Raw genomic sequence first — 55,749 nt, 5'->3', positions numbered from 1 at the left:
CGGCCCCCGCCCCGACGACCGCGAGCACACCCTGCGCCTCGGCTTCGGCACCGAGGCCGGAGCCGTGGACGCGGCCCGCTTCGAGGAGCGGTTCGGGGTCCGCCTGGTCGAGGGGTACGGGGCCACCGAGGGCGGCGCCTCCGTCCAGCGGACCCCCGACACCCCACCCGGCGCCCTCGGCCGGGCCGCCGCGGGCGACGACCTGGCCGTCGTCGACCCGGAGACGGGCCGCGACTGCCCCCCGGCCGACCTCGACGCGCACGGCCGCCTCCGCAACGGCGACGAGGCCATAGGCGAACTCGTCAACCGGGGCCGCAACCGCTTCGAGGGCTACTGGCGCAACCCCGAGGCCGAGGCCGCCCGCACCCGCGCCGACTGGTACTGGACCGGCGACCTGTTCTTCCGGGACCCGGACGGCTTCCTCTACTTCGCGGGCCGCACCGACGACCGGCTGCGCGTCGACAGCGAGAACCTGGCCGCCGCGATGATCGAGAACATCCTGGCCCGCTGGGAGCCCGCGGCCGCCGTCGCCGTGTACGCGGTCCCGGACGAGGCGGCGGGGGACCAGGTGATGGCCGCCGTGGCCCTGCGCGAGGGCGCGTCCTTCGACCCGGAGGCCTTCACCGCCTTCCTCGCCGCCCAGCCGGACCTGGGGACGAAGATGGCCCCGCGCTACGTGCGGATCCTGGACGCCATGCCCGTCACGGCGACCAACAAGGTCCACCGGGCCGCCCTGCGCCGTACCGGGTTCCTGTGCCCCGAGCCCGTCTGGCACCGCGTCGCCGGGACCTCCTGGAGCGCTGAGCGGAACCGGAGGGCGCGAACGGCCCTCTTCCCCGGGGAGGGGGTTCCCCATGACGACCACACCACCCACCACGCCACCCACCACACCACCCACCGCACCATCGGCCGCGAAGGCCTGGGTGGCCACGGCGGCCCTGCTCCTGAGCCTCGCCCTGGCGGCCTGCGGCACGCAGGGGACGGACCGGGCCGCCGCCCCGCCCCCACCCCTGCCGCCCACCCCGACCTGCGCCCACTCCGCCCAGAACCTCCCCACGGAGGAGGACCCGGGCACCCCGCAGCCCCCGACGGACGAGGACCCGGGCACGCCCCAGCCCCCGACGGACGAGGACCCGGGCACCCACCAGCCCCCCACCGAAGAGGACCCCGGCACCCCCCAGCCCCCCACCGACCAGGACCCCGGCACCCCCGGCCCGCCCACCGACGGCGGCGACGGCGGCTCCGCGCGCCCCTGCCCGGTCGTGGACGGCTGGTACGACATGACCCGCGAGTTCAACGCCTACTACGCCCGCCACCGCGGCGACCCGGACCGGCTCGTGCCGTCCCGCGGTACGCAGGAGGTCCGGGTCCGCAAGGCGGGCGGGAGCTCCGAGGCCCGGGTCGTCTTCACCACCGGTTCCGTCGGCAAGGGCCTCGGCGAGGACGCCCGCCGGGTCGCGCACCTCTTCGCGGAATGGCGCCACGAGGTCTACGGGGACACCGGCACGGTCCGGGTCCGCACCCCCGACGGGACCGAGGTCGCCGCCCTCCCCTGGTGACCGCGCGGAACCGGTTTGGAGCACCCCTGGGGAGCAGGTAGTATTTTCTCTGTCAGCAGGCGCCGCTAGCTCAGTTGGTTAGAGCAGCTGACTCTTAATCAGCGGGTCCGGGGTTCGAGTCCCTGGCGGCGCACCTGATCTTCGGGCGGTTTCCGGTTCACCGGGAACCGCCCGAAGTGCATTCCGGGCCGGCCCGGACCGGCCCGGGCCGCCGGGCCCCGCTCAGAGCGTGAGCGACAGCAGCAGCGGCGCGGCCTTCCGGTTCAGCTCGTCCGCCGCCGCGCGCAGCCGGTGCGCGTGCTCGACGGGCATGGACAGGGCCAGGCAGCCCACGGCCGCCCCGGCCGTGATCGGCACCGCCGCGCAGACCGTGCCCACGGCGTACTCCTGGAGGTCCAGCACGGGCACGGTGGCCGGCTGGCTGTCCAGCTTGGAGAACAGGATCCGCTCGTTCACGATCGTCTTCGACGTCAGGCGGGCGATCTTGTGGCGGGACAGGTGGTCGCGCCGTCCGTTCTGGTCGAGCTGGGTGAGCAGGCACTTGCCGACCGCGCTGGCGTGCGCCGCGGAGCGGAAGTCGACCCACTCGTGGACCTTGGGGGTGCGCGGACTGTCCGCGAACTGGGTGATCCGGACCTCGCCGTCCACGTAACGGCTGATGTAGACGGCCGCGCCGACGGAGTCGCGCAGCCGGTCGAGGGTGTCCTGGAGCTTCTCCTGGAGGGCTTGCCGGCGGTCGGACCCGGACCCGAGCAGGACGAGGGAGTCGCCTATGGCGTAGGCGCCGTCGGAGACCTGGAGCACGTACCCTTCCCGGCGCAGCATGAGCAGCATCGGGGTGAGATGGACCGCGGGCAGGCCGGTCTCACGCGCGATCTGCACGTCGGTCACACCACCGGTGTGCCGCGAGATCGTTTCGAGTACGCGCAGGGCGTACTGCACCGAGTGGAACGGCGCGGTCGGCTCGGGCTTCAGCGCCACGGTTTCCCCCTACCAGGTTGTTACCGCTTGCTCTACCACGATAGCCATCAAGAGGCCCACGTGGAGCGTCTGTTGAGGAGATTGATGGCTCAATCGAGCCCCTCTGACCTGGTCTATCCGCCTGGCATATGCCAAGGTCATGGACCTGTCCCGGTCTGCCGGGAATGCCCGGCGCGCGGTCTCCGTTCCCCTTCTCCGTACGGGCGCCCACTGGGGCGCACGAGCCGGACGGAACGGGAGCGACGACGATGAGCGACACCGAGGCCACGGGCCCCGAGGGTACGGGACCCGACGCGGGCGGAGCCGGCGCGACGGGGTCCGGCGCGCCCGCCCCCGGCGCTCCGGAGGCCGCCCCCGCAGGCCCGGTGCGCGGGACCGTCCGCGGTACGGCGCCGGTGCCGCTGTCCGTCCTCGACCTGGTCACCGTCGGCGCCGGCAGCACCGCCCACGCCTCCCTGCGCACCAGCGTGGAGATATCCCGGCTCGCCGAGTCCCGCGGCTACCACCGGCACTGGGTCGCCGAGCACCACTCCATGCCCGGGGTCGCCAGCTCCTCCCCGGCGGTGATCCTGGCCCACGTCGCCGCGCACACCTCCCGCATCCGCCTCGGCTCGGGCGGGGTCATGCTGCCCAACCACGCGCCGCTGGCCGTCGCCGAGCAGTTCGGCACCCTGGAGGCCCTCGCCCCGGGCCGGGTCGACCTCGGGCTGGGCCGGGCGCCGGGCACCGACCCGCGTACGGCCGCCGCGCTGCGCGGGCCCGGACGGCTGGACGAGGCGGCGGACGAGTTCCCCCGGCGGCTCGCGGAGCTGACCCGCTTCCTCGACGACGACTTCCCCGACGGGCACCCGTACGCCCGCGTGCACGCCGTCCCCGGCCCGGTCCAGGGGCCCGCCGCCCGGCCCCCGGTCTGGCTGCTGGGCTCGTCCGGCTTCAGCGCCCGCCTCGCGGGGGAGCTCGGGCTGCCGTTCGCGTACGCCCACCACTTCTCCGCCGCCGGCACCCTGCCCGCCCTGGACCTCTACCGGCAGAGCTTCCGCCCCTCGGCCGTGCTGGACGCCCCGTACGCGCTCATCGGGGTCTCGGCGCTCGCCGCCGACACGGCGGAGGAGGCCCGCGCCCAGGTGCTCACCGGGGCGCTGTCGATGCTGCGGCTGCGCAGCGGCCGGCCCGGGCTGGTGCCGACGCCCGAGGAGGCGGCCGCGTACCCCTTCACCCCGCTGGAGCGGGAGTTCGTGGACGGCTGGCTCGCGAACATCGTCCACGGCACCCCCGACGAGGTCCGCTCCGGGCTCGACGCGCTGGTGGCGCGGACGGGCGCGGACGAGCTGATGCTGACCGCGAACGCGCACGGCGGGGCCGCCCGGCTGCGCTCGTACGGGCTCGTCGCAGATGCGTACAGCATGCCCGTGACCGCCTAGTTCCGGACTCGATTCCAACCGGACGCAGGAGAACGGGGTTTGGCTGGTTTGTTGCCGAAAGCTTGCCGGAGCATGACCTAAGGCAGCCTTAAACCGCTCGTCACCCGGGGTGGCGGGCGGTTTCTGCTGTGCTCCCACGCCTCTGACGAGGGGATTTACCGGCCCAGTGGTCTAGTCCTTATTTGGTCCAAACCATTGACTGGGGTGCGCCGTGATCGCTATCACTTCTCTCACCCGAAGCTGATGCCCTCCCCTCCCACCCCCCGGAGGCAGTTCATGCACATCCGTAAACCCCTCGTCGCGGCCGCCGCCACGGCCGCGCTGGCCGCCGGGGCACTGGCCGCCTTCGCGGGAATCGGCACCGCCCAGGCCGCCGGCGCGGCCACCGGCTCCGCAGCCGCCGCCGGCGGCGTGCGGATCGCGTACTACGACCAGTGGAGCGTGTACGGCAACGCGTTCTACCCCAAGCACCTGGACACCCGGGGCATCGCGGGCAAGCTCGACGTCATCAACTACTCGTTCGGCAACATCCACCCCACCGACCTCACCTGCTTCGAGGCGAACAAGGCGGCGGGCGACGACAACAACCCCAACGCCGGTGACGGGGCGGGCGACTCGTACGCCGACTACAGCAAGTCCTTCAGTGCGGCCGACAGCGTCAGCGGGGTCGCCGACAAGTGGGACCAGCCGATCGTGGGCGTCTTCAACCAGTTCAAGCAGCTGAAGGCCAAGTACCCCAACCTGAAGATCAACATATCGATCGGCGGCTGGACCTACTCCAAGTACTTCAGCGACGCGGCGAAGACCGACGCCTCCCGCAAGAAGTTCGTGTCCTCCTGCATCGACCAGTACATCAAGGGCAACATCCCCAAGGCCGACGGCTACGGCGGCTCCGGCACGGCGGCCGGGATCTTCGACGGCATCGACATCGACTGGGAGTACCCCGGCTCCTCCGGCGGCCACCTCGGCAACCACTACGCGCCCGAGGACAAGCAGAACTTCACCCTGCTGCTCAAGGAGTTCCGCGACCAGCTCGACGCCTACGGCCAGGCCAACGGCGGCAAGAAGTACCTGCTCACCGCGGCCCTCCCGGCCGGCCAGGACAAGATCAAGTACATCGAGACGGACAAGATCGGTTCGTACCTCGACTACGCGAACATCATGACGTACGACATGCACGGCGCCTGGGACGGCGACGGGCCGACCTACCACCAGTCCCCGCTGCTGAACTCGCCCGCCGACCCGACCGACCCGATCGCCCCGGGCACCCAGAAGTACGGCGTCAAGAACGCCATCGACTCCTGGCTCGACGGCAACCCGGCCTACGGCATCGCGGGCGGCTTCCCCGCCAACAAGCTGACCCTGGGCTACGAGTTCTACTACCGCGGCTGGAAGGGCGTCCCCGCCGGCACCACCAACGGCCTCGCCCAGACCGCCACCGGCCCCTCCGGCGCCCGCCCGACCTCGCAGCAGGCCGGCATCGCCAACTACAAGGAGCTCGGCGGCATCGTCGACAACCCGGCGACCACCTTCTGGGACGACCAGGCCAAGGCCTCGTACTTCTACAAGGACGGCGAGTTCTTCACCGGCCTGAACCAGAAGTCCATCCAGGCCCGCGTCGACTACGGCAAGAGCCGCGGCCTGGCCGGCGCGATGATGTACTCCCTGCTCGGCCTGGACGACAAGACCACCCTGCTGAACCAGATCAACGACGCCCTCGGCGGGACCACCACGCCCCCCACCACCCCGCCGACCACGCCTCCCACGACTCCGCCCACCACCCCGCCCACGACGCCCCCGACCACCCCGCCGACCACGCCGCCGGCCGGCTGCGGCAGCACCCCGGCGTACGTCGCGGGCCAGGTCTACACCGGCGGCAGCGAGGTCGCGTACAACGGCCACAAGTGGAAGGCCCAGTGGTGGACGCAGAACGAGGTGCCCGGCACCACCGGTGAATGGGGCGTCTGGAAGGACCTCGGCGCCTGCTGATCCCCCCACCCGGCGCCGAGCGCCGGCCGCCCCCGAGCCCCTTCCCGGGCCGGGGGCGGCCGTGCGCCCGGGGGCGCGGCGACCTCAGAGCCCGCTGACGTCCGGCCGGGCGCTGATCATCTCGGCGATCCGCTCCGGGGCCACCGCGCGCGAGTACAGCCAGCCCTGACCGGTGTCGCACCCCACCCGCCGCAGCCGGGCCGCCTGCCCGGCGGTCTCCACGCACTCGGCGGTCACCGTCAGCCCCAGCCGGTGCGCCAGCTGCACCAGGGCCTCCACGATCGTCTCGTCGGCCGGGTTCGGGTGCGTGCCCTCCTCGTAGCGGAAGCCGCGCACGAAGGACCCGTCCAGCTTCAGCACCGACACCGGCAGCCGCGACAGGTAGGCCAGGTTCGAGTACCCGGTGCCGAAGTCGTCGATCGCGATCCGCACGCCCATGTCGCTGAGCGCCTGGAGGGCCTGCAGGGGCCGCCCCGCCGAACCCATCACCGCGGACTCCGTCAGCTCCAGCTGGAGCAGCTGCGGGGCCAGCCCGGTCTCGGCGAGGATCTCCGCCACGTCCCCGACCAGGTCCGAGTCCCACACCTGGCGCACGGCCACGTTCACCGACACGAACACCGGGGAGTCGCTGGGCTGCTCGATCTGCCAGCGCCGCGCCTGCCGGCAGGCCGTGCGCAGCACCCACTGGCCCAGCTGCACGATCGACCCGTCCTCCTCGGCGATCCCGATGAACCGATTCGGCGTCAACGTGCCGAACTGCGGGTGGTTCCAGCGCACCAGAGCCTCCACCCCGCGCACCACCCCGCTCTCCAGGTCCACCAGCGGCTGGTACTCCAGCTCGAACTCGCCGCCCTCGACGGCCGGGCGCAGCGAACTGGAGAGCGCCTGCCGCGTCATCCGGTGCGCGTTGCGCTCGGGGTCGAAGAGGGTCCAGCGGGCCTTGCCGTCGGCCTTCGCCCAGTACAGGGTCGTGTCCGCCGCCTGCATCAGGCCCGTCGCCGAGGTCCCGGCGGCGTCCCGCTCCACCACGCCGATCGACGCGGACACCGAGAGCCGCTGCCCGGCCAGGTCGAAGGGCTCCTGGACGGCGGCCAGCACGCTGCGCGCCAGGTCCGCGAGCTGCTCGGTGCCGGTGGAGTCCTCGACCAGCAGCGCGAACTCGTCGCCGCCGAGCCGGGCCACGAGGTGCCCGCCCGAACGCCCGTAGCCGGACTGGTCGGCGCAGTGCGTCAGCCGGGCCGCGACGGCGGTCAGCAGCCGGTCGCCGACCCGGTGGCCCAGGGTGTCGTTGACGGCCTTGAACCCGTCGAGGTCCAGGTAGCACAGGCCGATCCGGCCCGTCCCGCCGCTGCCGTACGCGGAGGCCTCCAGGGCCGCCGAGAGTCGCTCGAAGAACAGCGCCCGGTTGGGCAGCCGGGTCACCGGGTCGTGCATCTGGAGGTGGCGCAGCCGCGCCTGGAGGTCGCGCCGGTCGCTGATGTCGGCGACGGACAGCAGCACGTCCTGGGTGCCGGGCACGGGGCCCAGGGTGACCTCGGTCCACAGCGAGTGCCCGTCGGGGTGCTTGAGGCGGCGGGTGCAGCGCAGCCGGGCCTGCCGCCCGCGCAGCACCTCCTGGTACGCCTGCCAGGTGCGGGCCTCGGCGGCCAGGTCCACCAGGTCGGCGGCGCACTGCCCGGTGAGCTCGTGCGGCTCGCCGCCCAGCAGGGCGGCCAGCGCCCGGTTGGCGGCGATGACGTCGCCGCCGCGGCCGACGAGGGCCATGGCGAGGTGCGCCGCGTCGAAGGCGGCGCGGTAGTCCCGGCTTTCGCCCGCTGCCGGACCGCCGATCACCCCGGCCGCCCTGACGTCGGCGCCGGTGCCGGCGGCCGCGATCCGCGCCGGCGGTGCGGACATGCCCGGCACGGCCGGCACTGCTGGGTGACGCTCCGTAAGGGCCGATCGGATGCTGTCGGCCGCCGAACCGGTTCCCTCTGAGCTTCCGTTCACCCTTGGCTCCCGCAGTGTTCGTGAGTGTCGGTGCAGGAAAGTGTGCCGATCATAGAGGCTGCCGGGGGCCCTATCCAGCGGCGTCGCCGTGTGGGGCACGGGCCGTCGCCGTGCTGACGTTCCGTCGGCCGGTTCCTGACGTTCCGTCGACCATCGCCGGGTGACCGATTCCGCACGCCCGTGAGCACACCGGGACCAGGTCTGATCCCGGGTGACCGGTCGTGACGTTCCGTACGTCCGTGCGTCAGCTCCGGGGGTCACCGGCTTGCCGTAGTGCTCACTCGTGTGGGGCAGAGGAACGGGGCATAAGTAAGACAATCACCTCAAGGTGGATGGAACAGGACGAATCCACCACCGGAGGTCGATGTGCCGCGACAGCTGACACCCGGGGGAGTGGACCGCTCCCGCATGCGAAGTACGGCGGCCATCCTCACCTCGATGACGGCGCTCGCCGCCATGTCACTCGTCGCGGGACCCGCCGTGGCCGCGAGCCCCGCCACCGGCGGGCCCTGTGCGCTGACCCGCACGGCCGCGCACCACTCCCTCGGCCTGGACACCTGGAACCGGGCCTACCCCAAGCCGGTGCGCACGCTCCACGCGGTGATGGTCTTCCTCTCCTTCCCTGACCACCGGACAGCCGTGACGCCGAAGGAGCTGGCCGCCGACTACTTCCCGGCGACCAGCGACTTCTTCGAGCGGGCCTCCTACGGCCGCTTCCGGCTGGTCCCGCACCCGCAGCAGCAGTGGATCAGGATGCCCCGCCCGTCGACCGCGTACGGGATACGGCGCGACTGGGCCCCGGACGCCCGGGCCGCCTACCTGCGGGACGCGGTGGCCGCCGCCGATCCGTCGGTGGACTTCAGCCGGTACGACATCGTGTACTTCGTCGCCGACCCCAACGCCCCGGGCGTGGACTCCGACGCCACCAAGGTCGTCAACTTCGACCGCCCCCTGCGGGCCGACGGCACCGACCTGAGGCGGATCGTCACCGTCTTCGAGCGGCACCCGCCGGACCGCAACGTGCTGGCGCACGAGACCGGGCACGTCTTCGACCTGCCCGACCTCTACCACCGCCCGACGGACGGCAAGGGCGACTGGGACACGTACGTCGGCGACTGGGACGTCATGGGCAGCCAGTTCGGGATGGCCCCGGACCTGTTCGGCTGGCAGAAGTGGAAGCTGGGCTGGCTGGACGCCTCCCAGGTCGACTGCGTGCGCTCCGGGACCTCCCTGCACACCCTCCAGCCGCTCTCGCAGCCCCTGCGGCCCGGAGCCACCGGCGGCACCCGCCTCGCGGTGATCCGCACGGGCACCGGCAGCGCGATCGCGGTCGAGGCGCGCGCCTCCGCCGGCAACGACGGGGACACCTGCACGGAGGGGGTGCTGGTCTACCGGGTCCGCAACGAGGCGGCCTCGGGCGGCGGCCCCATCGAGGTGCTGGACGGCCATCCCCGCACGGAGGCCTGCTGGGACCGCTCGGTGTACCCGCCGCTGGCGGACGCCCCGCTGGAGGTGGGGGAGACCTTCACCGTCCCGGGGGAGCACATCACCATCGAGGTGGCGGACCGGACGCTGTCCGGGGCGTACACGGTGAAGATCACGACCTGAGGCCGGACGTCTGGCACCGGACGCCGGACACGAAGAAGGCCCCCACTCGATGAGTGGGGGCCTTCTCCCGTCTGTGCGCCGCCAGGGACTCGAACCCCGGACCCGCTGATTAAGAGTCAGCTGCTCTAACCAACTGAGCTAGCGGCGCTTGCTGACGTCGTAGACATTAGCATCCGGATCCGCCGGACCGGAAATCGATACCGGGGCCGGACCCCGCGCGGCGTGCAGGAACGCCCACAGCAGACAGTCGGGGCCGGGCAGCCAGGGCAGCCGGGTGTCCGGCGCCACCAGCCACCGGGAGGGCCCGGAGCCGGGCCGCAGCGGGGGCACGGTCACGGCGTCGCCGTGGCCGTGGCACAGCGGCGCCGGGGCCGGTGTGGCCGGTCCCCACTCCTCCCAGGCGAGCAGTGCGGGGAGGCGGTGGGCGGTCCCGGGCGAGGCGAACAGCAGCATCCGCCCCCGGTGCACGGCGGCGGGCCCCGACCCGGGCCCGCGCTCCCACAGCAGGTCGAGCATCCGCCGGCCGAGCACGAGCGGAACGTTGACGACGTCGAAGGCGGTCCCGCACGGCAGCACGGCGTGCGCGTCGGGCCGCCCCTGCCACACCGCGAGGGTGCTCCCCGGGTGCACGCAGGCGGAGGCCAGCCAGGCGGCACCCTGCGGGGTGACCTGGGTGGCGGGCGCGGTGCGCGCGTCGATGCCGTCGAGGGCGGGGCGGGCGGCGGCCGTCGTCAGGATCGTCATATGCCAATGTCTACCGCGCGTAGTGTGTCGGTTCCCACGAGTTACCGAAAACCGGGACAGGGCGGGGTCGGATGCGGTATTTTGCCCGGCCCTCAGGCCTCCGGCGGGGTGCCGCGCTGGAGGTCCTCGCCGAACTCGATCATGCGGCGGGCGTAGTCCTCGGTCCATTCCGCCGCCTCGGCGATCGCGGACGGGGAGAGGCGGTCGAAGCGGCGGGGGTCGGCCAGCTGGGCCGCCGCCAGGGCCTGGAACTCCTCGGCCCGGCTCTGGGCGGCCCGGAAGGCCAGCGTCAGCTCGGTCGCGCGTGCCAGCAGTTCCCGCGGGTCCTCGATCGACTCCAGGTCGAAGAAGTGCTCCGGGTCCGCGACGGCCTCCGAGGGCTCGAAGAGCAGCGGCGCCGGCCGCTGCCTCCGCTCGGTCCGTTCGGGCTCTGCCATGCGTGTCCTCCTGCGCGTACGAAATTCCTCCGGGCCACCCTCCATTGTCCAGCGCCTGGCAAGGGTGCCGGGCGTCACGCCGTGGCGGGCTCCTTCACCAGCGCGGCGATGTCGTCGAGCACGCCCGACACCTCGGCCGCCAGGCCCTCCGGCGCGGCGAAGCCGTCGGCGCCGAGCAGGCCGAGGACGCCGGGGACCGCCGCCGAGCGGGCCGCGGGCACCATGCCGACCTGGGTGAGCACCGGCAGCAGCATCTCGGCGGCCGGGGTGCCGCCCGTGCCGCCCGCGCTGTAGCTGACGATGCCGACCGGCTTGCCCTGCCACTCGGCGTAGAGGAAGTCGACGGCGTTCTTGAAGGGCGCGGTGAAGCCGCCGTTGTACATCGGCAGGACGAACAGGAACGCCTCGGCCGGCTCGATGAGCGCGCTCCAGTCGCGGGTGTGCTGGTGGGTGTAGTTGCCGCTGGAGGGGAACTCCGGCTCGTCCAGGAACGGGAGGGCCACCTCGGCGAGGTCGACCGGGGTCACCTCGAAGGAGCCGTGCTCGCGGGCGAGGTCCGCCACCCAGCGGGCGAGGGGGCCGCCGGCGGAGGTGGGGCGGTGGGCGGCGTAGATGACGTGCAGGCGGGTCATGGCGCGAACTCCCGTTCGGTGCGGAGGTGATGGTGCTGGTGCAGCCTTGTTGTTGATGTGTCACGTAGACAACTCGATGGTGCGTGATATGTCAACTAGGTAGGTGATGTGTCACCAACCTGGTTAGGCTGCCCCCATGACCGAAGTGCCCGAGTCCGCCCACCCCCGCTGGCTCACCGAGTCCGAACAGGACGCCTGGTACGCCTGGCGCCGGATGTTCCCCCTCGTCAACGCCGAGATCGCCCGCGACCTGCACCAGGACAGCGCGCTCTCCGAAGCCGACTACGACGTCCTGTCGGTGCTCGGCTCCACCGACGGCCACCGCATGCGCATCACCGCGCTCGCCTGCCTGATGAGCTGGTCCCGCAGCCGCCTCTCCCACCAGCTCACCCGCATGGAACAGCGCGGCCTGGTGCGCCGCGAGGAGGTCGCCTGCGACGGCCGGGGCGCGGAGGTGGTGCTCACCGGCGACGGTGTGGACGCGATCACCGACGCGGCCCCGCGGCACGTCGAGTCCGTACGCCGCCACCTGATCGACGTCCTGACCCCCGATCAGCTGCGCACCTTCGCCGAGGTCGGCGAGACCCTCCGCCGCACCTTCGGCGCCACCCGCAAGTAGGGTCGGCCGATGACCGAGGACGAACTGGCCGACGCCGAGCGCGGGCTCGGGATCCGCTTTCCCGACGAGTACCGCGCCTACCTGCGCGACGCCGCCGACGGGGCCGCCCACCGGGTGGTGCGGACGGAGGCGGGCTGGCGGTGGCCGGGCGACCGGCGGCTGCGGCCCGACCTGCTGCCCGTGCCCTTCCCGCACCCCGACTCCTACACGGGGGCCGACGCGGCGCTGTGGGCGCGCGAGCCCCTGGCCGCGGACTACCCGGACGAGGCCTCCCACCAGGCGGCCTGGGAGGCCTGGGACGCGGAATGCGAGGAGTTCGAGGAGTGGCGGACCGCGGGCGCCGTGCTCCTGGAAGAACACGGCTGCGGCTTCGCCACCCTGCTGGCGGTGACCGGTCCGCTGGCCGGGACCGTGTGGTGGGACGGCCGCGCCAGCTGCGACCGCATCGTCCCGCTCTCCCTCGACCACGGCGGCGGAGCCGGGCCGGTCACCTTCGGCGAGTGGCTCGGCCGCAGCTCCTGGGACCTCCTCCCGCCCGGCTGGGGGTAGCCCCTACGGCCGTCAGGGCACGCGGTGTTCGGTGAGGTGGGCGAGGACCGAGTGGTTGGCCTCCCAGCCGTCCGGGGCTGTGTTCTTCGGCCGCCTCCGGCGGCGGGCCGGACTCCGTCCGGCGTTGCCGGGGCCGGCCCGCGTGGCCGGGGTCAGGGCCGCCAGGGCACGCGGTGTTCGGTGAGGTGGGCGAGGACCGAATGGTTGGCTTCCCAGCCGTCCGGGAACTTGATGGTCGCGCCCAGCTGGACCGGTTCCGTGGACGGGTGGTCGTCCAGGAGTTCCGCTATGCCCGCCCGGGCGACCACCACGCAGGCGTGCCGGTGGCGGGAGGCCAGGACGCACAGGCGGCCCGTCTCCAGGTGGAAGGCGGTCGCGTCGGGGCGGCCCGACAGGGGGTGGAGGACCACCGTGAGGTCGTACTCGCGGCCCTGGAGCCGGTTCGCGGTGTCCACCGTGACGCCCGTGACGCCCAGGGCGGCCAGGGCCGAGCGGACGGCCGCCGCCTGGTCGCGGTGCGCGGTGCCCACCGCGATCCGGGACGGGGTCAGGGGCGCGGGGGCCGGGGACTGCTCGTCCGAGGTGACCGCCCCGCGGTCCAGCGCGCGGCGGACCACCAGCGCCACCGCCCCCACCGCCTCCGGGTCCGTGCGCGGGGTGTGCCGGGCCGGGAGCTCCAGCAGGCCCCAGCCCGCCTCGGCCGCCTCGTCCAGCACCCGGTCCGGGCCGGAGCCGTCCGACGGGACCCCGTACGCGAGCCGCCGCTCGCCGGGACCGGTCCCGCTGCGGAACTGCGAGTACGGGTAGAAGGCGCGCGAGACCAGCGGCGCGGCCGTCGCCGGGAGCCGCCACGACACCGGGAGCCGGTGCTGCGGCAGCTGGGGGTTGTGGGCGAGGAGGGTGCTCACCGCCGAGGCGGAGGGGTCGTAGGACAGCCCGGCCCACTGCTCCGCGCCGACCACGCTGAACGGGTCCAGCTGCCCGGGGTCACCGACGAACAGCGCCCGCTCGAACAGCCCGGCCACGGCCAGCAGCGCGTCGGAGCGCATCTGGTACGCCTCGTCGACGATCGCGTGCTCCCAGGGCTCCGCCCGCACGTACGCCCATTTCGCGGCCGTGGAGATGGTGACGGGGAGTTCGGCCAGGTCGGCCGGCTTGGCGGAGAGGGTGACCGAGGGCAGCTCCCGCAGGGCCGGGTCGTAGGCGTCGGCGTCGCTGCTGTGCAGCCGGCCGACCTTCAGCTCCGGGTCCTTGGCGGCGAGCCGCAGCACCAGGTCGTCCACCTGCGCGTTGGTCTGCGCGACCACCATCAGCCGGCGCCCGGCGGCGGCCAGTTCCCGGGCCGCGCGCACCACCAGCGTCGACTTGCCGGCCCCGGGCGGGGAGTCGACGACCACGCCCCGCTCGGTGCCGTGCAGCGTGTCGTGGAGGATGGCGGCGGTCGCCCGGTCGGCGGCCGCGCCCGGGTCGAAGGCGGTGGTCACAGCAGGTCCTCGTCGGTCACGGCGTCCAGGGCGGGGGCGGTCGCGGATCCCGGCGGGCCGCCGTGCGTCCACGGGGTGTTCTCCGGGTCGGGCAGCTTCGGGCCGCCGCGCGCGTCGTGCTCGAACAGGGTCCAGCACAGCCGGTCGCCCTTCTCCGGCACCGAGCCCGCCACCGGTTCCCGGCCCGCGCCCATCTTGTCGAGGACCCGCAGCAGCAGCCGCCCGTCCTCCTCGCGGCCGGCGAACTCGAAGGCCTGCTGGCGGCCGTCCAGCGAGCGGAACACCTTGCCGCCGCCCTCGTCCGCGAGCTGCGGCCGGTCGTCGGTGGCCACCGTCAGCAGCGGGCGCGGGCGGGGCCGCTTGCCCTCGGTCCACTCCATCGTCACCTCGGTGACCTCACCGGCGAAGGCCTCGCCCGCGAACCGCCGGTCCGCCATGACGAGCGGGTCGTCCAGCGCCTCCTGGGCGTCGAGGCGCACCTGTTCGGTCTCCCGCGTGGCGAGCTTCTGGGCGGCCGTGACCGCGTCGTCGCGGCGCGGCTGCGGCGGTTCGCCCGCGCGCACCCGGTCGCGGTGGCTGGTGAAGGACCACCGGTCGCGGGTCCAGCGCTCCTCGACCCGCTCGCCCGGCGGCAGGGCGCGCAGCAGGTCGATCGCCTCCCACGTCTGCCACCAGGTGTTCTCCATCTGGGCCAGGACCAGCCGGCGGACCGCCCGCTCGGCGAGCCGTGCGGTGTCCCCGTCGCGGGGCTCGCCCGCCGCGCGCGCGGCGTCGAACTTCGCGATCGCCGGGGCCAGCAGCCGGTTGTCGAAGGCGGGGTCGGTGGCCGGGCCGGCCGGCGGGCACAGCAGCTGCCCTTCCTGGTCCCGGCCGAGTTCCATCCGCAGCGCCCACTCGGCGCCGGAGACGCCCTCGGGCGGGGCGATCCAGGCGAGGAGGGAGCCCAGGTGCTGGTCCTCCAGGTTGCTCTGGCCGGTCGCCCAGTGCCGGGAGAGCAGGTCGGTGGCGGCCAGCAGCATCGAGGAGCCGGGCACCCGGGAGCGTTCGGCGAGGTGGGTGAACCAGCGGCCCATCAGCGGGACCCGGGAGGGCGCCGGGTACGGGTTCTCGGGGTCCTCCTCGGCGGTCCGGCGGAACCGCATGGACCGGCCCAGCAGCCGTACGTACTCGATGCCGGCCCGGCTGGGGACGACGATCTGCGGCGCGTCCACGCAGAGTTCGGCCTCGACCTTGGTCCGCTTGCCGGTCTCCGGGTCGGTCTCGGTCCGCTCGGCGGGCTCGACGACGTCCTCGTAGCCCTCGATGTAGGGCATCAGCAGCCGGGCCAGCTCGCCGAGGAACTCCCAGCGCAGGTCCCGGTCGCGGGGCTGCGGTATGACGAGGATCCGCGGCTCGTTGCGGTCGGTGCCGAGCATCGCCCCGAGCGGGGCCCCGGCCTCACCGGCGGTGGTCAGCGGGACGAGGACCAGCGGCTCGGCGCCCAGGTGGCGGTGGCGTACGGTCGCCAGCGGCCGGGCGCGGCCCGCGCGGACCGCCTCCAGCCGGGCGAGGGTGCTCAGCAGGGGCATTCGGGGGTCTCCGGGGCCTGGTACGGGGGTCGGGCGGCGGCCTGCTCCAGGGCCTCGGCGCGCAGCCGGGCCGCCCGGTGCAGCGCGTCCGCGGTGGGGTCGCCGTCGGGGCCCGCGCCGGAGGCGGCCGCGAGGGCCCCCTCGATGCTGCCGAGACCGCCCAGCTCGCCCCGTACGGACCGGCCGAGCGCGGCGGGCTCCCCGGCGGCGCGGGAGCGCTCGCGGCAGTGGAAGGCCAGCTCGCAGGCGGCCAGGCACTCGGGGGCGTACGCGGCGGAGACCGCGGCGACGGCCTCGGTCAGTTCGCCGGCGGGACGGGCGGGGTCGAAGCACAGGCCCTCGGGCAGGCCGGCGGCCAGGTCCTCGATCCGCGTCAGCCGCGCCAGCTGGCGACGGGTGACGGCCCGTTCGCGGCGGACGTCGACCGGTTCGGCGGTGGGCAGGTTGGAGAAGTCCTTGGGGCAGACCAGCAGGACCCGGTGGTCGACCTCGGCGCCGGACAGCTTCGCGGCGGTCTGCTCCAGGGCCAGCACGTACACGGCGGCCTGCCGGGCGGCGGCGCCCACCTTCGCGGCGTCGGCGGCCCCGTCGATCATCGGGAACGACTTGATCTCCACGACGGTCCAGCGGCCGTCGGGGTGCACCACGACGGCGTCGGGCTCCAGGTAGGCGGGGGTGCCCGCCACCTCCAGGGCCAGCATCGGATGGTCGAGCAGGGTCCAGGTCCGCGCGGCCGTCGCCTCGCGCAGGGCCAGCGCGGTTCGGGCGGCCCGGCCCTCCGGTCCGGCGGCGGTGAGGTCGGGCACCCGGGCGTCGGGGCCGGGCGGCTCCGCCGCGGCGCCGAGGCGGGAGTGCACCAGGCGCAGCAGTTCGGCCCCGCCGTCGCCCTTGACCTTGGCCTCGAAGGAGTTCCCGCGGACGATCGCGAACTGGGACTGGCCGAAAGCGGCCGGTGTGCCGAGCGCGGCGGCCAGGGCGGTCTTGTCCACTCCGGCGCCGTCGAGGAGCGCCCGTCTGCCGCAGCCCGGGTTCGCGGCGAGCGCGGCGAGCGCCCGGGCGTCGAGCGGACGGGGCGGCACGGCGGGGCCGCGCAGGTCGGCGAGCCGCTGCCGCAGTGTCGTCGTCTGGGGCGGGCCGCTGGGCGGGTAGGAGCTCACGGGCGGAAGTGTCCCATCCGCCACTGACAATCGTGGACCTACGGCCGAAACGGACCGATTCTCGCCGCCGGGGCCGCCCCGGCCCGGTCCGGGTGCGCGGGCGGGCGATGATGGGGGGACGACGGATTCGCGCATGCCAGGGCGAACCACCACGGACCGGGAGAAACACAGATGGCCCCCCGCATCCTGCTGGCCCGCCACGGCCAGACGGCATGGTCCCTGCTCGGCAAGCACACCGGACGGACGGACGTGCCCCTGCTGGAGGAGGGCAGGCAGGGGGCGAAGCGGCTGGGCGAGCGGCTCGCCGGTGAGCCCTGGGCCTCGCTGCGCGGACTGGAGGTGCGCACCAGTCCGCTGGTCCGGGCGAGCGAGAGCTGCGACCTGGCGGGCTTCGGGGTGCGGGCCGAGCCGTGGGACACCCTCATGGAGTGGGACTACGGCGACTACGAGGGGATGACCCCGGCCGAGATCCAGGCGGTCCGGCCGGGCTGGCTGATCTGGCGCGACGGGGTGCCCGGCGGGGAGTCCGTCGCCGACGTCGCGGCCCGCGCGGACGAGGTGGTCGCCTGGGCCCGCTCCGCCGAGCGGGACGTCCTGGTCTTCGCGCACGGGCACGTCCTGCGCACCCTCGCCGCCCGCTGGCTGGGCTTCGAGGCCTCCTTCGGCGCGCGCATCCGGCTGGACCCGACCTCCCTGTCGGTCCTGGGCTGGGCGTACGGGGCGCCGGCCCTGGAACGCTGGAACGACACCGGACACCTGGACGGGTAGGCGCCCCCTGGCCGCAGCCGGCCGGGTTCAGGCCTGGGCGTGGCGGGTCAGGAAGGCGCCGACGCGCGGGGAGCGCTGGTGCGGGACCAGGGTGCGGGCGGTGCCCGCCAGCATGGAGCGGATCCGGGTCGACCGGACCTCCGCGAGCAGGTCGAGCACCCGCCCGCCCGCCCAGGCGGCCTCGTCGGGCGCCCCGGCGTGGGCCAGGTCGCCGGCGAGCTCCGCGGTGTAGAGGGCCACGTTCCGCGCGAAGTGCGGGTCCTGGAGGTCGGCCGCCCGGCGGGCGTGCCGGGCCGCGCGGGCGTGCTCCCCGAGCGCCGCCCAGCAGCGCGACTCCAGGGACTCCAGCTCGGCCTCGCCGAAGAAGGACATCCACTCCGGGTCTGCGGCGCACGCCCCCCGGGCGAACTCGGTGTGCGCCCGGGTCAGCGCCTCCTCGCAGGCCCGCCGGTCGCCGAGCCCCGACCAGCCGCCCGCCTCCCGCAGCGCCAGCAGCGACAGCAGCCGGGGCGAGCCCAGCGAGCGGGCCGCGCGCCGGCCGGCCTGGGCGGCCCGTACCGATTCGCGGGGGCGGCCGCAGTCCCGGGCGAGGAAGGCCATGTTGCTGAAGGCGTGCGCCTCCAGGCCCGCGTCCCCCGCCACCCGGGCGGTGGCCAGGGCCTCGGCGTAGTGCGAGCGGGCGTCCTCGAAGCGGCCCGAGTCGTGGGCCAGCCAGCCCACCGAGACGGCCAGCTCCCCGGCTCCCGCGTGCAGCCGGTCCTCGGTGGACTGCCGGGTGGCCCCGGCGTCGAGCAGGGCGTAGGCGGTGCGCAGGGGCTGGGCGGCCCGCCGGTAGAGGGCGTCGGCGCCGTGCCGGTCGTCCAGCAGCCGGATCTGGCGTACGGCGTCCTCGACGGCGGCGGCCTCGGCCTCGCCGGCGCGGGCGGGGATGCGGCGGCTGTCGCCGAGCAGGGTGAGGCTGAGGGTCGCGGCCGCGACGGTCGCGGAGCCGCCCGCCATGAACGCGCGGCGCAGCACGTCGCTCTCCTTGGAACGGTGGATGAGGTGGGTGAAGACCGGCGGGGTGGGCAGGGCGCGCTGGGCGGCCCGTCCGCGGACCGCCTCGCGGGGGGAGAAGCCCAGGTCGGCCAGGGTGCGGCCGGGGAACATGTGGAGGAAGACCCGCTCGTAGGCGTAGTTGGGGCAGCGGATCTCGCCCGATTCGACGCGGCCGATGTAGCGGGCGTCGCAGGAAACCGTTTCGCCGATCTCCCGTGCGGCCCGTCGCACCATGGCCGCGAACTCGGCCGGGGAGTGCGCTCCGCGCAGCCGCCGGAAGCTGGAGTTGGGTGAGTGGGGTGACGCCGCCATGGACGCTGCCTCTCTGGACACGCTCGCCCCGGAGTCGGGTGCTCCGGCGCGCATGAACGTACCGCCAGCGAGGGGGCCCCCACGCGGTGTTTGGCTACAAAACGGATATCTCACCCGCGATCCGCCATGAACTGCCATCCTTTGCGGCGTCTTGCCGCCGCACCTGTTGACGCTTCGCCGCGTTGAACCCATGCGGATACGGATCGAGGAGGGGTTCCCCTTGGTGGAGGCCGGCATGGACAGCATTGGTACGAACACCGCGCCCGACGCCGGCGCGACCCCGCTCACCGCCCCGGTCGCGGCCCTGGCGCCGGCCCCGGCCCCCTTCCCGGCGCCGGACCTGGTGACGGTCTCGGTCCGCCAGGGGCTGGAGGCCGTGGACATCATCCGCCGGGGTGCCGGGCAGGCGGTGCCCGCGGTCGGCCCGGTCCTGCACGACTGCTCCGGCGACACCCTCGGCTTCCTGGTCCCGCCCGGCACCGCCGACGCCTGGGACCTGCCGGGCAGTGCCTGTACGCAGACCAACGGGCGCGGGATGCGCTTCGGCGACCTGGCCGCCGCGCCGACCGCGGGCGGCACGGGCTGGCTGCTGCCGCCGGAGGCGGTGGGGCCGGTCACCGATCCGGAGGTGCTGCGCGCGGCGCTCGGCGAGGCGGCCCGGCTGATCGAGGCGGCCGACAACTGCCGGTGAAGCTCTGGCCAGCGATAATGGGGGCGTGGCAGGCAAGGGCGCAGGCAGGGACAAGGGCAGGAACCGCGACGGGGCCCGGCGGGGCACCGCCGAACCGGTCACCGGACAGGTGGGCGGCGGCCTGGCCGAGCTGGCCCCGGACCGCGAGCGCGCCCGGGCCTGGACCCTGCTGATCGACGGGGCGCCGCAGTCCCACGTCGACCTGGACGACCCCGGGCACCTGGACTTCGCCTACCAGCGCCGCATCGGCCACCTGATCGACCTCGCCGCCCCCGCCCGGCAGCCCCTGAACGTGGTGCACCTGGGCGGCGGCGCCTTCACCCTGGCCCGCTACACGGCCGCCGCGCGCCCCCGCTCCGCGCAGCAGGTGGTGGAGATCGACGCGGCCCTGGTGGCCTTCGTACGGGAACACCTGCCGCTGGACCCGCAGGCGCGGGTCCGGGTCCGGGCGGTCGACGCGCGGGCGGGGCTGGCGAAGGTGCCGGACGGCTGGGCGGACCTGGTCATAGCCGACGTGTTCAGCGGGGCCCGCACCCCGGCGCACCTGACGAGCGCCGAGTTCCTGGACGACGTGCGCCGGGCGCTGTCGCCCACCGGGTGGTACGTGGCCAACCTCGCCGACGGGCCGCCGCTGACGCACCTGCGGGGCCAGGTCGCCACCGCCGCCTCCCGCTTCGAGCGGCTCGCGCTGGCCGCGGATCCCGTCGTCTGGCGGGGGAAACGTTTCGGCAATGCGGTGCTCGTGGCCTCCGACCGGGAGCTGCCGGTCGCGGAGTTCACCCGCCGCGTGGCGAGCGACCCGCACCCGGGCCGGGTGGAGCACGGCCGGGCCCTGCAGGACTTCACCGGCGGCGCGACCCCCGTCTCCGACGCCTCGGCGACCGCCTCGCCACAGCCGCCGGCCTCGGTGTTCCGCTAAGGGGCTACGGGTCGACGGTCTCCACCGTCGGCGGGTGGTCGTGCCAGGTGCAGAAGACCGACACCTCGCGGCCGTCACGGGTGAAGGTGACCCGGATCCAGAAGTCCTGTTTCCACACCTGCACCCGCCACCCCGCCTCCGGGGTCGCCGACACCAGGGCGGCGGAGGAGGCGCCGAGGTCGAAGACCACCCGGCCGCCCGAGACCGAGTACCCCTTCACGTTCCCGGACCCGCCCTGACCGCCGGCCTCCTGGAGCGGGCGCTGCTGCCCGGCCGGCGGGGCGGACCTCGACCGCGCGGGCGCCGAGGGGGTGGCCGGCGGCGCCGCGGAACCCGGCGCGGACGGCGGGGCCGAGGCCGACGGCGACCCGGACCCGGCCGACGGCGACGGCACCGGCTCGGGCCCCCGCGTCGAGGAGGACAGCGGCCGGGTCGTCAGCGGAACCGCGAGCGGGGGATCGTAGGCCGTCCCGGACATGACGGTGTGCACACCCCACCACGACAGGGTCACGGCGGCCGCGGTCGCCACCACCCAGGCCATGGCATGTACAAGTCCTCGTCGCATCAGGGCACATAGTGCACCACACGTCACAAGCCCGTACCGGCACCTCCCGGGGTCGCCCGAATGGACTACCGTGCGCCCATGGCAAGTGTGCTCGTGGTCGAGGACGACCAGTTCGTACGTTCCGCCCTGATCCGGCACCTGACCGAGGCCGCCCACACCGTACGGAGCGTCGGCACGGCGCTGGAGGCCCTGCGCGAGGTCGCCCACCACCGGTTCGACGTGGTCATCCTCGACCTCGGCCTGCCCGACCTCGACGGCTCCGAGGCCCTGAAGATGCTGCGCGGCATCACCGACGTGCCGGTCATCATCGCCACCGCCCGCGACGACGAGGCCGAGATCGTCCGGCTCCTCAACGACGGCGCCGACGACTACCTCACCAAGCCGTTCTCCGTCGAGCACCTCTCCGCCCGGATGGCCGCCGTCCTGCGCCGCTCCCAGGCCGCCGCGGCCGAACCGCCGCCGCGGGTGCTGCGCGTCGGCGGGCTCGCCATCGACCCGCTGCGCCGCCAGGCCGAACTCGACGGGACCGTACTGGACCTGACCCGGCGGGAGTTCGACCTGCTGGCCTTCCTCGCCGGGCGGCCCGGGGTGGTGGTGGCCCGGCGGGAGCTGCTCGCCGAGGTCTGGCAGCAGTCGTACGGGGACGACCAGACCATCGACGTCCACCTGTCGTGGCTGCGCCGCAAACTCGGCGAGACCGCCGCCCGGCCGCGGTACATCCACACCCTCAGGGGCGTGGGCGTGAAGCTGGAGCCGCCGCTGTGAGATGGGCGCTGGTCAAGGTCTGTCTGGCCGTCACCACCATGGTGGCCGTGGCCTTCGCGGTGCCGCTGGGGCTGGTGGTGCAGGAGATGGCCAGTGACCGGGCCTTCTCCAACGCCGAGCGGCAGGCCGCCACCATGGGGCCCACCCTGTCCATCACCACCGACCCGGTGCAGCTGCGCAAGGCCGTCGAGTCCACCGAGATGGGCGCCGCCCGGCGGATGGCCGTCCACGTCCCCGCCATCGGCGGCGCCGCCCCCGTGGACATCGGCGACGGCTGGGCGGGCGCGCACGCGGTGGCCGAGACCCGCTCCATGGGCCGGGCGACCACCGCCGAGGCCGCCGGCGGGGGCTCCGCGCTGCTCCAGCCCATCGCCCTCGGCTCCGGGGACATCGCCGTCATCGAGATCTACGTGCCCGAGAGCGAGGTCAGCAACGGGGTCGCCACCGCCTGGCTGATCCTCGCCGGCGTCGGCCTCGCCCTGGTCGTCGGCTCGGTGGCGGTGGCCGACCGGCTCGGCGCCCGCCTGGTCCGCCCGGCCGAACGGCTCGCCGACGCCGCGCACCAGCTGGGGGAGGGGCGGCTCGGGGCCCGGGTGCCCGAGGACGGCCCCAAGGAGCTGCGCTCGGCCGCCGTCGCGTTCAACTCGATGGCCGACCAGGTCGTCGAACTCCTCGCCAACGAGCGGGAACTCGCCGCCGACCTCTCCCACCGGCTGCGCACCCCGCTGACGGTGCTGCGGCTCAACGCGGCCTCCCTCGGCGACGGCCCGGCCGCCGAACACACCCGGGCGGCCGTCGAGCAGCTGGAGCGGGAGGTCGACACCATCATCCGCACCGCCCGCGAACAGCGCCCGCCCGCCGCCGCCGCGGCCACGGCCGGCTGCGACGCCTCCGAGGTGATCCGCGACCGGATGGCCTTCTGGTCCGCGCTCGCGGAGGACGAGGGCCGCGAGGTGCGGCTGGCGGGCGTGGACCGCACCGTACGGGTCCCGGTGGCCCGGCCCGAGCTGGCGGCCGCCCTCGACGCCCTGCTCGGCAACGTCTTCCGGCACACCCCCGAGGGCACCCCCTTCGCGGTCGACGTCCACGACGCGGGGGACGCCGTGATCGTCCTGGTCTCCGACGCGGGCCCCGGCATCGCCGACCCCGACGCGGCCCTGCGGCGCGGCAACGACGGGGCCCGGGACGGCTCCACGGGGCTCGGCCTGGACATCGTGCGCCGGGTCGCGGAATCCACCGGCGGCGACGTACGGCTGGGGCGCTCGGTGCTCGGGGGGACCGAGGTGCGGGTGTGGCTCGCCCTGGACGACCGCGCCCGGCGCCGGGGCCCGGGCGGCCGCAGGGACCGGCGCGACCGCCGCGCACGCGGCAGGCGCCGGGGCGAGCGGACCGACCCGGCGGGGTGACGGGCCGCGCCCGGTGCCGCGCCCGGTGCCGTGCCCGGTGCCGTGCCCGGTGCCGCGCCCGGTGCCGTGCCCGGTGCCGCGCCCGTGGAATACCGTACGGTCCGGGCCAGTTGGCGGGCTGTGTGCAGTACCGCCGCCGTCCGGCCGCATCCCGCGCACGGCTCGTGTCACACCCTTCGGAAAAGGACATCCGCATGCGTTACGCAGTTCTCGGCACCGGAATCGTCGGCCGTACGGTGGCCGCCCGCCTGGCCTCCCTGGGCCACGAGGTGGTGATCGGCACCCGTGACCCGCGGGCCACCCTCGACCGGGAGGAGTACGCCGCGTGGCAGGAGGCCCACCCCTCGGTCGGCCTCGCCGCCTTCCCGGAGGCCGCACGGCACGGCGAGACCCTGGTCAACGCCACCGGCGGACGGGTCAGCGTCGAGGCGCTGACCGAGGCCGACGCCGCCCACCTCGACGGCAAGGTCCTCGTCGACATCGCGAACCCGCTGGACTTCTCCCACGGCTTCCCGCCCCGCCTGGACCCGGTCGGCGACGACAGCCTCGGCGAGCTGATCCAGCGGACCTTCCCGCAGCTGCGGGTGGTCAAGACCCTCAACACCATGAACTGCCAGATCATGGTCGACCCCGCCCGGGTCCCCGGCGAGCACACCGTCTTCCTCTCCGGCGACGACTCCGATGCGAAGAAGGCCGTCCACGGCCTGCTGGCCTCCTTCGGCTGGCCGGACGCGTCGATCATCGACCTCGGCGGCATCGAGACCGCCCGCGGCACGGAGATGCTCCTGCCGGTGTGGCTGCGCCTGATGGGGACCCTGGGGCACGCGGACTTCAACTTCCACATCCAGACGGCCCGCCCCTCCTCCTGACCCGGCCCCGGACCCCGCCCGGACGGGGGCGCAGATGTTGCCGCGCCCCCGGCCCGTGCGGAGGGTGGGGGTGACGGAGGGAGCCGCACATGAGGGTGATGCTCAGGGCCCACCTGGACACGGCCGCCAGCAACGAGGCCATCAAGACGGGGGCGCTGGTCCAGGCCCTGAGGAAGTTCATGGACCGGATGCGGCCGGAGGCCGCCTACTTCGGCCTCCACGAGGGCGTGCGCTCCTGCTGGATCGTCTTCGACCTCCAGGACAGCGCCCAGGCGCCGCTGCTGACCTGGGACCTGTTCAGCCGCTTCCACGCCGAGGTCGAGATCACCCCGGTCATGACCGGGGAGGAGCTGACCGAGATCCTCTCCGAGGTCCGCACCCTCGCCTAGGCGGTCTCCGGCCGGAGCCTGCCGCCCGCCGTGAGGGCCAGGACCGCCGAGGCGGTCACCGCCGCGCAGGACACGGCGAACGCCGCCCGGTGGCCGTACGCGGCGGCCAGGGGGCCGGACGCCGCCGCGGCCAGGGCCTGGCCGACGATCAGGCCGCTGCCCACCACCGTCATCGCCTCGCCCATCCGCAGCGCCGGCCCGGTCCGCTCCACCAGCCCGAACAGGGCGATCAGGTGCGGGGCCACCGCCAGCCCGATCCCGGCGACGGCCGCGGCAGCCCCCCACGGCCCGGTCACCGCGAGCAGCGGCAGGGTCAGCACCGCCTGGAGCCCGATCGTCCACCGCAGCCGCGTCACCAGGTCCGCCGACCCGGGCCGGGCCACCGTCACGAAGCCGGCGGCCGAACTGGTCACCGCCATCGCCGCCCAGACCAGCCCCGCCGCACCGCCCTGGCCCAGGGACTTCGCGAGGGCGTTGACCCCCGTGTTGGCCCCGCTCCACGCGGCCCCCTGGAGCACGGCCATCGCGAACAGCAGGGCCAGCCCCGGCGACCACAGCCGTACGCCGGCCCGCGCCCCCTCCGCAGCCAGCGGCCCGGGCGCGCTGGGGTGCAGGGCGAACAGGGTCCCGAACACCAGGATCAAGGCGGCGGCCAGCACCAGCGCCGAGGCCGGGTGCACGGTCACCGCGAGGATCCCGGCCAGCGCGGGCCCCACCATGAAGGAGGCCTCGTCGAGGGTGGTGTCGAAGGACAGCGCCGACCCCAGCAGCGCCCGGTCGGGGCCGGCCAGCCGCGCCCAGCGGGCCCGCGCCAGCGGCCCCACCTGCGGAACGGTCAGCCCGGCCGCGACCGCGAGCCCGATCCGGGCGGCCAGCGGCAGCCCGGCCAGGACGGCGGACACCAGCAGGGCCAGGACCAGGCCGTTCGCGGCGCAGGCGGCCAGCAGGACCGGGCGGTGCCCGCGCCGGTCGGCGAGCCGGCCGATCACCGGGCCGCCCAGGGCCTGGCCCAGCCAGAGGGCGGCGGCCACGGTCCCGGCGTCGCCGATGCCGTCGCGGTCGTTGATGAGCAGCAGCGTTCCGATGGGGCAGAGCGCGGCGGGGAGCCGGGCGAGGAACGCGTACAGGGGCAGGGCCGTGCCGCCGAGTGCGAACACCCCGCGGAATCCGGCCGCCGCGGGCGCGGCCACGGACGGTCCGGCCGTCTCGGACGTCTTCGGTGCGGACATGGGGCAACCTCCAGCCGCACGCCGACCCTCCCGTGTCTCCGGCGCGCACCGTTGCCCTTTGCCTGGGACGTTAGCCCGGCCGGCCCCGTCCGGGAACCCCTGCCGGACCCGGAAACGCGGAAGGCCCCGGTCCGCTTTCGCGTACCGGGGGCTTCCCACAGGGTGAGTGACGGGACTCGAACCCGCGGCCACCTGGACCACAACCAGGTGCTCTACCAACTGAGCTACACCCACCATGTCCGGTCGTGGAACGACCGGCCGAAGAAAAGGGTACAGGGTCCGGGAGGGTGCTCGCTCCCCCCTTTCCCCGTACCCCTTCCGGAGGCGCCGCGGGCGGTCCTACTCGCCGGCGACCACGTGCTTGGCGGCGATGGCCTTGGCGGTGTCCGAGTCCGGTCCCGGCTGCGGGACGAAGACCGCCTCGCGGTAGTACCGCAGCTCGGCGATGGACTCCTTGATGTCCGCGAGCGCCCGGTGGTTGCCGTTCTTCGGCGGGCTGTTGAAGTACGCCCGCGGGTACCAGCGGCGCGCCAGCTCCTTGACCGACGACACGTCGACGATCCGGTAGTGCAGGTGGCCCTCCAGCGCCGGCATGTCGCGCGACAGGAAGCCGCGGTCGGTGCCGACGGAGTTCCCGCACAGCGGCGCCTTGCGCGGCTCCTTGACGTGCTCGCGCACGTACGCCAGGACCTGCGCCTCGGCGTCGGCCAGGGTCGTGCCGCCGGCCAGCTCGTCGAGCAGGCCGGAGGCGGTGTGCATCTCGCGCACCACGTCCGGCATGTTCTCCAGGGCCGCGTCCGGCGGGCGGATCACGATGTCCACGCCTTCGCCGAGCACGTTGAGCTCCGAGTCGGTGACCAGCGCGGCCACCTCGATAAGTGCGTCGTCCGTCAACGAGAGCCCGGTCATCTCGCAGTCGATCCACACCATGCGATCGTTCATGCGCCCCACCTTATGCCGAAGGCCCCCCGCGGTGGTGTCCGGCCGATGCGGGGGGCCTTCGTCATGCGTCTTCCGGATGTTCCGGGCGGCGGCTGCTACGCGTGCTCGCGCAGCACCCGGCCCGGGGCGTAGAGCTCCGTCACGCTCGGACCGGACGCGGCCAGGGCCGCCGCGGCCCGCTGGGGCTGCGGGGTCCGCTGGTGCGGCAGCGCCGTCCCGGAGATCTCCGACACGGGGGACACGTCGGCCTGCGGCCGGCGCGCCCGGTAGGCGGAGCGGTAGGCGGCCGGGGAGGACCCCAGTTGCCGGCGGAAGTGGCCGCGCAGGGCGACCGGCGAGCGGAAGCCGCAGCGTCCGGCGACCTCGTCGACCGAGTAGTCGGAGGTCTCCAGCAGCCGCTGCGCCTGGAGCACCCGCTGGGTGATCAGCCACTGGAGCGGCGCGCTGCCGGTGAGCGAGCGGAACCGCCGGTCGAAGGTGCGCCGGCTCATGTAGGCGCGGGCGGCCAGCGTCTCCACGTCGAACTGCTCGTGGAGGTGCTCCAGGGCCCAGGCGACGACCTCGGCGAGCGGGTCGGCGCCGATCTCCTCGGGCAGCGACCGGTCGAGGTAGCGCTCCTGGCCGCCGGTGCGGCGCGGCGGGACGACGAGCCGGCGGGCCAGCGCCCCGGCCGCCTCGCTGCCGTGGTCCGTGCGCACGATGTGCAGGCACAGGTCGATTCCGGCCGCGGTGCCGGCGGACGTCAGCACGTCGCCGTCGTCGACGAACAGCTCGCGCGGGTCGACGTGGACGGACGGGTAGCGCTTGGCCAGCGTCGGCGCGTACATCCAGTGCGTCGTCGCGGGCCGGCCGTCGAGCAGCCCGGCGGCGGCGAGCACGAACGCACCCGTGCACAGGCCGACGATCCGGGCGCCCTCCTCGTGCGCCAGCCGCAGGGCGTCGAGCGCCTCCGGCGGCGGCGGGGAGGTGATGGAGCGCCAGGCCGGGACGACGACCGTGCCCGCACGGGCGATGGCCTCCAGTCCGTACGGCGCGGTCAGTTCGAGTCCGCCGGTGGTCCGCAGCGGACCGTCCTCACCGGCGCACACGAGCAGCCGGTAGCGCGGCACTCCGGCGTCCTGGCGGTCGATGCCGAACACGGACAGCGGAATGGAACTCTCGAAGATCGGCCCGCCGCTGAACAGCAGCACGGCGACGATCTCTCTGCGGCGACGCCCCGCGAGCTTCCTGCCCGCGTCGGCGATGACTGCGGTGGAATCCTGGCTCATGGCGCTAAGCCCCCCTTGGGTGTCGCGACTCCTTGGTCTGGTCGCACCTGCACGTTTCCCCTCGGCCTTGCACGTGGATCCCCCGCCGTAAATACATGATCGAATCTACTGCGTCCCGTGGTGTCGGCGTGACAAGTTCAGCACGCAGCGCTATGTCGACTTGGCAACTTGGCGAAAAGCATTCGATCAGGAAGCGTTCCACTCCGCTACCCGCACAGGAACCTCACGATCCGGTCGTGGCCAGTACCCATGGGGTGTTTTCGCCCCCTTCGCTCTGTCGTCGCTGGTGGTAGGGGGGTTGGGGGGACATTCCGGCAAGGGGACCGTTCGGTCGGGAAGTTGGCTGAAAACAGCCGGGTGTGTACGTGCGAATCGGTCAGTCGTGAGGGGAAGGGCCCAGGGGGCCGTGGCAGCCGCGGTGGGTGCCGGCCCCGCTGCGGGAGTGCCGGCCGCGGTGCCCGTGCGCGAGCGGCTCCTCCGCCGCCACCCGGGCCGCGGCCCGTCCCGCCTTCTCGGAGTGCCGCAGCAGCACCCGGCAGGCGGCGGTGACGGCGGCCAGCCCCAGGGTGGCCACGGCGGCCCCGCCGTACGAGGTCCCGTAGACCACCAGGACCACCGGCACGAGCAGGCAGCTGAAGGCGGCCCAGCGCACCACGTCACCCGCGGGGTCGTCATACGGCCGGCCCGAGCCGGACCGCACGGACGGGTGAAGCGGACGGGGGCGCCCGGAGGGGGCGGAGGGGGCGGAGGGGGTCGGCGGAGCGGGCTGGACGGGCTGGACGGGGTGAACCGGATGGCCGGGCACGGCGTACTCCCTGCGGGCTCTTCCTGGACGGTCGGACTCCTGTCCAACGCCCGCGCACAGGTCCCGGTCACTGCGCGCACGGGTGGCGCGAGGGTCTTCCGTCACTGGCTGTAGGGGACAGCGGCCATTGCCAAGGGGGCTCCGCTCCGGCATGCTCCCTTGGACGCTCTCCAAGGGCGGCATGCCCTGTGCAGGACGGGAGTGTCGCCGTACCCTGGTGGGTAAGGGCTTGGAAAGATGCTTCCTGGACAGAGCTCCGTCACGCAGCGTCGCCAAAACGCCCGCCTCGTCGTCAGAAAGCCCGAGTCGCCGAAACCGCCCCTGTCGCTTCCCCCGAGGACTTTTCGCCGAGACACCCATGGCCGGTCACGAATTCTTCGAACCCGCGGACCGCAAGCGCAAGCACCACATCGCCGATTCCGTATCGAGCGACCTGCGCGCGGTGGAACAGACACGCCTGCCCTGCGACCCTGCCTTCCGGCACGGAGTCGTGGTGGGCTTCGACGGCTCCACGTCCAGTGAGCGCGCCCTCGCCTACGCGATCGGCATGGCCCGGCGTTCCGGCTCCGGCCTGATCATCGTGCACGTGGCGAACCGGCTCCCCACGACGGTGTGGGCCGGCTGCGAGCCCCCGGTCTTCGTGGACGTGCCGGACCACCGCACCGAGGTGCTGGGTCTGGAACTCGCCTGCGCGGACTACCTCTCCGAGGTGCCGTGGATCCTGGTGGAGCGGGGCGGGGACATCTGCCACGAGCTGGAGGAGGTCGGCCGGGAGTACTCGGCGGACGCCATCGTGGTGGGTTCCACCCACGGCCTGGTCGGGCGCATCTTCGGCTCGGTCGCGGGGCGTCTGGCCAAGCGGGCGCAGCGACCCGTCGTTGTCATTCCGTGACCCTCTGTATTCCGGTTGTGCGGTTGTGAACCCGCGTAAAGGGTAGATAAGTGCTGCTGGGACGCAGCAAACAACTGCAGATCGAAGGGAGCCCGCCGTGGACAATGGTGTCTCTGCGGGAAGCACGGCTTCGACTTCGACCCTGGGGAACATCGCCCTGGGTCTCACCCTTCTCGCGTTCGGTATCGGCCACACCGGCGTCCTCTCCGGTGTCACCGCCGCCAACTCCGTGTCGCTCGCGATGTACGTCGGCGGCGCGGCCCTCTTCCTCCTCGGCCTCCTCGAATACCGCGGCGGCAACGGGTTCAACGGCACCGCGTTCGCGGGCCTGGGCGTCTTCTGGTTCACCTGGGCCAAGGGTGCGGGCGCGACGGTGTCCGACGAGGCCGCCGGAACGTTTCTGGTCCTCTTCGCGATGCTCGCGCTGACCCTCACGCTCGCCGCCGCGAGCGGTCTGTTCGGGCAGGGCGTCTACGGGCTGCTCACTCTCGCCCTGATCCTGCTGGCCATAGGCGCCTTCGCGGACAGCGCGGGCCTGGCCAAGGCCGGCGGCTGGGTCGCGGCCGTGTCCGGTCTGCTGGCCTGGTACGGGGCCACGGCCTCGCTGGCGCACTGGCCGATGGCCGTCGGCAAGGCATCCGGACGGGGTGCGGTCGCGGCGGGCTGAACGGCCGGCCCGTGCGGCCGGCGGCGGTACGACGGGCAGGGGCGCCACCGGAGTCACCGGTGGCGCCCCTGTCGTGTGCGGCGGGTTTCAGCTGCGGGTCTGCCGGGGGAAGGGGGCGAGGTCCGGCTCGGTCCAGGCGGCCTTGGCCTCCTCCGAGGCCAGGACGGCCGCGCTGTAGAAGCGCTTCGGCAGCTCCTTGTCCAGGAGCTCGGGGTGGCGGGCCGCGAACTCCTCGAAGTCCCGGGCGGGTTCGCCCCCGCCCTCGTCCGCCGCGCGGGCGACGAGCTCGACCCAGGCGCGGGTGAGGGTCGCGTGGAACTTGCCCGGGACGCCCGCCCGGGTGGCGGTCGCCAGGATCCCCTCGCCGACCAGGTCCACCGTCGCCGCCGGACCGTGGGCCCGTACCGCCAGCCAGGTCAGGTGGACGTGCTCGCGGTGGCCGAAGCGGCCGGTGGCGGCCATGGCCTCGGCCATCAGTTCCTCGAAGCGGCCGGGCGCGGTCATGGGGTCCTCGTTCAGGTGGAAGGCGTGCGGGGGAAAAGGGGGACGGCCCCCGTGGAGTTCCCCGGGGGCCGTCCCGTACGACTGTGGTGCGGGTCTACTCGACCGTGACCGACTTCGCCAGGTTGCGCGGCTTGTCGATGTCCCGGCCCAGGGACAGGGCGGTGTGGTACGCCAGCAGCTGGAGCGGGATGCCCATCAGGATCGGGTCCAGCTCGTCCTCGTTCTTCGGGACGAGGATCGTGTGGTCGGCCTTCTCCTGCACCCGGTGGGCGACCGCCAGGATCCGGCCGCTGCGGGCCTTGATCTCCTCCAGCGCCGCGCGGTTCTTCTCCAGCAGGTCGTCGTCCGGGACGATCGCGACCGTCGGCATCGCCGGCTCGATGAGCGCGAGCGGGCCGTGCTTGAGCTCGGAGGCCGGGTAGGCCTCGGCGTGGATGTAGGAGATCTCCTTCAGCTTGAGGGAGGCCTCCAGGGCCACCGGGTAGCCGCGCACCCGGCCGATGAACATCATCGACTTGGCCTCGGCGTACTCGGCCGCCAGCTTCTTGATGTCCTCCTCGCCCTCCAGGATCTCCTGGATCTGGCCGGGGAGCTTGCGCAGGCCCTCGATGATCCGCTTGCCGTCGGCGACGGACAGGTCGCGGATGCGGCCCAGGTGCAGGGCGAGCAGGGCGAAGGCGGTGACGGTGTTCGTGAAGCACTTGGTGGACACGACGCAGACCTCGGGGCCGGCGTGCACGTACACGCCGCCGTCGGCCTCGCGGGCGATGGCGGAGCCGACCACGTTGACCACGCCGAGGACGCGGGCGCCCTTGCGCTTGAGCTCCTGCACCGCCGCGAGCACGTCGTAGGTCTCACCGGACTGGGAGACGGCGATGTAGAGGGTGTCGGGGTCCACGACCGGGTTGCGGTAGCGGAACTCGGAGGCCGGCTCGGCGTCGGCGGGGATCCGGGCGAGGCTCTCGATGAGGCCGGCGCCGATCATGCCCGCGTGGTACGAGGTGCCGCAGCCGAGGATCTTGACCCGGCGGATGCCGCGCGCCTCGCGCGGGTCCAGGTTCAGGCCGCCCAGGTGCACGGTGGAGAAGCGGTCGTCGATCCGGCCGCGCAGCACGCGGTCGACCGCGTCGGGCTGCTCGGAGATCTCCTTGTGCATGTAGGTGTCGTGGCCGCCCATGTCGTAGGAGGCGGCCTCCCACTCCACGGTCTCGGGCGTGGCGGTGGTCGTCGTACCGCTCGTGGTGTACGTGCGGAAGTCGTCGGCCTTGAGGGTGGCCATCTCGCCGTCGTCGAGGGTGACGACCTGGCGGGTGTGGGCGACGAGCGCGGCGACGTCCGAGGCGACGAACATCTCCTTCTCGCCGATGCCGAGGACGACCGGGGAGCCGTTGCGGGCGACGACGATGCGGTCGGCGAAGTCGGCGTGCATGACGGCGATGCCGTAGGTGCCCTCGACGACCTTGAGCGCCTCGCGGACCTTCTCCTCCAGGGTGACGGCCTGGGAGCGGGCGATCAGGTGGACGAGCACCTCGGTGTCGGTCTCGGAGACGAAGACCACACCGTCGGCCTCCAGCTTGGCGCGGAGCTCGGCGGCGTTGTCGACGATGCCGTTGTGGACGACCGCGACCTTGTTCTCGGCGTCGAGGTGCGGGTGCGAGTTGATGTCGCTCGGCGCGCCGTGGGTGGCCCAGCGGGTGTGGGCGATGCCGGTGGTGCCGGCGAAGCGCTTGGGGACGCGGGACTCCAGGTCGCGGACGCGGCCCTTGGCCTTGACGACCTTCAGGGCCGCCGACTTCGGGCTGTTGACGACGATGCCCGCCGAGTCGTAGCCGCGGTATTCCAGCCGCTGGAGGCCTTCCAGCAGCAGTGGTGCCACGTCGCGCTTGCCGATGTAACCGACGATTCCGCACATACGGTGTTGCCCCTCCTGAAGTTCGGTGTCCGTGCCCGGAGACGATGCGGCGTCTCAGCCGTAGACGATGCGGCGCAGCTGCCGGAGCGAGAGCTCCGGGGGCGCCACCGCGCGGTGCGGCAGTTCCGCCGCGATCCGCTCGAAGATCTCCGCGTTGACCGATCCGCCGGACTGCAGCTCGCGGTGGCGGCGACGGACGAACTCCTCGGTCGTCTCGTCGAAGTACGCGAGCACGTCGAGCACCACCCGGGCGGCCTCGCCGCGCTGCAGCGCGGTGGTGCGAACCAGGTGGTCGACGAGTTCGTCATGGGACGGTCGGCGGTCGAGCACCAGTAGATATTGACGGTCCAAGGGGTGGAACGCAAAAATCCTGCCCGGAATCGGGCAGGATCATGCTGGTCTGGACCAGGGAATGGGTGATTCCGGCCTCCTTGGGTTAGAAACCGCCCAGAATGGCGGCCTTCGCCGCGGTGAACTCCTCCGTGGTGAGGACCCCGCTCCGGTGCAGTTCGCCCAGCTCGCGCAGGCGCCGCAGCAGCGTGTCGTGGTCCGCGGGCTCGCCCGCCAGGGCGGCGGCCGCCTGCGCCAGGGGGACGGGGGCGGTGGCCTGCGCGGCCGGGGCCTGCGGGGCGGGGGCCGCCGGATGGGGCATCCGCACCGTCACGGCCGCGGCGACCAGGGCCATCAGCGGGTCCTTCTTGAAGCCGAAGAGTTCCACCGTGTACGGGTCGTACTTGGGGGCGGCGGCCGGCGGGGCGCCCGTGAGGGTGAACCGGAGCCAGCCGTTCTCCAGCCCCTTCGACGGCGCCCACTCCACCGTCCGCACGTCCGCGACCCGGAACTCGCGCTTCCCGCCCGAGGCCTTCGCCTCCTCGGTGGTCCAGTTCCAGTCCAGCACCACCCGGTCGCCGTCGAAGGCGGCCGTCCCGTCGCCCGCGCCGACCGAGATCGGCACCGCCGGGCCCGGCAGCAGATAGGCGTCCGAGGGGCCGGGATCCACCTGCTCCAGCAGCAGGGCGCTCCGTACCTCGTCCACGAAGTACTCCGCCACCCCGGTCCGGTCCGGCTCCACGCCCAGCCGGTACGGGTCCGAGGACTCCGGCAGCCGCCCGCCCGTCACCTGGAGCAGCGGGTCCGCGCCGTCCCGCAGGCGCAGCCGGAGCCGGCCCGACTTGCGGCCCGGCTCGTAACTGATCCCCCCGATCGCCCGCAGCGGCACGACCACCTCGCCGAGCTGCTGCCGCAGCAGCCCCACCCCCTTGTCGCGGCCCGGCACGATGCGCACCGCGTCCCCGTCGAAGGTCCAAGTACCGTCCTTCTGGATGATTTCCGCCATCCGGGCATTCTTCCACCGGGTCCACGGGGTCCGGCAGGAGACCGTTTGGCCTATACCTGGGCGCATGAGAGTCCTGCGCCGCACGCTCGGCACCCTCGTGGCCCTGGCCGCCGTCTCCGCCGCCTCCGCCTGCACCGCCGCGCACGGGGACGACGCGAAACCGGCCGCCGCCGTCGTCCTCACCCCGTACGAGCGGCTCCTGCCGGCGCCGTCGTCCGTACGGGCCGAGGGGCCCGGCTACGCCTTCGGGGCGGGCACGGTCGTACGGGCGGGAGGGCCGGGCGCTCCCGAGGAGGTCCGGCGGGTCGGCGAGCTCCTCGCGGAGCAGTTGCGCGGGCCGACCGGGCTGCCGCTGCCGGTGGTGGACGGCTCGGGCGGGCCGGACGGCGGCGACGGCGGCGACGGGGTGCGGCTGCGGCTGGACTCCGGCGCGGCGGACCTGGGGGAGGAGGGCTACCGGCTCCGCACCACGGCCACCGGCGTCACCCTCACCGCCCGCACCCCGGCCGGCCTCTTCCACGCGGGCCAGACGCTGCGCCAGCTGCTGCCGGTGAAGGGCGCGGGGACGGTCCCGGGCGGCACGGTGACGGACACCCCGCGCTTCGCCTACCGCGGCGCCATGATCGACGTCGCCCGGCACCACTTCCCGGTCGAGCAGGTGGAGCGGTACGTCGACCAGCTCGCCCAGTACAAGATCAACACCCTGCACGTGCACCTCACCGACGACCAGGGCTGGCGGATCGCCGTCGACTCCTGGCCCCGGCTCGCCGAGTACGGAGGCGCGAGCGAGGTCGGCGGCGGACCCGGCGGCTCCTGGTCCAAGGACGACTACCGCGAACTGGTCGCCTACGCGGCGGACCGCTACGTCACCCTCGTCCCGGAGATCGACATGCCGGGCCACGTCAACGCCGCCCAGGCCGCCTACGGCGAGCTGACCTGCGACGGCAAGGCCCCCGCCCGCTACACCGGGGTCAAGGTCGGCTTCAGCTCCCTGTGCGTGTCCAAGGAGCGCACGTACGAGTTCGTCGACGACGTCCTCGGCGAACTCGCCGCCCTCACCCCCGGCCCCTACCTCCACATCGGCGGCGACGAGGCCCACTCCACCCCGGCGGCCGACTACGCGGCCTTCATGGACCGCGCCCAGGCGGCGGTGGCCCGGCACGGCAAGACGGTGATGGCCTGGCACCAGCTCGCCTCGGCCCGCCCGGCACCGGGCGCGGTCCTCCAGTACTGGGGCCACGACCGGACCCCGGCCGCGGAGAAGGCGGCGGTGGCCGCGGCCGCCAGGGCGGGCCACCGCGTGGTGCTCTCCCCGGCGGACCACGCCTACCTCGACATGAAGTACGACCAGCGGACCGGCCCCGGCCTGGCGTGGGCCGGATACGTCCCCGCCCAGCGCGCCTACGCCTGGAACCCGGGCTCCTACCTCCCCGACGTCCCCGAATCGGCGGTCCTGGGCGTGGAGGCCCCGCTCTGGACGGAGACCATCGCCACCCGCACCGACTGGGAACTGATGGCCTTCCCCCGCCTCCTCAGCCTGGCGGAACTCGCCTGGTCCCCACCGGCCGCCCTGAACTGGCCGTCCCACCGCCAACGCCTCGCCGCCCAGGGCCCCCGCCTGGACGCCCAGGACATCACCTACTACCGCGCCCCCGAGGTGCCGTGGCCGTAACCGGTCCCGCCCCGGGGGGCGGCGCCCCGCCTCCGTGCGACGATCTGTCCGGCTGACGGCTCGGTCGGCGCACGCCAAAACGGGGGATACGGATGGGGTTTGACGAGGAGTGGGCTCAGTTGCGCGCGGCGGCGGCCGAGCGGCCGGCCACAGGGGTCGACGTGACTGCGCCCCCGCCTGCCGCCGCCCCCGTCGTCGCGGCGGATCCGTCGGACGAGGTCCGGGAAGCCGCCGAGGAGCGTCTGGCCGCGTTCCGGCGCCGGGTGGTGCTGGTGCCGCTGGACGCGCGGGGCGGGCTGTGGACCGTCGGGTTCGGGGGACTGGACTGGATCTGCGCGTTCTCGGAGGAGGGGACGCTGGCCCGGTTCGCCGAGGCGCGGGGTGAGGCGGCGCGGGAGTGGGTGTTCCGGCGGGTGATCGGTGCGCGGCTGCTGGACGAGGTCGTCCCGGCGCTCGGCTTCCCCTGCGGGGTGGCCCTGGACGCGGCCGGGCCCGGCGGGGCCGTGTTCCCGCCGCTGCGCGGGATCGTGCCCGACGCGGCCGCGCTCGACGGGGAGGTGGCGGCGTGAGCGGGGACGGGCCCGACCTCGACGTCTCGAAGCAGGCGCTGGGGGAGATCGCCGAAGGGATCACGAAGACCCTGGCCGAGCTCAGGGAACTCGGGATGGTGGGCACGGCCGGCATGGGCCGGGGCTTCTCGGACCTGTCCCTGTCCGGCATGGAGACCGGGCACGAGGGGCTGACGTCGGCGTTCGGGTCGTTCTGCGAACGCTGGGAGTGGGGCGTGCGCTCGCTGGTCCAGCAGGGCAACGACTTCGCCGCGAAGGTGGGCCTGTCGGCCGGTCTGATGCACGAGCAGGACCAGTACGTCCAGGGAGGGTTCAAGGTGCTGGCCAACTCGGTCATGGGCAACCCGTACGCCTCCGAGGACGACATCACGAAGAAGGGCTGGGGGGACGTGCTCGCCGACAACCCCTACACACAGGTCCGGGACGCGGACTACAGCCCGGGCTCCTTCGCGCAGGCCGACAAGAACATCGAGGAGGCCTGGAAGGGGACGGTGCGGGACGTGAACAGCTCCAAGACCCTGCTGCCCAACCAGCTCGTCGACGCCGCCGGCCTGCGGGACGAGGTGGACGGGTTCGTGGACGGCTGGGTCGGGCCCGCGCCCGAATCCGGCAAGGGCGGTGAGCGCTGATGCCGGACTGGGGCGGGCTGGTCGACCGGGGCTTGGAGAAGGTGGAGGACGGCTGGGACGCCACCAAGAAGGCCGTCGGCGAGGGGGTGGGCAAGGCCGCTCACGGGGTCGGCGACGTCCTGGACACGGTGGGGGCGCACGACTGGGCGGACAAGGTCGACGACTGGGGTGACGACGTCGCCTCCGACCTGGGCGCGACGGTGGGCGAGCAGCAGCTCGGCCAGACCCGGCAGGCGAACGAGCTCGTCCACGGCAAGCCGGCGGCGATCCAGGATTCGGTCGCCCACCTCCTGAGGTTCCAGGCGGCCTTCGACCGGGTCGGCCAGGGCATGAGGGCGCTGGACTCCGGCCACTGGAAGGGGGTCGCGGCGGACGCGTTCCGCGTGAAGTTCGCGATGCACCCGGCCGACTGGCTCCACGCGTCCGACGCCTGCAAGGCCGCGGCCGACGCCCTCAGGTACTACGGGGAGACCGTGCACTGGGCGCAGGAGCAGGCCGGGCAGGCGGTCGAGCTGTACGAGCAGGGGGTGAAGGCGAGGAAGGAATGGGCGCAGGCGTACCAGGCCAAGGCCGACGCCTACACGGCGGCCGTCCGGGCCGGCCACGACCCCGGTGCCTGCCCGACACCCGGGGAGGATCCGGGCGAGGCGGCGCGCGTCCGTGCGCAGGAGATCCTCACGGAGGCCCGCCGGCAGCGCGACGACGCCGGGGCCACGGCGCAGCAGGCCGTCACCGCCGCCATGGAGAAGGCTCCGGCCATGCCGTCGGCGTCCGACCGGGCGTGGGGCACCTTCGTCGACTACGAAGCCGGGCAGGCGGTGGAGCTCAACCACTTCATGGGCGGCGTACTGAAGGGCACGGCGGGCACGCTGAACTTCGCCCGCGGCCTGAACCCCTACGACGCCTACAACGTGACGCACCCGGCCGAGTACGCGCAGCACGTCAACATGACCCTGGCGGGCCTGATCTCCACGGCCGCCCACCCGGAACGCGTCCCGGGCGCCCTCCTGGAACCCTTCAAGGACGACCCGAGCGAAGGCTTCGGCCGCCTGGTCCCGGAGCTCCTCGGAACGAAGGGCATGGGCGAGGCCAAGGCGGGCGTCCGGGTGGCGGAAGAAGCCGCGGCCGCCAAGCCGTCCGCGTGGTCGCATCTGGCGAAGCCGACGGAGGGGGTGACGAAGCGGAGGGCTATTCATGCCGACTCGGTGGACGTTGAGGACGCCCAGAAGTTCATCGACGAGGAGTACCCGTGGCTGAACGACATGAACCAGACGGGCCAGCCGGGCTATCGGTACAACTGTACCCATAACGTCGTGACCGTCGACCGGCGGTTGGACGGAGTGGAAGTCTCCGCCGCTCCTAAGACCCAGGCAGGTGACATACCGTACAAGGAGCTCGGGGTGGAACCGAGCGCGAAGAAGGTCGTCAGCAGTTACGACGACATCATCAAGGACCTGGAGGCGCGGGGAGAGGGCTCACGCAGCGTGGTCGCCATCTCTCGTCATGGAATGGCGGGGCATGTCTTCAATGCCGTGAACACCCCTCATGGGGTCGTCTTCTTGGACGGGCAGTCCGGCACCCTGGCCAAGCTCGAAACACAGAACATCAGCGAAATTGCTCATGTCCCCTACAAATAGCGCCGTCAGGAATCAGAAATGCTCACGTTGAACGAGGCCGTCGAAGCGGCCAGGCCTTTTGTCGAGCGGGCATACGCGGCCGAGTCGTGGACACCGGTGATGCGACCGGAGCTCAGCCGGGAGCACGAGGTGGCCTGGATCGTCAGGGTCGACACCCAGGAGGGCATCGACAAGGGTGATTCGTGGGTGGGGTTCCTGGCGAACGTGGTTCTGGTGCCCAAGGACGGGTCGGAGGTCCAGTTCCCTCCGACCCACTTGCCGCTGGACGAGTACCTCGCCCATGTCCGCCACGGCGGCTGGGAGGCGGCCGGCACGGCGAAGACGGTGAAGGCCGTGCCGTGGCAGAGGGCACTGCAGTGGCTTCTCGACACGTACCGTGGGCTCGTCGAGCTCGTGAGCATCGAACCGGTAGCCGAGGACGCCGGTACGTGGCTGTTCGCGTGCAGGACCATCGCGCAGCCGGGATATCCGCGAACGCCGATGCTCGCGGCGTCGGTCGTCGTACCCAAATCTCCGGCACAGCCTTTCCACCCCGCTTCCGACGATCCATGGGGGGATGTGGCCGCCTATACGAGGACTCCTGCCAAGAGAGACCCTGAAGCGCAGGCGCGGCGGCTCAATTCTCGGGGGTGTGTCGTCACCGTCGCCGGGATGATCGCCGGGGCGCCCTCGTCGCCGTTGCCGTGGCAGCCCGCGCACGAGGCGCCCGGGTGGTGGGAGCTGTTGCTGCGGCGGTACTTCCCCGGGGCCGAGGAGGTGCGGTGCGCGAGCTGGGACGAGGTGGTCCGGCGGGCCCAGGAGACGGGGCCGGGGACCCAGGGCGTGGTGTGGGTGCGGCGGGCGATCGGCGGGACCGAGGTCAGCGGGCACCTGGTGTACGCGCACCACGGCGACGGCGGCGTGGCCTTCCTGGACGGGATGACCGGCGGGCTGGCGCGGCTGGACACCGTCGGGGTGCTGGAGCTGGTCTTCGCGCGGTTCCGGCCCGGGGCGCGGCCGTCCGCCGGGGACTTCGGGGCGGCCCGGGCCAAGGCGGAGGAGTGGCTGCGGCGGACGTACGGCGAGCCGGTGGAGCTGGTGGCGCCGGACCCGGCGGACGAGACGGCCCGGGGGTGGCTGTTCGCCTGCCAGAGCACGGCCGCGCTGCGGACCGGGGACTGGCGGCACTCGATGCTCGACGCCGCCGTCGTGGTCCCGAAGGGGGCCGAGGACCCGTTCCTGCTGCCCAACTCCGACCCGTGGGGCTTCCTCGCCCGCTGGGACCGGGGAGAGCCGGCCGGTCCCACGCCCGCGCCGGGGGCGGCCGACTGGTTCGCCGGGACGATGGCCCAGCTGGGGCCCGTCCTGCAGGTGTCCGAGTTCCCGACCGTCCGGGACGGCGTGCAGGCGATCGCCGCGCTGCCGCCCGGCGGCCGCGCCCTGGTGTGGGTCCGCCGCTTGGACGGGCGGGGCCGGGAGACCACGGGCCTGCTGCTGACGGGGCTGCGGTCCGAGGCCGGCTTCGTGGGCCTCGTGGACGGCTCCGCCGCCGAGTTCACCGCCCTGGACGGCCTCGGGGAGGCCGGCGTCCGGGTGATCCGCTACCGCTGACGCGGGCGGGGGCGCACGGCGTACGCTTCGGCCATGCAATCCGGAAGATCCATAGCCCTGCTGGTCGGTGTGTCCCTGCTGGTGAGCGGGTGTGCGCGGGTGGCCGCGCCGTCGGCGTCGGCCTCCGGCGCGCCCGCCGGGCGGATGGGGGCGGCCGAGCTGCAGGGGCGTTGGTGGAGCTGGGCGGCGTCGAGTGGTGCCGACGCGAACCCCGTGTCCGATCCGGACGGGCACCTCTGCGCCAAGGGGCAGAAGGACGGGGTGTGGTTCCTGGCCGGGACCTTCGGGGGGAGCGTGCAGCGCACGTGCGCGGTGCCGGCGGGGGTGCCGGTGGCCTTCCCCCTGGTGAACAGCTTCGGCGGATCGGCCGACTGCGCCGCGTTCATGGCCTTGGCGCGGGGGAGTGCCACCCTTGACGGGCGGGAAGTGCGGGCCGAACGGTTCGAGGCGACGCCGGTGGAGATCACGGCCGTCGAGGGGAACCCCGTCGTGCAGGGCGCCGGGCGGGTGCGGACCAAGGCCTGTGGGCTCTGGGCGCAGGTGGGGCCGCTGGCGGCCGGGAGCCACACCGTGGGGATCCGGGGGTCGTCGGGGTCGTTCGCCGTGTCCGTGGACTACCGGCTCCAGGTTTCGGGCGGCTGAGACGAGCGACTGAGACGACGGGTGCCGGGGCGGGCGGGGCTTCGAGGGACCGTGTCGAAGTCGCGCCCGCCCCGGCGGGGGGCCGTCAGCGCCGGGCGAAGGGCGCGACGGGGTTCTCGAGGGTGCCGATCAGCTGGAGGGCCGCCGACGGGTCGGCGAGGTCGACCATCTGCTGGTTGTTGCGCAGCTGGAGGCGGTTGAGGCACGACAGCTGGAACTCGGGCGTGAACAGGTCGTAGCGGGCGAAGCGGTCCGCGAGGGCGGGCAGGGAGTCCTGGTAGTCGTGGGCGCAGTCCGCGACCGCCCGCCAGAAGGTGGACTCGTCGCAGATGCCCTCGGTGACGAGGATGGCGTTCAGGAAGCGGAAGAAGCAGTCGAACACGTCCGTGAAGACCGACAGCAGCTTCATGTCCTCCGGGATGTCGGCCCGGATCCGCTCGACCGCCGGCGGGAGGACCGCGTCCGGGTCCATGACCACGATCTCCTCGGCGATGTCCTTGAAGATCGCCCGCTGGACCACCCCGTCCTTGATCACCAGGATCGTGTTCTCGCCGTGCGGCATGTAGGCGAGGTCGTACTGGTAGAAGCAGTGCAGGAGGGGGAGGAGGTAGGCCCGGAGGTACGGCTTCAGCCATGCGGCGGGGGTCAGGCCCGATTCCTCGATGAGGGCGCCGACGAAGGACCTGCCGTCCTCGTCCACGTGGAGGAGCGAGGCCATCGTGGCCAGCCGCTCGCCGTCGCGCAGGGAGCCCACCGGGGACTCGCGCCACAGGGCGGCCAGCATCTTGCGGTACGGGGAGTAGCGGTCCGTCGCGCGCTCGTACTGGCGGTGGTGGTAGCCGATCGCCGCGCGCTCGCGGATGATCGAGAAGTCGACGGAGCGCAGGGTCTCGTCCGACTCGATCAGCTGGTGCAGCCAGTCGTTGATGGCCGGGGTGGCCTCCATGTAGGCCGCCGACAGGCCGCGCATGAAGCCCATGTTGAGGACGGAGATGGCCGTCTTCACGTAGTGCTTCGTGGGGGTGGTGGTGTTGAAGAACGTGCGGATCGACTGCTGGGCGAGGTAGGCGTCCTCGCCCTCGCCCAGGAGGACCAGGCGCCGGCTCGCGATCTCGGCGGCGAAGGTGACCGTCGTCTTGTTCCACCACTGCCAGGGGTGCACGGGGAAGTAGTGGTAGTCGGCCGGGTCGAGGCCGAGGGCGGTGAGTTTGGCTTCGAAGCCGGCGATGGCGGCCTCGCCCAGCTCGTCGCGCATGAACGTGTCGTGGTCCAGGCCCGCGCCCGCCGTGAAGGTGGAGACGTCCTTGTGGGCGGCCGCCCAGACGAGGTGCACCGGGTTGGCGGTCTCGGGGGCGTAGGCGCGGTACTCGTGCACGCCGAAGCCCAGGCGGCCGTTGTTGGCGACGAAGCAGGGGTGGCCCTCGGTCATGCCGGTCTCGACGTCCTGGAACGAGGACTTCGCGAGGACCGCGGACGAGGTCTGCGGCTTGGTGTACTTGTAGCCGGTGCCGGCCAGGGTGGAGGAGATCTCCTCCAGGTAGACGGGGAGGACCTCCGCGCTCAGGCCGAGGGCCTCCCGGAGTTCTATGTGGAAGTCCAGGGCGTCGAGGGCGAGCTCGGCGCCCTCGCGGTGCCGGGTGACGGAGGCCTCGTCCACCGCCCAGTGGTCCAGGGCGTGGCGGGTCGCGCGGAAGCGGTACTCGACCGTGCCGTCGTCGGACCGGACGCGGTAGCGGTCCTCGCCCAGGGGCTCCGGGGTCAGCAGGCGTTCGTGGGAGAACTCCGCGAGGGCCTTGCGGACCAGGGCGCGGTTGGCGCGGGCCCACAGCTCCGGGGTGAGGTGGGCGATGTCGGCGGAGAGGTTCATATCGAGACCCCGGTGGTGAGGGCGGTGGCCGCCTCGAACTGGGCGCGGGTGCAGAAGCTGAGGAGGGCTTCCTTCTCCGGCTTGGTGACGGGGCCTTCGGCCACGAAGCCGACGGCCGCGTTGAGGGCGTGGACGGCGGTGTTGCGGACGTCCGGCTCGACGACGACGCGCTCGGTGGCGGGGTCGGCGAAGAGGGCCGCCATGACGGTGGTGATGACGGCGCGGGTGAAGCCGGACAGCGGGGTGTCGGTCGGGGCGACGAGGAAGTGCATGCCCACGTCGCCCGGCTGGGCGTCGTACAGGCCGACGAGCTCCAGGCGGGCCGGGTCGTAGCTCTCCATCAGGAAGGCCGGGCGGTCCTCGTGGAAGCCGAGGAAGGCCTGGTGGTGCTCGTGCGCGGTGATGCGCACGTACTCGCGCTCGACGTCCGGGAGGGTGGCGTCCTGCATCATCCAGAACGCGGCCTTGGGGTGGGTGACCCAGGTGTGGAGCAGCTCCGCGTCCGAGAAGGGGTCCAGGGGCCGCAGGGAGAAGGCGCCGAGGGCGGGGTCGGTGCGGGTGAAGAGGGTTTCGGCGGTGCTCATGCGTGCGTGCCTTCCGGGGCGGCGAACTGCTGGAACGCGATGGACTTCTCGACCTTGTAGTACTCGCGGCCGAGGAGCTCTCCGACGATGTACGCGTTGCGGTACGCGGCCATGCCCAGGTCGGGCGAGGTGAGGGAGTGGTTGTGGGTGGTGCCGTTCTGGAGGTAGACCCCGCGGCCGGTGACGTCGACGGCGTAGTTGCGGCCGGCGTCGAGGCGGCCGTGGCCGTCGAAGACCAGGCGGTCGCGGACGGGGGCCAGGAACTCGGGGACCCGGTACTTGTAGCCGGTGGCGAGGACCAGGCCCTCGGTGGTGAGGGTGAAGTCGCGCTCCTGCTCCTCCTGGCGCAGCCCCAGGGTGTACGTGCCCGTGGTGGTGTCGTACGCCGTGCTGTTGAGGGAGGTGTTGGTGAGCAGGGTGGTGGGGACCGGGCCCGGCATGGTGATCTTCTTCTGGTAGAGCAGGTCGAAGATGGCGTTGATCAGGTCGCCGTCGATGCCCTTGAAGAGGTTCTTCTGCCCGCTCTCCAGCCGGTAGCGGGTCTCCTCGGGGAGGGCGTGGAAGTAGTCCACGTACTCCGGGGAGGTCATCTCCAGGGTGAGCTTGGTGTATTCGAGCGGGAAGAAGCGCGGGGAGCGGGTCACCCAGTTGAGCTGGTAGCCGTGGACGTCGATCTCGGCGAGGAGGTCGTAGTAGATCTCGGCGGCGCTCTGGCCCGAGCCGATCAGGGTGATCGACTTCTTCCGCTGGAGGGCTTCCTTGTGCTCCATGTACGCGGAGTTGTGGAGGAAGTCGCCGCCGAGCCTCTCGCAGGCGGCGGGGACGTGCGGCGGGGTGCCGGTGCCGAGGACCAGGCGGCGGGCCAGGAACGTTTCGCCGCGGTCGGTGTGCACCTCGTACACACCGACCGCCCCGTCGTACGTGACCTCGGTGACGGAGGTGGAGTAGCGGACGTTGTCGAGGCGGTCGGCGGCCCAGCGGCAGTAGTCGTTGTACTCGGCGCGCAGCGGGTAGAAGTTCTCGCGGATGTAGAAGGAGTACAGCCGGTCCCTGTCCTTCAGGTAGTTGAGGAAGGAGAAGGGCGAGGTCGGGTCGGCGAGGGTGACCAGGTCCGACATGAACGGGGTCTGGAGGTGGGCGCCGTCGAGGAACATCCCGGCGTGCCACTCGAAGTGCGGCTTCGACTCGATGAACAGGCCGTCCAGCTCGTCGATCGGCGCGGTCAGGCAGGCCAGTCCCAGGTTGAAGGGGCCCAGGCCGATGCCGATGAAGTCGTAGGGCTCAGTGGTGGACGGCAAGGGACTCTCCCAGGAACTGCTCGGCGTGTGCGGCGATGAGGTCGAGGACGGCGGTGATGTCGGCCGTGGTGGTCTGCGGGTTGAGGAGGGTGAACTTCAGGTACTGCTTCCCGTCGACCTTCGTGCCGGCGACGACGGCCTCGCCGGAGGCGAACAGGGCCTTGCGGGCGTGCAGCTGGGCCTCGTCGAGGAGCTCGGGGCGCGGACCGGCGGCGTCGGCGTCGGTGGGCACGTAGCGGAAGACCAGGGTGGAGAGCTGCGGCTTGACGACCACCTCGAAGCGGGGGTCGGCGTCGAGGATCTCCCAGCCGTCCGCGGCGAGGCCGACGACCTCGTCGAAGAGGGAGCCGACGGCGTCGGCGCCCATGATGCGCAGGGTCATCCAGAGCTTGAGGGCGTCGAAGCGGCGCGTGGTCTGGATGGACTTGTCGACCTGGTTGGGGATCCGCTCCTCGGCCATCCGGCGCGGGTTGAGGTAGTCCGCGTGGTACGTGGCGTGCTTGAGGGTGTCGCGGTCGCGGACCAGCATCGCGCTGGAACTCACCGGCTGGAAGAAGGACTTGTGGTAGTCCACGGTCACCGAGTCGGCGTGCTCGATGCCGTCGAGGAGGTGCCGGCGGGTGGGGGAGGCCAGCAGTCCGCAGCCGTACGCGGCATCCACGTGCATCCAGGCGGAGTGCTCGGCGGCCAGGCGGGCGATCTCGGGGAGCGGGTCGATGGACCCGAAGTCGGTGGTGCCGGCGGTGGCGACGACGGCCATGGGGAAGAGGCCCTCGGCGGCGCACTCCTCCAGTTCCAGGGCGAGCACGGAGGTGTCCATGCGGCGGCTGCGGTCGACGGGGACCGCTATGACGGCCTCGTAGCCGAGGCCGAGCATGGCGGCCGACTTCTGCACGCTGAAGTGGCTGGCCTCGGAGGTGAAGATGCGCAGTCTGGGGAGGAGTTCGGCCTTGGTGAGCTCGGTGCCCGCGTCCAGGGCGCGCTTCATGACGATCCGGCAGGCCTCGTCGCGGGCGAGGAGCAGCGCGTGGAAGTTGGACTGGCTGCCGCCCGAGGTGAAGACGCCGTCCGCGCCTTCGCCCAGGCCGATGCGGCGGGCGGTCCAGTCGATGAGGCGGCGCTCGATGAGCGTGCCGCCGATGGACTGGTCCCAGGTGTCGAGGGAGGAGTTGACGGCCGACAGGACGGCTTCGCCGACCACCGCGGGGATGACGACCGGGCAGTTGAGGTGGCCCAGGTAGCGCGGGTGGTGGAAGTAGACGGCGTCGCGCAGGTAGACGTCCTCGAGTTCGTCGAGGGCGGCGGCGGCGTCGCCCAGGGGGCGGTCGAGGTCGATGCCGTCGATGACCGGGGCGAGTTCGTCCACGGAGATGCCGGTGTGGGGGCGCCGGGTGGCCGCGAGTTTGGCGGCGACGCGGTCGACGCCCTCGGTGACGGTGCGCCGGTATTCGTCCGCGGTCGTCTCGTTCAGCAGATGCGAGCGCATCAACTTTCCTCCGGGCAGGGAGAGCGGGGGGTGGGGTGCGGGATTTAGGTTAGCCTAACCTAAGTTAGATCACAAATGAGGAAGGGCCCCGGCTGATGCCGGGGCCCTTCCTCGAATACCTTGTACATAAAGCGAGTTGACTACAGCTCGGACGTCGGGTCCTCGCTCGGGGCCCGGCCCGCGTACGCCTCGGCGAGCAGCTGCTCCTCGCTCGCGCCGAGCCTCCAGTAGCCGGTGAACCGCACCGCGCGCCGGTCGACGGAACGTTCCTGCACCAGGTGGCGGCGTACCGCCCTGATCGTCCCGGCCTCGCCGGCGAGCCAGGCGTAGGGGGTGCCGTCGGCGGGGAGCCGCGCCGCGCGCAGCTCGGCCAGCACTCTTTCGGTGCGCGCCGGGCCGCCCGCGCCCTTCTCGCGCACGATCCAGGTGATGTCGGTGTCCGCGAGGGTGTGCAGGCCGAGGCGGTCGTCCTCGTGCGGGACCTCGAACCAGGCCTGCACCCGGGTTCCGGCGGGCAGCCGGTCCAGGATCGCGGCGGCCGCCGGCAGGGCGGTCTCGTCCGCGTACATCAGCACCGTGTCGGTGCCCTCCGGCCGCTGGAAGCGGACCGATTTGTTCTCCGCCACGGCCGGGCCGATCGCCATGATCCGGCGGCCGGTCACGGCCCGGCCCGCCCAGCGGGAGGCCGGGGACGAGTCCCCGTGCAGGACGAAGTCGACGTCCACCTCGTCCGCGCCCGCCTCCGTCCGCCGCTGCTCGCGCACGGTGTACGAGCGCATCACCGGGCGGACCTCGTCCGGCATCCCCCGCCAGGCGCCGAACCAGGTGTCCTCGTCGGTGGAGGGGAGTTCGGTGTGCTCCTGGTCCCCCACGGGGAGGAAGAGGGACAGGCTCTGGTCGTAGCCCCCCGAGCGGAACGCGGCGAGGGACTCCCCGCCGAAGGTCACGCGCAGGAACGAGTGGCCGAGGCGGCGGGTGCGCAGGACTTCGAGGGTGAAGAACCGGAAGTGCGCGGCGGCCGCGGCGGTCTCGGTGGCGGCGTCGGAAGCGGTGGCGGTCATGCGGAGGTCCCCCCTGGGTTACCGGGTCAGCCGAGCTTCTTGGCGTTCTGGATGGTCTTCGCGAGGTCCTCGAGGATCTGCGCGCACTTCTCGTACGAGTAGATCGGCTCGGTCACGCGCGGGGCGACCTGGCCGGCCTTGACCGCCGGGAGCTCGTTCCAGGTCGGCTTGGCCTTCAGGGCCTCGGGCTGGAGGGCCTGGGTGCGGTTGTCGAGGAGGATGACGTCGGCCTTGTACTTGCCGGCGTTCTCCCAGCTGAGGCTCTCGAAGAAGCCCTGCGGGTCCAGCTTGTCCTGCTCCGGGTTGACGAACTCGACGCCGAGGGACTCGAAGTACTTCAGGTCCGCGGAGGTCTTCGCGGTGGAGACGTAGAACATCTGGTCGGAGCCGGAGCCGACGAGGACCTTGACGCCCGGGTTGGCCTTGACGGCCTCGCGGACCTTGGCGGAGGCGGCGTCGAAACGGGCCTTCGCGTCGGCGGTCTTCTTGGTGTTGAGGTCGGCGCCCAGGGACTTGGCGAGGTCCGCGGTGCGCTCCAGGGCCTTGTCCATGGACACCTTGTCGCCGACGCCGATGGCGGCGGCCGGGGCCAGCTTCAGGATCTTGTCCTTGGAGGCCTCGGGGACGTACCAGTACGTGCCGTCCCAGGTGTTGGTGGCGAGGAGGTCGGGCTTGAGGGCCGCGTACTTCTCGACGTTGAACTCGTCGTAGACGTTGCCGAGGATCTCGACCTTGGAGATGTCCATCGTGCCGGCCATCGGGTCGGGCTTGCCGTCGGCCAGCTTGGTCGGGCCGAAGACGCCCTTGACCTGCACGCCGTAGTCGTAGAGCGCGGCGGCGGTGCCGGTGTAGGCCACGACGTTCTTCGGGGTGGACTTGGCGGAGGCCGTCTTGCCCAGGTCGTCCTTGAAGCTCCAGGCGCCCGACGCGGCGGAGGCGCCCTGGTCGCCCGCCCCGTCCTTCGCCTTGTCGCCGCCGCCGCACGCGGTGAGCGCCGCGACGAGGCCGAGGGCGCCGCCGGCCGCGACGAGACCGCGGCGGGAGAGGAAGGTGGGGCTGGGCTTGGGCATGTCGGTGTCCGCTTTCGTGCGTGCAGGGCGGCTGCTGAGGGTAGGCCGTTCGGTGGGAAGGTTAGCCTAACCTTGGCCGAAAGCGGTAAGGCGGCCCTAACTTCTTTCGGGGGCGCACGGGCGCACGACGCGCGAACGGCCCGCGCCGGGGCGCGGGCCGTTCGTCGGGGTGGTGCGGGGCGGGGCCGGGATCAGCCGGCGAAGCCCAGTTCGCGGGCGATCAGCATGCGCTGGACCTCGCTCGTGCCCTCGCCGATCTCCAGGATCTTCGAGTCCCGCCACATCCGGGCCACCGGGTACTCGTTCATGAACCCGTAGCCGCCGTGGATCTGCGTGGCGTCGCGGGCGTTGTCGACGGCGACGGTGGAGGAGTACAGCTTCGCGATCGCCGCCTCCTTCTTGAACGGCTCGCCCGCCACCAGCCGCGAGGCCGCGTCGCGCCAGCCCAGACGGGCCATGTGGGCGCGCGTCTCCATGTCGGCGAGCTTGAACTGGATGGCCTGGTTGTCGCCGATCGCCTTGCCGAAGGCCTGCCGCTCCTTGGCGTACTTCACCGACTCGTCCACGCAGCCCTGCGCCAGGCCGGTGGCCAGCGCCGCGATGGCGATGCGGCCCTCGTCGAGGATCCGCAGGAACTGGGCGTAGCCGCGGCCCTCCTGGCCCACCAGGTTGGCGACCGGCACCCGGACCTCGTCGAAGGACAGCTCGCGGGTGTCGGAGGAGTTCCAGCCGACCTTGGAGTACGGGGCCGCGACCGTGAAGCCCGGGGTGCCGGACGGGACGATGATGGAGGAGATCTCCGGGCGGCCGTCCGCCTTGCGGCCGGTGACCGCGGTGACCGTGACCAGACCGGTGATGTCCGTACCGGAGTTGGTGATGAAGCACTTCGAGCCGTTGATGACCCACTCGTCGCCGTCGCGGACGGCCGTGGTGCGGGTGCCGCCCGCGTCGCTGCCGGCGCCGGGCTCGGTCAGGCCGAACGCGCCGAGCACCTCACCCGAGCACAGCTTCGGCAGCCACTCCCGCTTCTGCTCCTCCGTACCGAAGAGGTAGAGCGGCATGGCGCCGAGCGAGACGCCCGCCTCCAGCGTGATGGCCACCGAGGAGTCGACGCGGGCCAGCTCCTCCAGGGCGATGCCGAGGGCGAGGTAGTCGCCGCCCATGCCGCCGTACTCCTCCGGGAAGGGCAGGCCGAACAGGCCCATGCGGCCCATCTCACGGACGATCTCGTACGGGAACTCGTGGCGCTCGTACAGGTCGCCGATCTTGGGCGCCACCACGTCGTGCGCGAACGCCTCGACGGTACGGCGGAGTTCCTCGTGCTCGGGGGTGAGCCGGTGGTCGAGGGGCATGGCTTCGTTACTCCTTGTGGGAGAGGGCGCGGACGGTACGGGAGGGGCTGGGACGGCCCAGCCGTTCGGCCATCCACACGCTCGTGGCGGTGAGGGCGGCCAGGTCGACCCCGGTCTCGATGCCGAGGCCGTCGAGCATCCACACCAGGTCCTCGGTGGCCAGGTTCCCGGTGGCGCTCTTGGCGTACGGGCAGCCGCCGAGGCCGCCGGCGGAGGCGTCGACCGTGGTCACGCCGCACTGGAGCGCGGCGAGGGTGTTGGAGAGGGCCTGGCCGTAGGTGTCGTGGAAGTGCACGCCGATCCGGCCGGTGGCCACCCCGGCCGCGTTCAGCTCGCCGAGCAGCGCCTGGACGTGGCCGGGGGTGGCGACGCCGATCGTGTCGCCGAGGCTCAGCTCGTCGCAGCCGAGGTCCAGCAGGGCCTTGGCGACGCGGACCACCTGGGGGACGGGGACCGCGCCCTCCCAGGGGTCGCCGAAGCACATCGACAGGTAGCCGCGCACATGGGCCCCGGCCTCCTTGGCGCGGGCCACGACGGGCTCGAACATGGCCAGGGACTCGGCGACCGTACGGTTCAGGTTGCGCGCGGCGAAGGTCTCGGTGGCCGAGCCGAACACCGCGATGCGGGTGGCCCCGAGGGCGAGCGCGCGGTCGAGGCCGCGCTCGTTGGGCACCAGGACGGGGAGGTCCGCGGGGACGTCGGAGAGCAGCGGGAACAGCTGCTCGGCGTCCGCGAGCTGGGGCACCCACTTGGGGTGGACGAAGCTGGTGGCCTCGACGGTGGTCAGGCCGGCGGCGGCCAGCCGGTGGACGAACTCGGCCTTCACCTCGGTGGGGACGGCCGTCTTCTCGTTCTGGAGCCCGTCCCGGGCGCCGACCTCGTGGATCCGCACCCGGGGCGGGAGGCCGGTGGCCGAGGGGACGGTCATGGGGAGCCCGTTCACGCGGTCGCCTCCTCGGTGGTCTCGTCGGCGTCCGGGGTGACCACGGCCAGGACCTGGTCCATGGCCACCGTGGTGCCGGGGGTGACGTCGAGTTCGGTGACGGTGCCGGCGTGCGGGGCGGAGATGACGTGCTCCATCTTCATCGCCTCGACCACCAGCAGGCTCTGCCCGGCCGCGACCTTGTCCCCGACGGCCACCTTGACGACGGTGACGGTGCCGGGCATGGGGGCGGCCAGGGTGTCGGCCCCGGCGCCGGCCGCGCCCTTCGCGGTGACGGGGTCGTGGTGCTGGACGTGCCAGCTGTCGGCGTCCCGTCCCAGCCAGGTCCCCTCCGGGGAGGTGGCGTGGCTGAACCGGTGCGTGACGCCGTCCAGTTCGAGGGTCACGGTGTCGTGGCCGAGGTCGAGGACGCGGCCGCGGGCCGGTGCGCTGGGGCTCTGCCCCAGACCCCGCGCCTCAATCTCCCCCAGACTCCGTCCGGGGGTACCCCCAGGCGAGGCTGGATTTTGTGCGGCGCCGTTGTCGTCTGCGGGCGCGTCGAGGAGGACTTCCTGGTCAGAGCCCCGTTGCCGGGTGCGGACCGTGATCGGGTCCTGGCCCGGGAGGCGGAAGTGGTGGACCGTCCAGGCGGGGGTGCCGCCGAGGCGCCAGCCGTTGGCGGCGGAGAACGGGTCCGCCCAGGCATCTTCCGGCCTCGCCGGCGTTTGGGAAGCCTGGGCCAGCAGTGCCGCGGCCGCGTACACCTCGTCCGGGACCCCCTCCGGCAGGAGGGACGGCAGGTCGCGCTCCACCAGACCCGTGTCCAGGTTGCCGGACACCACGTGCTCGTGGGCCAGCAGCCTGCGCAGGAAGCCCGCGTTGGTCTGGACGCCCAGGATCACGGTGTCCGCGAGGGCGGCCCGCAGCATGCGCAGGGCCGTCGGGCGGTCGGGGCCGTGGACGATGACCTTCGACAGCATCGGGTCGTACGTGGACCCCGTGTCCACCCCGGCCACCAGCCCGGAGTCCGTCCGCACCGCCCCGCCCGAGGGCTCGGACAGCGCCAGCACCGTGCCGCCCGACGGCAGGAACCCGCGCGCCGGGTCCTCCGCGCAGACGCGGGCCTCGATGGCGTGCCCGGTGAGCCGGACGTCGTCCTGGCCGAAGCCCAGTTCCGCCCCCGACGCCACCCGCAGCTGCTGCTCCACCAGGTCCAGCCCCGTGATCAGCTCCGTGACCGGGTGCTCCACCTGGAGGCGGGTGTTCATCTCCATGAAGTAGTACGAGGACGGGTCCCCGCCCGGCACGATGAACTCCACCGTGCCCGCGCCGACGTACCCGCAGGAACGCGCCGCCTCGACCGCCGCCGCGCCCATCGCGGCCCGGATCTCGGGCGTGAGGAGGACCGAGGGGGCCTCCTCGATGACCTTCTGGTGGCGCCGCTGGAGCGAGCACTCGCGCTCGCCCAGGTGCACCACGTTGCCGTGGGCGTCGGCCAGCACCTGGATCTCGATGTGCCGCGGCCGGTCCACCCACCGCTCCACCAGCAGGGTGTCGTCCCCGAAGGAGGACCGCGCCTCGCGCCGGGCCGCCGCGATCTCCTCCGCGAGCAGGCCCGCGTCCCGGACCAGCCGCATGCCCTTGCCGCCGCCGCCCGCCGAGGGCTTCAGCAGCACCGGCATGCCGATCTTCTCGGCGGCCTCGACCAGCTCGGCGTCCGACAGCCCGCTCCCGGAGGACCCGGGCACCACCGGCACCCCGGCGGCCTTCACGGTCTCCTTGGCCCGGATCTTGTCGCCCATCAGGGAGATCGCCGAGGCGGGCGGCCCGATGAAGGCCAGCCCCGCCTCCGCGCAGGCCTGCGCGAAGGCGGCGTTCTCCGCGAGGAAGCCGTACCCGGGGTGGACCGCCTCGGCCCCCGTGCGCCGGGCGGCGTCGAGCAGCTTCTCGACGGAGAGGTAGCTCTCGGCGGCCGCCGCGGGGCCGATCCGGACGGCCGTGTCGGCCTCCCGTACGTGCCGCGCGTCCGCGTCGGCGTCGCTGAAGACGGCCACGGAGCGGATCCCGAGCTCCCGCAGGGTGCGGATGACCCGTACGGCGATCTCGCCCCGGTTCGCCACCAGAACAGTGCTGAACATCAGTGAGGTCCTCACGTCACAAGTCACAAGTCACGGGTCACATGCGGAAGATGCCGTAGCCGCGCTCGCCGAGCGGGGCGTTCGCGCACGCGGTCAGGGCCAGGCCCAGCACCTGCCGGGTCTCCAGGGGGTCGATGACCCCGTCGTCCCACAGCCGCGCGGTGGCGTAGTAGGCGTTGCCCTGCTCCTCGTACTGCGCGCGGACCGGGGCCTTGAAGGCCTCCTCGTCCTCGGCGGGCCACTCCTGGCCCGCGCCCTCGATCTGGTCGCGCTTGACCGTGGCCAGGACGGAGGCGGCCTGCTCGCCGCCCATGACGGAGATCTTGGCGTTGGGCCACATCCACAGGAAGCGGGGCGAGTACGCCCGGCCGCACATCGAGTAGTTGCCCGCGCCGTACGAGCCGCCGACCACGACCGTCAGCTTCGGGACCCGGGCGCAGGCCACGGCGGTGACCATCTTCGCGCCGTGCTTGGCGATGCCGCCCGCCTCGTAGTCGCGGCCGACCATGAAGCCGGAGATGTTCTGGAGGAAGAGGAGCGGGATGCCGCGCTGGTCGCACAGCTCGATGAAGTGGGCGCCCTTCTGCGCGGACTCCGAGAAGAGGATGCCGTTGTTGGCGATGATGCCGACCGGGTGGCCGTGGATCCGGGCGAAGCCGGTGACCAGGGTCTGCCCGAACTCCGCCTTGAACTCCTGGAAGCGGGAGCCGTCCACGACGCGGGCGATGATCTCGCGGGCGTCGTAGGGGGTGCGGGAGTCGGTGGGGACCGCGCCGTAGAGGCCGAACGGGTCCACCTTCGGCTCCTCGGCCGGCTCGACCGACCAGGGCAGGGCCCCGCGCTCGGGCAGGGTCGCCACGATGTTGCGGACGATCCGCAGCGCGTGCGCGTCGTCCTCCGCGAGGTGGTCGGTCACGCCGGAGGTGCGCGAGTGCACCTCGCCGCCACCGAGCTCCTCGGCCGTGACCACCTCGCCCGTGGCGGCCTTCACCAGCGGCGGGCCGCCGAGGAAGATTGTGCCCTGGCCGCGGACGATGACGGCCTCGTCGCTCATCGCCGGGACGTACGCGCCGCCCGCCGTGCAGGAGCCGAGGACGGCCGCGATCTGCGGGATGCCGGCGCCGGACATGCGGGCCTGGTTGTAGAAGATCCGGCCGAAGTGCTCCCGGTCGGGGAAGACCTCGTCCTGCATGGGCAGGAAGGCGCCGCCGGAGTCGACCAGGTACAGGCAGGGGAGCCGGTTCTCCAGCGCCACCTCCTGCGCCCTCAGGTGCTTCTTGACCGTCATCGGGTAGTACGTGCCGCCCTTGACGGTGGCGTCGTTGGCGACGATCACGCACTCGCGGCCGCTGACCCGGCCGATGCCCGCGATCACGCCGGCCGCCGGGGCCGCGCCCCCGTACATCCCCTCGGCGGCCAGCGGGGCCAGCTCCAGGAAGGGGGAACCGGGGTCGAGGAGGGTGTCCACGCGGTCGCGGGGCAGGAGCTTGCCGCGCGCGGTGTGGCGGGCGCGGGCCTTCTCCCCGCCGCCGAGGCGGGCCGCGTCCAGCCGGGCGCGCAGGCCCTCGGCGAGCTCGCGGTGGGCGGCCTCATTGGTCCGCCAGGCCTCGGACGCCGGGTCCGCGGCGCTCGTCAGCACTGGTGCCTGCTGCATCGGTCGAGCTCCCTTGCTCGGTACCTGCTGTGTTAATGACCGTTAACGCGTGTGGGTCAAAGGTTAACGACCGCTAACCGCCCTGTCTAGAATGGATTCCCATGAGCACCAGAGCTGCCACCCCGACCCGCCGCGAGCAGATCCTCCGCGAGGCCGCTCGGCTTTTCGCGGAGCGCGGCTTCCACGGCGTGGGCGTGGACGAGATAGGCGCCGCGGTCGGCATCAGCGGCCCGGGCCTCTACCGGCACTTCGCCGGCAAGGACGCGATGCTCGCCGAGCTGCTCGTCGGGATCAGCGAGCGCCTGCTGACCGGCGGCCGCCGCCGGGTCGAGGAGGCCGCCGCCGACCCGCGGGCACTGCTGTCCTCCCTGGTCGAGGGGCACATCGACTTCGCGCTGGACGACCGGGCGCTGATCACCCTGCACGACCGGGAGCTCGACCGGCTCAAGGACGAGGACCGCAAGCTGGTGCGGCAGCTCCAGCGCCAGTACGTCGAGCTGTGGGTGGCCGTCGTACGGGAACTGCACCCCGAGGTCGGGGAGGCCGAGGTGCGGGTCGCCGTGCACGCGGTCTTCGGCCTGCTGAACTCCACCCCGCACCTGGGCGCGCTCGGCCGAGAGGCGACGGAGTCGCTGCTGCGCCGGCTCGCGCACGGGGCGTTCGGGGCGCTGTCGGGGTGAGGCGGGGGCGCAGCCGGGGCGAGGGCCGGGCCGAGGGCCGGGCCGAGGGCTTGAGGGCGGCTTGGCGGAACGGACGGATCCGGCCGGGCGGCGGCAGAATGGGCCGCATGCCGAAGCCGACAGAGCCCATAGAGACCCCCAGCCGAGCGCAGCTCGTCGACCACCTGGTGCGCACGCGCATCGCCGGACAGGTCGCGACCCCGCGCGAGAACAACCTCTCCCACTACCGCAAGCTCGCCAACGGCGACCGGCACTACTGGCTGGGCCTGGAACTCGGCGACCGCTGGACGGACGAGCAGGACGTGCTGGCCGTGATGGCGGAGCGCGTCGGCGTCGTCGACGACCCGGCGCACCGGGCCGGGCAGGACACCATCGACCCGGAGCTGACGGTCGCGGGCCTCGACCGGATGGCGGCCCGCCTGCACAAGGCGGCCCTGGACCGGCAGAGCGTGCTGTTCGCCACCGGGCACCCGGGCGGGCTCCTGGACGTCCACCGCGCAACGGCCGACGCCCTGCGCGCCGCGGGCTGCGAGATCGTCCGCATCCCGGCGGGGCTCGTCGCCGACGAGGGCTCGGTGTGGCAGTTCGCGGACGTGGCGGTGCTGGAGCGGGGCGCGACCCTGTGGCACACCCACTCCCCGGCCCCGATGGCGGCCATCCTGGACGGCCTGACGGCGGAGGGCCGGCCCCTGCCGGACCTGGTCGTCGCCGACCACGGCTGGGCGGGCTGCGCGGCGCAGCGCGGGCTGGACGCCGTGGGCTACGCCGACTGCAACGACCCCGCGCTGTTCCTCGGCGAGGCGGAGGGCACCCTCCAGGTGGCGGTCCCGCTGGACGACCACGTGCGCGACCCGCGCTTCTACGACCCGATGGTGGCCTACCTC

At 73.1% G+C, this 55,749-nt stretch carries 50 protein-coding genes, 3 tRNA genes and 1 pseudogene (1 of these 54 only partly in view); 24 read left to right on the top strand and 30 right to left on the bottom strand.

Translation table 11 applies throughout. The annotated features are described in order from the left end of the window. Positions 1 to 787: pseudogene (locus ACFVXK_RS09745) on the top strand (AMP-binding protein) (its annotated part extends 917 nt beyond the left edge of the window); the annotation flags it as partial. An 831-nt stretch (positions 788 to 1,618) separates the two neighbouring features. After that, positions 1,619 to 1,692 (top strand) — tRNA-Lys (locus tag ACFVXK_RS09740). 89 nt (positions 1,693 to 1,781) lie between these two features. Here ACFVXK_RS09740 and ACFVXK_RS09735 read toward each other — a convergent pair. Then, complete coding sequence (locus ACFVXK_RS09735; RefSeq protein WP_358895552.1) at positions 1,782 to 2,540, bottom strand: IclR family transcriptional regulator C-terminal domain-containing protein; 759 nt, start codon at positions 2,538 to 2,540, stop codon at positions 1,782 to 1,784. Between the two features lie 248 nt (positions 2,541 to 2,788). Here ACFVXK_RS09735 and ACFVXK_RS09730 point away from each other — a divergent pair, with 248 nt between their 5' ends. Together ACFVXK_RS09730 and ACFVXK_RS09725 are read left to right on the top strand one after the other, a co-directional pair. After that, positions 2,789 to 3,961 (top strand): LLM class flavin-dependent oxidoreductase, encoded by a 1,173-nt coding sequence (locus ACFVXK_RS09730; RefSeq protein ID WP_389610970.1) that lies wholly within the window; start codon positions 2,789 to 2,791, stop codon positions 3,959 to 3,961. A gap of 276 nt (positions 3,962 to 4,237) precedes the next feature. After that, positions 4,238 to 5,950 (top strand): glycosyl hydrolase family 18 protein, encoded by a 1,713-nt coding sequence (locus ACFVXK_RS09725; RefSeq protein WP_389610969.1) that lies wholly within the window; start codon positions 4,238 to 4,240, stop codon positions 5,948 to 5,950. An 84-nt stretch (positions 5,951 to 6,034) separates the two neighbouring features. Here ACFVXK_RS09725 and ACFVXK_RS09720 read toward each other — a convergent pair whose 3' ends face one another. Next, complete coding sequence (locus tag ACFVXK_RS09720) at positions 6,035 to 7,939, bottom strand: putative bifunctional diguanylate cyclase/phosphodiesterase (protein ID WP_389610968.1); 1,905 nt, start codon at positions 7,937 to 7,939, stop codon at positions 6,035 to 6,037. 408 nt (positions 7,940 to 8,347) lie between these two features. Between ACFVXK_RS09720 and ACFVXK_RS09715 the strand changes: the two genes are divergently transcribed. Then, a complete protein-coding gene (locus ACFVXK_RS09715) occupies positions 8,348 to 9,547 on the top strand; it encodes a M6 family metalloprotease domain-containing protein (protein WP_389610967.1) in 1,200 nt (399 codons plus the stop codon). Positions 9,548 to 9,621: 74 nt separating this feature from the next. Here ACFVXK_RS09715 and ACFVXK_RS09710 read toward each other — a convergent pair. The 4 genes from ACFVXK_RS09710 to ACFVXK_RS09695 all read right to left on the bottom strand — a co-directional run bounded on the left by ACFVXK_RS09710 (position 9,622) and on the right by ACFVXK_RS09695 (position 11,360). Then, positions 9,622 to 9,695, bottom strand: a tRNA-Lys gene (locus tag ACFVXK_RS09710). Next, the gene (locus ACFVXK_RS09705) at positions 9,686 to 10,291 is read right to left on the bottom strand and encodes a bifunctional DNA primase/polymerase (RefSeq protein WP_389610966.1); all 606 of its coding nucleotides are present in this window, start codon (positions 10,289 to 10,291) and stop codon (positions 9,686 to 9,688) included. The genes ACFVXK_RS09710 and ACFVXK_RS09705 overlap by 10 nt, the downstream gene beginning before the upstream one ends. A 92-nt stretch (positions 10,292 to 10,383) precedes the next feature. Continuing rightward, complete coding sequence (locus ACFVXK_RS09700) at positions 10,384 to 10,728, bottom strand: hypothetical protein (RefSeq protein WP_389610965.1); 345 nt, start codon at positions 10,726 to 10,728, stop codon at positions 10,384 to 10,386. 74 nt (positions 10,729 to 10,802) lie between these two features. After that, positions 10,803 to 11,360 carry an NADPH-dependent FMN reductase gene (locus tag ACFVXK_RS09695; RefSeq protein WP_389610964.1) on the bottom strand — a complete coding sequence of 186 codons (558 nt, stop codon included), beginning with the start codon at positions 11,358 to 11,360 and terminating at the stop codon, positions 10,803 to 10,805. A 136-nt stretch (positions 11,361 to 11,496) separates the two neighbouring features. Between ACFVXK_RS09695 and ACFVXK_RS09690 the strand changes: the two genes are divergently transcribed. After that, a complete protein-coding gene (locus ACFVXK_RS09690; RefSeq protein WP_389610963.1) occupies positions 11,497 to 11,979 on the top strand; it encodes a MarR family winged helix-turn-helix transcriptional regulator in 483 nt (160 codons plus the stop codon). Between the two features lie 9 nt (positions 11,980 to 11,988). After that, positions 11,989 to 12,528, top strand: a complete 540-nt coding sequence (locus ACFVXK_RS09685) for an SMI1/KNR4 family protein (RefSeq protein WP_389610962.1) — start codon at positions 11,989 to 11,991, stop codon at positions 12,526 to 12,528. A gap of 152 nt (positions 12,529 to 12,680) precedes the next feature. Here the strand turns inward: ACFVXK_RS09685 and ACFVXK_RS09680 are convergent, their stop codons facing one another. Genes ACFVXK_RS09680 through ACFVXK_RS09670 form a run of 3 tightly spaced genes read right to left on the bottom strand, consistent with a single transcriptional unit; the run spans position 12,681 to position 16,737 of the window. After that, positions 12,681 to 14,012, bottom strand: coding sequence for an AAA domain-containing protein (locus tag ACFVXK_RS09680; protein WP_389610961.1), 1,332 nt, complete (start codon positions 14,010 to 14,012; stop codon positions 12,681 to 12,683). After that, entirely contained in the window at positions 14,009 to 15,580 is a 1,572-nt protein-coding gene (locus ACFVXK_RS09675; RefSeq protein ID WP_389610960.1) for a hypothetical protein, read from the bottom strand. Before ACFVXK_RS09675 ends, ACFVXK_RS09680 begins: the two co-directional genes overlap by 4 nt. Next, the gene (locus ACFVXK_RS09670; RefSeq protein ID WP_389610959.1) at positions 15,568 to 16,737 is read right to left on the bottom strand and encodes a hypothetical protein; all 1,170 of its coding nucleotides are present in this window, start codon (positions 16,735 to 16,737) and stop codon (positions 15,568 to 15,570) included. The genes ACFVXK_RS09675 and ACFVXK_RS09670 overlap by 13 nt, the downstream gene beginning before the upstream one ends. Before the next feature lie 171 nt (positions 16,738 to 16,908). Here ACFVXK_RS09670 and ACFVXK_RS09665 point away from each other — a divergent pair, with 171 nt between their 5' ends. After that, positions 16,909 to 17,505, top strand: coding sequence for a histidine phosphatase family protein (locus tag ACFVXK_RS09665; protein WP_389610958.1), 597 nt, complete (start codon positions 16,909 to 16,911; stop codon positions 17,503 to 17,505). A gap of 27 nt (positions 17,506 to 17,532) precedes the next feature. Here the strand turns inward: ACFVXK_RS09665 and ACFVXK_RS09660 are convergent, their stop codons facing one another. Then, a complete protein-coding gene (locus ACFVXK_RS09660) occupies positions 17,533 to 18,855 on the bottom strand; it encodes a tetratricopeptide repeat protein (protein ID WP_389610957.1) in 1,323 nt (440 codons plus the stop codon). Between the two features lie 235 nt (positions 18,856 to 19,090). On the opposite strand from ACFVXK_RS09660, the gene ACFVXK_RS09655 reads away from it, so the two are divergent. Continuing rightward, on the top strand, positions 19,091 to 19,546 hold the full coding sequence (locus tag ACFVXK_RS09655; RefSeq protein WP_389610956.1) for a hypothetical protein: 456 nt from the start codon (positions 19,091 to 19,093) through the stop codon (positions 19,544 to 19,546). A 25-nt stretch (positions 19,547 to 19,571) separates the two neighbouring features. Beyond that, a complete protein-coding gene (locus ACFVXK_RS09650; RefSeq protein WP_389610955.1) occupies positions 19,572 to 20,465 on the top strand; it encodes a spermidine synthase in 894 nt (297 codons plus the stop codon). A 4-nt stretch (positions 20,466 to 20,469) separates the two neighbouring features. On the opposite strand, the gene ACFVXK_RS09645 is transcribed toward ACFVXK_RS09650, so the two are convergent. Further along, entirely contained in the window at positions 20,470 to 21,030 is a 561-nt protein-coding gene (locus ACFVXK_RS09645) for a hypothetical protein (RefSeq protein ID WP_389610954.1), read from the bottom strand. A 78-nt stretch (positions 21,031 to 21,108) separates the two neighbouring features. Between ACFVXK_RS09645 and ACFVXK_RS09640 the strand changes: the two genes are divergently transcribed. The 4 genes from ACFVXK_RS09640 (at position 21,109) to ACFVXK_RS09625 (ending at position 24,459) form a co-directional block, all read left to right on the top strand. Next, positions 21,109 to 21,795 carry a response regulator transcription factor gene (locus ACFVXK_RS09640; protein ID WP_389610953.1) on the top strand — a complete coding sequence of 229 codons (687 nt, stop codon included), beginning with the start codon at positions 21,109 to 21,111 and terminating at the stop codon, positions 21,793 to 21,795. Further along, a complete protein-coding gene (locus ACFVXK_RS09635) occupies positions 21,792 to 23,201 on the top strand; it encodes a sensor histidine kinase (RefSeq protein WP_389610952.1) in 1,410 nt (469 codons plus the stop codon). Before ACFVXK_RS09640 ends, ACFVXK_RS09635 begins: the two co-directional genes overlap by 4 nt. A gap of 194 nt (positions 23,202 to 23,395) precedes the next feature. Next, a complete protein-coding gene (locus tag ACFVXK_RS09630; protein WP_389610951.1) occupies positions 23,396 to 24,070 on the top strand; it encodes an NADPH-dependent F420 reductase in 675 nt (224 codons plus the stop codon). Positions 24,071 to 24,159: 89 nt separating this feature from the next. Further along, entirely contained in the window at positions 24,160 to 24,459 is a 300-nt protein-coding gene (locus tag ACFVXK_RS09625; RefSeq protein ID WP_389610950.1) for a DUF3303 family protein, read from the top strand. On the opposite strand, the gene ACFVXK_RS09620 is transcribed toward ACFVXK_RS09625, so the two are convergent. From ACFVXK_RS09620 to ACFVXK_RS09600, 5 genes are all read right to left on the bottom strand, one after another. Beyond that, complete coding sequence (locus ACFVXK_RS09620) at positions 24,456 to 25,688, bottom strand: MFS transporter (protein ID WP_389610949.1); 1,233 nt, start codon at positions 25,686 to 25,688, stop codon at positions 24,456 to 24,458. The two genes, ACFVXK_RS09625 and ACFVXK_RS09620, sit on opposite strands and share 4 nt — an antisense overlap. Positions 25,689 to 25,849: 161 nt before the next feature. Next, positions 25,850 to 25,922, bottom strand: a tRNA-His gene (locus ACFVXK_RS09615). Between the two features lie 105 nt (positions 25,923 to 26,027). Next, complete coding sequence (orn, locus tag ACFVXK_RS09610) at positions 26,028 to 26,630, bottom strand: oligoribonuclease (protein WP_358896135.1); 603 nt, start codon at positions 26,628 to 26,630, stop codon at positions 26,028 to 26,030. A 95-nt stretch (positions 26,631 to 26,725) separates the two neighbouring features. Next, positions 26,726 to 27,898: a helix-turn-helix domain-containing protein gene (locus tag ACFVXK_RS09605; protein ID WP_079427153.1), complete on the bottom strand. Its 1,173-nt coding sequence runs from the start codon at positions 27,896 to 27,898 to the stop codon at positions 26,726 to 26,728. A gap of 376 nt (positions 27,899 to 28,274) precedes the next feature. Then, positions 28,275 to 28,598 (bottom strand): hypothetical protein, encoded by a 324-nt coding sequence (locus ACFVXK_RS09600; protein WP_389610948.1) that lies wholly within the window; start codon positions 28,596 to 28,598, stop codon positions 28,275 to 28,277. 463 nt (positions 28,599 to 29,061) lie between these two features. On the opposite strand from ACFVXK_RS09600, the gene ACFVXK_RS09595 reads away from it, so the two are divergent. Together ACFVXK_RS09595 and ACFVXK_RS09590 are read left to right on the top strand one after the other, a co-directional pair. Further along, positions 29,062 to 29,595 carry a universal stress protein gene (locus ACFVXK_RS09595; protein ID WP_389610947.1) on the top strand — a complete coding sequence of 178 codons (534 nt, stop codon included), beginning with the start codon at positions 29,062 to 29,064 and terminating at the stop codon, positions 29,593 to 29,595. A gap of 97 nt (positions 29,596 to 29,692) precedes the next feature. Further along, positions 29,693 to 30,262: an acetate uptake transporter gene (locus ACFVXK_RS09590; RefSeq protein ID WP_389610946.1), complete on the top strand. Its 570-nt coding sequence runs from the start codon at positions 29,693 to 29,695 to the stop codon at positions 30,260 to 30,262. A gap of 87 nt (positions 30,263 to 30,349) precedes the next feature. Here the strand turns inward: ACFVXK_RS09590 and ACFVXK_RS09585 are convergent, their stop codons facing one another. The 4 genes from ACFVXK_RS09585 to ACFVXK_RS09570 all read right to left on the bottom strand — a co-directional run bounded on the left by ACFVXK_RS09585 (position 30,350) and on the right by ACFVXK_RS09570 (position 34,014). Continuing rightward, positions 30,350 to 30,766 carry a hypothetical protein gene (locus ACFVXK_RS09585; protein ID WP_389610945.1) on the bottom strand — a complete coding sequence of 139 codons (417 nt, stop codon included), beginning with the start codon at positions 30,764 to 30,766 and terminating at the stop codon, positions 30,350 to 30,352. A 94-nt stretch (positions 30,767 to 30,860) separates the two neighbouring features. Next, entirely contained in the window at positions 30,861 to 32,678 is a 1,818-nt protein-coding gene (gene glmS / locus ACFVXK_RS09580; RefSeq protein ID WP_389610944.1) for a glutamine--fructose-6-phosphate transaminase (isomerizing), read from the bottom strand. A 54-nt stretch (positions 32,679 to 32,732) separates the two neighbouring features. Beyond that, complete coding sequence (locus ACFVXK_RS09575) at positions 32,733 to 33,008, bottom strand: hypothetical protein (protein WP_351885284.1); 276 nt, start codon at positions 33,006 to 33,008, stop codon at positions 32,733 to 32,735. Between the two features lie 106 nt (positions 33,009 to 33,114). Next, a complete protein-coding gene (locus ACFVXK_RS09570) occupies positions 33,115 to 34,014 on the bottom strand; it encodes a DUF4429 domain-containing protein (protein WP_389610943.1) in 900 nt (299 codons plus the stop codon). A 64-nt stretch (positions 34,015 to 34,078) separates the two neighbouring features. On the opposite strand from ACFVXK_RS09570, the gene ACFVXK_RS09565 reads away from it, so the two are divergent. From ACFVXK_RS09565 to ACFVXK_RS09540, 6 genes are all read left to right on the top strand, one after another. Beyond that, positions 34,079 to 35,686, top strand: coding sequence for a beta-N-acetylhexosaminidase (locus ACFVXK_RS09565; protein ID WP_389610942.1), 1,608 nt, complete (start codon positions 34,079 to 34,081; stop codon positions 35,684 to 35,686). Positions 35,687 to 35,847: 161 nt separating this feature from the next. After that, positions 35,848 to 36,255: an SseB family protein gene (locus tag ACFVXK_RS09560; protein WP_389610941.1), complete on the top strand. Its 408-nt coding sequence runs from the start codon at positions 35,848 to 35,850 to the stop codon at positions 36,253 to 36,255. Then, the gene (locus ACFVXK_RS09555; protein WP_389610940.1) at positions 36,252 to 36,884 is read left to right on the top strand and encodes a hypothetical protein; all 633 of its coding nucleotides are present in this window, start codon (positions 36,252 to 36,254) and stop codon (positions 36,882 to 36,884) included. The genes ACFVXK_RS09560 and ACFVXK_RS09555 overlap by 4 nt, the downstream gene beginning before the upstream one ends. Further along, complete coding sequence (locus tag ACFVXK_RS09550; protein ID WP_389610939.1) at positions 36,884 to 38,521, top strand: putative T7SS-secreted protein; 1,638 nt, start codon at positions 36,884 to 36,886, stop codon at positions 38,519 to 38,521. The genes ACFVXK_RS09555 and ACFVXK_RS09550 overlap by 1 nt, the downstream gene beginning before the upstream one ends. 18 nt (positions 38,522 to 38,539) lie before the next feature. Further along, positions 38,540 to 40,111: a YrhB domain-containing protein gene (locus tag ACFVXK_RS09545; RefSeq protein ID WP_389610938.1), complete on the top strand. Its 1,572-nt coding sequence runs from the start codon at positions 38,540 to 38,542 to the stop codon at positions 40,109 to 40,111. A 33-nt stretch (positions 40,112 to 40,144) separates the two neighbouring features. Next, entirely contained in the window at positions 40,145 to 40,753 is a 609-nt protein-coding gene (locus ACFVXK_RS09540; protein ID WP_389610937.1) for a signal protein, read from the top strand. An 85-nt stretch (positions 40,754 to 40,838) separates the two neighbouring features. On the opposite strand, the gene ACFVXK_RS09535 is transcribed toward ACFVXK_RS09540, so the two are convergent. The 10 genes from ACFVXK_RS09535 to ACFVXK_RS09490 all read right to left on the bottom strand — a co-directional run bounded on the left by ACFVXK_RS09535 (position 40,839) and on the right by ACFVXK_RS09490 (position 54,185). Next, complete coding sequence (locus tag ACFVXK_RS09535) at positions 40,839 to 42,620, bottom strand: IucA/IucC family protein (protein ID WP_389610936.1); 1,782 nt, start codon at positions 42,618 to 42,620, stop codon at positions 40,839 to 40,841. Beyond that, complete coding sequence (locus ACFVXK_RS09530) at positions 42,617 to 43,204, bottom strand: GNAT family N-acetyltransferase (protein ID WP_389610935.1); 588 nt, start codon at positions 43,202 to 43,204, stop codon at positions 42,617 to 42,619. The genes ACFVXK_RS09535 and ACFVXK_RS09530 overlap by 4 nt, the downstream gene beginning before the upstream one ends. After that, entirely contained in the window at positions 43,201 to 44,502 is a 1,302-nt protein-coding gene (locus tag ACFVXK_RS09525) for a lysine N(6)-hydroxylase/L-ornithine N(5)-oxygenase family protein (protein ID WP_389610934.1), read from the bottom strand. Before ACFVXK_RS09525 ends, ACFVXK_RS09530 begins: the two co-directional genes overlap by 4 nt. After that, complete coding sequence (locus ACFVXK_RS09520; RefSeq protein WP_389610933.1) at positions 44,486 to 45,988, bottom strand: pyridoxal phosphate-dependent decarboxylase family protein; 1,503 nt, start codon at positions 45,986 to 45,988, stop codon at positions 44,486 to 44,488. Before ACFVXK_RS09520 ends, ACFVXK_RS09525 begins: the two co-directional genes overlap by 17 nt. 140 nt (positions 45,989 to 46,128) lie before the next feature. Continuing rightward, positions 46,129 to 47,049 (bottom strand): siderophore-interacting protein, encoded by a 921-nt coding sequence (locus tag ACFVXK_RS09515; RefSeq protein WP_389610932.1) that lies wholly within the window; start codon positions 47,047 to 47,049, stop codon positions 46,129 to 46,131. 26 nt (positions 47,050 to 47,075) lie between these two features. After that, a complete protein-coding gene (locus ACFVXK_RS09510; RefSeq protein ID WP_389610931.1) occupies positions 47,076 to 48,119 on the bottom strand; it encodes an ABC transporter substrate-binding protein in 1,044 nt (347 codons plus the stop codon). A 191-nt stretch (positions 48,120 to 48,310) separates the two neighbouring features. Beyond that, the gene (locus ACFVXK_RS09505) at positions 48,311 to 49,471 is read right to left on the bottom strand and encodes an acyl-CoA dehydrogenase family protein (protein WP_079427122.1); all 1,161 of its coding nucleotides are present in this window, start codon (positions 49,469 to 49,471) and stop codon (positions 48,311 to 48,313) included. A gap of 7 nt (positions 49,472 to 49,478) precedes the next feature. Further along, positions 49,479 to 50,399, bottom strand: coding sequence for a hydroxymethylglutaryl-CoA lyase (locus ACFVXK_RS09500; protein WP_389610974.1), 921 nt, complete (start codon positions 50,397 to 50,399; stop codon positions 49,479 to 49,481). Between the two features lie 11 nt (positions 50,400 to 50,410). Continuing rightward, on the bottom strand, positions 50,411 to 52,531 hold the full coding sequence (locus ACFVXK_RS09495) for an acetyl/propionyl/methylcrotonyl-CoA carboxylase subunit alpha (protein WP_389610930.1): 2,121 nt from the start codon (positions 52,529 to 52,531) through the stop codon (positions 50,411 to 50,413). Between the two features lie 37 nt (positions 52,532 to 52,568). Continuing rightward, the gene (locus tag ACFVXK_RS09490; RefSeq protein ID WP_389610929.1) at positions 52,569 to 54,185 is read right to left on the bottom strand and encodes a carboxyl transferase domain-containing protein; all 1,617 of its coding nucleotides are present in this window, start codon (positions 54,183 to 54,185) and stop codon (positions 52,569 to 52,571) included. A 101-nt stretch (positions 54,186 to 54,286) separates the two neighbouring features. Here ACFVXK_RS09490 and ACFVXK_RS09485 point away from each other — a divergent pair, with 101 nt between their 5' ends. Together ACFVXK_RS09485 and ACFVXK_RS09480 are read left to right on the top strand one after the other, a co-directional pair. Then, positions 54,287 to 54,865: a TetR/AcrR family transcriptional regulator gene (locus tag ACFVXK_RS09485; protein WP_389610928.1), complete on the top strand. Its 579-nt coding sequence runs from the start codon at positions 54,287 to 54,289 to the stop codon at positions 54,863 to 54,865. A 128-nt stretch (positions 54,866 to 54,993) separates the two neighbouring features. Further along, the coding region (locus ACFVXK_RS09480) for a phosphatase (RefSeq protein WP_389610973.1) at positions 54,994 to 55,749 on the top strand (756 nt) is incomplete at its 3' end.

This window comes from Streptomyces sp. NPDC058157, assembly GCF_042884105.1.
Taxonomy (GTDB): Bacteria; Actinomycetota; Actinomycetes; order Streptomycetales; family Streptomycetaceae; genus Streptomyces.
This window is presented reverse-complemented; position numbering and strand designations above follow the sequence as displayed.

Coding starts and splice junctions, on each gene's coding strand:
- ACFVXK_RS09730 (WP_389610970.1), top strand. CDS start 2,789: ATGAGCGACACCGAGGCCACGGGCCCCGAGGGTACGGGACCCGACGCG.
- ACFVXK_RS09725 (WP_389610969.1), top strand. CDS start 4,238: ATGCACATCCGTAAACCCCTCGTCGCGGCCGCCGCCACGGCCGCGCTG.
- ACFVXK_RS09715 (WP_389610967.1), top strand. CDS start 8,348: ATGCGAAGTACGGCGGCCATCCTCACCTCGATGACGGCGCTCGCCGCC.
- ACFVXK_RS09705 (WP_389610966.1), bottom strand. CDS start 10,291: ATGACGATCCTGACGACGGCCGCCGCCCGCCCCGCCCTCGACGGCATC.
- ACFVXK_RS09700 (WP_389610965.1), bottom strand. CDS start 10,728: ATGGCAGAGCCCGAACGGACCGAGCGGAGGCAGCGGCCGGCGCCGCTG.
- ACFVXK_RS09695 (WP_389610964.1), bottom strand. CDS start 11,360: ATGACCCGCCTGCACGTCATCTACGCCGCCCACCGCCCCACCTCCGCC.
- ACFVXK_RS09690 (WP_389610963.1), top strand. CDS start 11,497: ATGACCGAAGTGCCCGAGTCCGCCCACCCCCGCTGGCTCACCGAGTCC.
- ACFVXK_RS09685 (WP_389610962.1), top strand. CDS start 11,989: ATGACCGAGGACGAACTGGCCGACGCCGAGCGCGGGCTCGGGATCCGC.
- ACFVXK_RS09675 (WP_389610960.1), bottom strand. CDS start 15,580: ATGCCCCTGCTGAGCACCCTCGCCCGGCTGGAGGCGGTCCGCGCGGGC.
- ACFVXK_RS09665 (WP_389610958.1), top strand. CDS start 16,909: ATGGCCCCCCGCATCCTGCTGGCCCGCCACGGCCAGACGGCATGGTCC.
- ACFVXK_RS09660 (WP_389610957.1), bottom strand. CDS start 18,855: ATGGCGGCGTCACCCCACTCACCCAACTCCAGCTTCCGGCGGCTGCGC.
- ACFVXK_RS09655 (WP_389610956.1), top strand. CDS start 19,091: ATGGACAGCATTGGTACGAACACCGCGCCCGACGCCGGCGCGACCCCG.
- ACFVXK_RS09645 (WP_389610954.1), bottom strand. CDS start 21,030: ATGCGACGAGGACTTGTACATGCCATGGCCTGGGTGGTGGCGACCGCG.
- ACFVXK_RS09640 (WP_389610953.1), top strand. CDS start 21,109: ATGGCAAGTGTGCTCGTGGTCGAGGACGACCAGTTCGTACGTTCCGCC.
- ACFVXK_RS09630 (WP_389610951.1), top strand. CDS start 23,396: ATGCGTTACGCAGTTCTCGGCACCGGAATCGTCGGCCGTACGGTGGCC.
- ACFVXK_RS09625 (WP_389610950.1), top strand. CDS start 24,160: ATGAGGGTGATGCTCAGGGCCCACCTGGACACGGCCGCCAGCAACGAG.
- ACFVXK_RS09620 (WP_389610949.1), bottom strand. CDS start 25,688: ATGTCCGCACCGAAGACGTCCGAGACGGCCGGACCGTCCGTGGCCGCG.
- orn (WP_358896135.1), bottom strand. CDS start 26,630: ATGAACGATCGCATGGTGTGGATCGACTGCGAGATGACCGGGCTCTCG.
- ACFVXK_RS09605 (WP_079427153.1), bottom strand. CDS start 27,898: ATGAGCCAGGATTCCACCGCAGTCATCGCCGACGCGGGCAGGAAGCTC.
- ACFVXK_RS09595 (WP_389610947.1), top strand. CDS start 29,062: ATGGCCGGTCACGAATTCTTCGAACCCGCGGACCGCAAGCGCAAGCAC.
- ACFVXK_RS09585 (WP_389610945.1), bottom strand. CDS start 30,766: ATGACCGCGCCCGGCCGCTTCGAGGAACTGATGGCCGAGGCCATGGCC.
- glmS (WP_389610944.1), bottom strand. CDS start 32,678: ATGTGCGGAATCGTCGGTTACATCGGCAAGCGCGACGTGGCACCACTG.
- ACFVXK_RS09570 (WP_389610943.1), bottom strand. CDS start 34,014: ATGGCGGAAATCATCCAGAAGGACGGTACTTGGACCTTCGACGGGGAC.
- ACFVXK_RS09565 (WP_389610942.1), top strand. CDS start 34,079: ATGAGAGTCCTGCGCCGCACGCTCGGCACCCTCGTGGCCCTGGCCGCC.
- ACFVXK_RS09550 (WP_389610939.1), top strand. CDS start 36,884: ATGCCGGACTGGGGCGGGCTGGTCGACCGGGGCTTGGAGAAGGTGGAG.
- ACFVXK_RS09545 (WP_389610938.1), top strand. CDS start 38,540: ATGCTCACGTTGAACGAGGCCGTCGAAGCGGCCAGGCCTTTTGTCGAG.
- ACFVXK_RS09540 (WP_389610937.1), top strand. CDS start 40,145: ATGCAATCCGGAAGATCCATAGCCCTGCTGGTCGGTGTGTCCCTGCTG.
- ACFVXK_RS09535 (WP_389610936.1), bottom strand. CDS start 42,620: ATGAACCTCTCCGCCGACATCGCCCACCTCACCCCGGAGCTGTGGGCC.
- ACFVXK_RS09530 (WP_389610935.1), bottom strand. CDS start 43,204: ATGAGCACCGCCGAAACCCTCTTCACCCGCACCGACCCCGCCCTCGGC.
- ACFVXK_RS09520 (WP_389610933.1), bottom strand. CDS start 45,988: ATGCGCTCGCATCTGCTGAACGAGACGACCGCGGACGAATACCGGCGC.
- ACFVXK_RS09515 (WP_389610932.1), bottom strand. CDS start 47,049: ATGACCGCCACCGCTTCCGACGCCGCCACCGAGACCGCCGCGGCCGCC.
- ACFVXK_RS09510 (WP_389610931.1), bottom strand. CDS start 48,119: ATGCCCAAGCCCAGCCCCACCTTCCTCTCCCGCCGCGGTCTCGTCGCG.
- ACFVXK_RS09505 (WP_079427122.1), bottom strand. CDS start 49,471: ATGCCCCTCGACCACCGGCTCACCCCCGAGCACGAGGAACTCCGCCGT.
- ACFVXK_RS09500 (WP_389610974.1), bottom strand. CDS start 50,399: ATGACCGTCCCCTCGGCCACCGGCCTCCCGCCCCGGGTGCGGATCCAC.
- ACFVXK_RS09495 (WP_389610930.1), bottom strand. CDS start 52,531: ATGTTCAGCACTGTTCTGGTGGCGAACCGGGGCGAGATCGCCGTACGG.
- ACFVXK_RS09490 (WP_389610929.1), bottom strand. CDS start 54,185: ATGCAGCAGGCACCAGTGCTGACGAGCGCCGCGGACCCGGCGTCCGAG.
- ACFVXK_RS09485 (WP_389610928.1), top strand. CDS start 54,287: ATGAGCACCAGAGCTGCCACCCCGACCCGCCGCGAGCAGATCCTCCGC.